Genomic DNA, 57,671 nt, shown 5'->3' with positions numbered 1-57,671 from the left:
AATGTATGAATTCCGTAACACGAAGTTGCAGCAGACATACAGATTATCATCAGCATTGAATACACAAAAGGCTGTAGTTGCAGGCAATACGGACGCTGTTAGAGCAGAAGCAGGTGCAACTGCGAATGGAATTAAAATGGATGTATCTGTAGAACAACTGGCTACTGCCAAAGCTAAGGTAACCGATGGCAAAGGGCAAGGTTTCACTTCAAGACAATCCTTAGCTGAGCTGGCAAGTGGCATAAAATTTGGAGAACCTACAACTAGCTTGGGAGCAAGTGATTACGCAAAAGAATATAAAATTAAGATTAATAATATAGAAATGACTTTTACAGGTAAAGACACAGTATCTTCTGTAATTGCCAAGATCAACAGTAAATCGGAACTGAACGTGCAAGCGAGTTTTGATGAACTGACCGGGAAGTTTAGCATTGCTGCTAAGGATCTGGGTACTATGGGGATCCTTGATGTACAACCGCTGAATGCAGGGGATAGCTCTGTATTTGATGTTTTCGGAGCAGGTTCAACAGCTGTAGTTTCTGATGTTACCGCTAAGGATGCTATTGTCAAAATTAATGGAATTTTGCTTAATCCAGCCCCAACGAGTAATGTTATTACTTACAATGGTGTGACAATGAACTTGTTGGCTGAGACAGTCACCAGAGATTCGAGTAATGCTATAACAGGTGACAAGCCATTCACCATTACCACACAAAGTGATCCGGATAAAGCTCTTGAAACGATGAAGTCTTTTATCGAAGATTACAACAAGATTTTGGCCTTGTTCAATACCAAGGTAGGGGAAGAGAAATATCGTAGCTTCCAGCCGCTAACGAAAGACCAGCGTAGTGCAATGTCCGAGAGTGACATTAAACTGTGGGAAGAGAAAGCCAAAAGTGGTCTTCTTAAAAATGATGATATTCTCTCAAGTCTGACGTCTACCATGAGAAACATCATGGGTGAGAAAATGGGCGAGTTGAGTAATATCGGAATAACGGGTGGTAAGTACTTCGAGAATGGAAAAATTTATCTGGATGAAGATAAGTTTAAAAAAGCAATAATTAATAATCCGCAACAGGTTGCGGACATCTTCCAAGGGTCAGGGGCGAACACGGATAGTTCCATTTTCGGCAAGCTGTACAATGAAATGGATAAAGCGATGACCAAAATCGCAGAACGTGCGGGTACGACCAAATTTAGCGGCGACGTTAACAGCATTTATAAAGAAGAAAGCGTAATGGGTAAAGCGCTCAAAGGATATAACTCAGAGATTACTGCGCTAGAAAGAAGACTCTCTGACATGGAAAGTAGATATTATAAACAGTTCACAGCGATGGAAACGGCAATGAGTAAGTATCAAAATCAAGCCTCAAGCCTTTCCAGTTTCTTTGCCAGATAGATTAATATTTAAAGATTGAAAGGGTGTAAATATGATTAAGTCTCCATATGATCAATATCGCAAGTCGTCTGTTCAGACCTCTTCACCAGGTCAGTTATTGATTATGTTGTATGATGGAGCTATTCGTTTTGTACGGACAGCGCTTGATGGATTGGGTACCAAGGATTATGAGAAGGTCAGTCTGAACCTGGGAAAAGCACAAACCATTGTTAGCGAATTATCTGTTACCTTGGATCAGTCTTCTGATATTGCGGCCAATCTGAATGCTTTGTATGAATATATTAATTACTTGCTTATTGACGCAAATACAAAGAAAAAACCAGAGCCTGCAGAAGAAGCGCTGGGATACTTGAAAGAACTAAAAGAAACATGGGTTCAGGCGAGTAAAATGGTGTCTTCTTCTGAGCCTGGAGTCGTTCATGGATGATCTGATTGCTCAATTGGAGCAGTTAACAAGCCGAATTATGCTTCAGATCCGCGAAGTGAGTTCAGAAGAATTAGAGGCGTTTGTGGATCAGCGTCAGGCAATCATTGATTTGATGTTGGAACGCACGGGTGGTCGTGAGGCCACAGTAGCCGAACAAACAAGGCTTAAGGCTATTATGGACAATGACCAGACAATTTTAAAGCGGATGAACGATCTGAAGAGCGAGGCCAAAGATTGGCTCATTCAACGCAATCAAGCGAAAGCGCAAAAAAATGCGTATGAAGTATCTTATGCAGTGGATAGCATTATCGTAGACACAAAAAGGTACTAGTAAGTTATAATAGAATGCAGATATCTGAACGAGATATGTTGCATTCTTTTTTTATTTTTATAAAGATTATTTCCATTCGTTCAACATTTCTCCCTATAAATCTACAAAAAATACCAATAAAACATTTTCTTTACCAATTGACAATGGATAAGATTAGGTGATATCATCTGAGTTGTGGGCTAGGGTCTTGGCCAGAGCTTCACTTCATTTGATGACGAAGGGAATGTTAGTGCATGCAAGGTAAAGTAAAATGGTTCAACGCAGAAAAAGGTTACGGTTTCATTGAGACTGAAGACGGCGGCGACGTATTCGTACACTTCTCCGCAATTCAATCCGAAGGCTTCAAAACTTTGGAAGAAGGTCAATCCGTAGAATTCGACATCGTCGAAGGCGCACGTGGACCGCAAGCAGCTAACGTAATCAAATTATAATCATCCGGACAATCCGACCTACATATATGGTTAGATGGTTTCCAAATTGAATTATCGCTAGCATCAGACTCCGGTGATCCGGGGTCTTTTTTTGCGTTTATAGATTGTAAAATATGAGGGGATTGCTCTCTCCATTACCAGGCATAAACTGGATACCTTAAGGGTCATAATTAAGCAGGTTTTACATAACAGATTGAGTAACCTCCAAAACGGTTAAATAGATGATCAAGCGCCCGATGTACAATCCAGTTAAATCTGTGATTTTGCTCGAAAATGGCGAAAAATCACGAAATATGGCGTTAAACCTACATTGGTTGATGTGACTGGAGCAGATGTCATTATTCGGTCACCGGGAGTTTTTACATGGCGCTTACATTCGTGTTATAATGAAGTGGCAAAGATAAAGGAGGAGTGCCCTATGAATTTAAGTATTCGAGGTCAACAAATCGAGGTTACCGAAGCTTTGAAAGATTATGTCGACAAAAAGTTGAGTAGACTCGAGAAGTATTTCGATGCACCCCTTACCTCTGACGGTGCCGTTACACTGAGCACAACTAGAGGCTTGCATACAGTTGAGGTGACGATTCCTTTGAAGGGCTTTGTGCTCCGTGCCGAAGATGAGAGCGATGATATGTACGCATCCATTGACGCCGTTGTGGACAAGCTGGAACGTCAAATTCGCAAACACAAAACGAAAATTAACCGTAAATTCCGTCAGGAAGGCAGCCTGAAGACCCTCTTCGTAGAAGATCCGTCAGGCACAGTGGCTACTGCCGAACCGGACACGGATACGGATGACGATGATTTGGAAGTTGTACGGACGAAACGTTTTATGTTAAAACCAATGGATGTGGAAGAGGCAATCCTCCAGATGAACATGGTTGGTCATAACTTCTTCGTATTTTCCAACATCGAGAATGAGGAAGTAAGTGTGGTTTATAAACGGAACGATGGCAAGTATGGCTTGATTGAGCAAGGTTAAGTATACTTACAGCATCGCTTCAATTGAATAGAACACCCTATTATTGAATATAAGCAGGAGCCTAAGCTTCCTGAATTGAACCTAACAAGAGCTTCCATCCTTCAAGGGATGGGGCTCTTTTGTGCTTAACGGCTTTATGGGAATATGGAAATAAATTGATGAAACTATTCGCTGTATTATTGCGTCTAATAGAATAGAAGTTAGCAGGAAAATCAAAATAAAAGTAGAATTATAAAATCTAAATGGAATTTTGATATTAAATTCCATATTTCCCACAAATGATTGATTGATCCTTGCAACATCTCGGGAAATAAAACACTCTGTTTGTCACTTCCGATAACGACTATGATTTTTTGCACTAAAACTCGGTTTATACGGGGATCGAAGTTCAAAGAAGTCTGCTATGGCGTGTTGCGGCGACCCTTACAAACTGTTACAATTTATGCAAAGAGAATCATTGTCCTGATGAGGAATTGTCAACGAATGATCGCTAATCATAATCAATGACAGACACAGCACCATGAACATGATTCAATAGCTCGAATTCTGGCATGTATTTCATAAACCAGAGCCGGGTGAATACGATCAGCTTCATGAGTAACTGTGGCAAGCCTGGAGTTGATTCATCTCATATGTTTTTGTTTGTTACCCCCAAGGGGAAATGGATGAACAATCCATCCGATGGTGTCGCATGGCGGCAGCAGGGGGTCTATTCTGTTTTGCACGAAAGGGGTATACCATGTTAGGACTTGTCAAAAAGATCTTCGGAGACATGAACGATCGTGATGTGAAACGTCTGATGAAGACGGTCGATGTGATCAATAAACTGGAACCACAATTTCAGGCATTGTCTGATGAGCAGTTGAAAGGCAAAACGGATGAATTCCGTGCCCGGATTGAAAAGGGAGAAACGACGGATGAACTTCTTCCTGAAGCATTTGCAACCGTACGTGAGGCATCACGCCGCGTACTGGGCAAACGTCATTATGATGTACAAATGCTGGGCGGGATTGCGCTGCACGAAGGCCGTATTTCTGAGATGAAAACGGGTGAAGGTAAAACGCTGGTAGGAACACTGCCGGTATATTTGAATGCATTGATGTCCAAAGGTGTACACGTAGTCACAGTCAACGACTATTTGGCGCAACGGGATAGCCAGGAGATGGGACAAATCTATGAATTCCTGGGCATGTCGGTTGGGGTTAACCTCAGCGGTATGGACCATGCATTGAAGCAGCATGCATATGCATGTGACATTACGTATGGTACAAACAATGAATTCGGGTTCGACTACCTTCGTGACAACATGGTGCTGTACAAAGAGCAAATGGTACAACGCCCGTTGTTCTTCTGTATCATTGACGAAGTAGACTCGATCCTCGTCGATGAGGCACGTACACCTTTGATCATTTCGGGACAAGCACAGAAATCGACCGATCTGTATTATGCAGCGGACCGTTTTGTGAAACGACTTGTACCCGAAGAAGATTTTACAGTGGATATCAAAGTGAAATCCGTAGCGCTGACAGAGGGCGGCGTAGCGAAAGCAGAGAAAGCCTTTGGCATCGAAAACCTGTATGACCATGCCAACGTAACGCTGAACCACCACATTGTACAGGCGCTGAAAGCTAACGTGATTATGCGTCGTGATGTAGATTACGTCGTTACGGATGAAGAAGTCATGATCGTAGACGAGTTCACAGGCCGTCTGATGGCTGGTCGCCGTTACAGTGATGGATTGCACCAGGCGATCGAAGCGAAAGAAGGCATTGAGGTTCAGAACGAGAGCATGACGCTGGCAACAATCACATTCCAGAACTACTTCCGGATGTACCGCAAGCTTGCGGGTATGACAGGTACAGCGAAAACGGAAGAAGAAGAGTTCAAGAAAATTTATGGACTTGAAGTTCTACAGATTCCAACAAACCGTCCTAACAAACGGAATGATATGGCGGATGTGGTGTACAAGAGCATTGATGGCAAGTTCAAAGCGGTTGTAGAAGAAATCGTGGAACGTCACAGCAAAAACCAGCCGGTTCTGGTGGGTACGGTATCCATCGAGAACTCGGAGCGTCTATCGGATATGCTGAAACGTCGCGGCATCAGACACCAGGTCTTGAACGCGAAGTTCCATGCGGAAGAAGCTGAAATTATCTCCGGTGCGGGTCAAGCGGGTGCAGTAACGATTGCAACCAACATGGCCGGTCGGGGTACAGATATTATTTTGGGTGAAGGCGTGGCTGAAGTTGGCGGCCTTCATATCATCGGTACAGAGCGCCACGAATCACGCCGGATCGATAACCAGTTGCGTGGTCGTGCGGGACGTCAAGGTGACCCGGGTTCCACACAGTTTTACCTGTCGCTGGGCGATGAATTGATGAAACGTTTCGGTGCAGACAACGTGCTTAATATGATGGAGCGTCTTGGTTTTGAAGAAGATCAACCGATCGAGAGCCGCATGATTACGCGTGCTGTAGAATCTGCGCAGAAGCGGGTTGAAGGTAATAACTTTGACGTACGTAAAGTGGTACTCCAATATGATGATGTCATGAACCAACAACGTGAGATCATCTACAAACAGCGTCGTGAGGTACTGGAGTCTGAAAATATTAAACAAATCGTTATGGATATGATCAAACCTTCCATTGAGCGCATCGTTGAAGCACATTGCAGTGACGAGATTCCAGAGAACTGGGAGCTGCAAGAGGTTGCGGACTTCATGAACAGCAAATTGCTGGATGAAGGCTCCATCACCAAAGATGATCTGTGGGGCAAAGAAGCCGAAGAGATCATAGAGCAACTGTTCGAGAAAGTACAGAACAAGTACAATGCCCGTGAAGAACGTATCGGTGAAGAGATGGTTCGTGAGTTCGAAAAAGTGGTTGTGCTTCGTGCGGTAGACAGCAAGTGGATGGATCACATTGATGCGATGGATCAATTGCGCCAAGGTATCCACCTCCGTGCATACGGCGGTACAGACCCACTTCGTGAGTACCAGTTCGAAGGTTTCGAGATGTTCCATCAGATGATCGCTTCGATCCAGGAAGAAGTGGCGACGTATGTGATGAAAGCACAGATCGAAAGCAACCAGGAGCGTCAGGCCGTAGTGGACGAGAGTCAGATCTCGACAAGCGGTGAGCCTGCCGAGAAACGTCCGGTGAAAGTTTCTGACCAAATCGGCCGTAATGATCCATGTCCGTGTGGCAGTGGCAAAAAGTTTAAACACTGTCATGGTCAGGAGTAGTTTTCGTTCATTTCTTTTATCCAAGTGCCAAATGTAATATCAACTAGATAAGTGAGTGGATTGCGTAAAATTTTGAGTTCAGCTTATCTAGTTAAAATTATATCGTTTGACTTATACGGCTCCTTGCAGCCGGGGGTTCAATAAGATAAAGTGAAGGATGCATAACCGATCATCGGTGCATATGAATAATCATATGATGCTGATTGAGGACTGACGTGCCTGCTGGTAACAGTATGCGCAAGCCTCACGGTATATTGGTTCCCAGACTTGATCTTGATCATTGAACTTCCCGGAGGCGGGGAGCTTATCTTAATGAAAAGAGGAATTGCACATGATTGATCCAAGCGTGAAGCAGGACCTGCGTGAAATAGGCAAGAAATTAACAAACCTTAGGGGGTCTCTTTGACTTAGATCTCAAGCAAGAGATGATTGAGAACTTCGAAGAGAAGATGTCAGCTCCGGACTTCTGGGATGACAATGAGAAAGCGCAAGCCGTCATTGCGGAGATGAACGCAGTGAAAGGTTCGGTAGATCAGTATGCGAAGTTGCAACAGGATTATGACGATGCATTGATGATGGCTGAGCTGGCCGATGAAGAAGGCGACGAAGAGCTTGCTACCGAGATTGGCAACAGTGTCGCTGCAATTGTGGGCAAGCTGGAAGAGTTTGAATTGCAACTTCTCCTGAATCAGCCTTATGACAAGATGAATGCGATTCTGGAGCTTCATCCAGGTGCTGGTGGTACCGAGTCGCAGGACTGGGGTCAGATGTTGCTCCGTATGTACACACGCTGGGCAGAGAAACGGGGCTTCAAGGTTGAGGTACTGGACTATCTTCCGGGTGATGAAGCGGGGATCAAGAGTGTGACGTTGTCCATTAAAGGGCATAACGCATACGGTTATCTGAAAGCAGAGAAAGGGGTTCACCGTCTGGTACGGATCTCTCCTTTTGACTCATCAGGCCGCAGACATACATCCTTCGTATCTTGTGATGTGGTGCCGGAGATCGACGATACGATCGAGATCGACATTCGTACCGAAGACCTTAAGATCGATACGTATCGTGCGAGCGGTGCGGGTGGACAGCACATTAACACCACGGACTCGGCTGTACGGATTACACATATACCGACCGGAGTGGTAGTGACCTGTCAGAACGAACGTTCACAGATCAAAAACCGTGAGCGTGCGATGACGATGCTTCGTTCCAAATTGTATGAGCGCAAAATTGAAGAGCAGAAAAAAGAACTGGACGAAATCCGAGGGGATCAGTCGGATATTTCGTGGGGAAGCCAGATTCGCTCCTATGTATTCCATCCCTATAGTATGGTAAAGGATCACCGTACAAGCGTAGAGACAGGTAATACAGGAGCAGTGATGGACGGCGACCTCGATGCATTCATCGACGGTTATTTGCGTAGCCAAATTAAAGTAGAAAACGATTAATTCAAGTTCCTGTATGGACCCGTGCGCTGAGGCGCATGCTGGTGTATACAGGGGCTTTTTTTTGAACAATTTTAAGAAATGTAAAGAAGAGTATGGAACTGTTATATAAAAGGAGAGCGCGACAACATGCAAGAGCAACAACATTCATATCCTCATCGTAAAAAAAGGTTAACCACCTTCATTCCCCTGAATGGGCCGTGGCGGAACGTCATCGATACCCTGCTTATTATTGTCGGTTCGTTTTTGATTGCCGTAGCCTTTAATTTATTTCTATTGCCCAATCAGATCGCTTCAGGCGGTGTATCGGGTTTATCTATCCTCGGAGACGAGTGGTTGGGCTGGGAACCGGCATATACCCAATGGGCGATTAACATCCCGTTATTAATTGCAGGTTTCCTGTTGATTGGTAAACAGTACGGTGTGCGTTCCATCCTTGGAAGCATTGTGTTGCCGCTCTTTGTATATTTGACGAGTCATTGGGAGATTCCGACGGCGAATCCGTTGCTCGGCTCTCTGTATGGGGGCATTGGTGTGGGGCTTGGGATTGGAATTGTGTACCGGGGTAGAGGCTCAACCGGGGGCATGAGTATTCTGGCTCGCATTGTGCAAAAATACAGTGGGTTCAGTTACTCGCTATGTGTTGTCATCATGGATGCAACCGTCATTATTTTGGCAGCCTTTGTGCTGTCGCTAGAGCAGTCTCTGTATGCGTTAATCGGGTTGTACGTTACGGGTAAAGTTATCGATGCCGTGGAGATGGGACTGGGATACTCGAAGGTGGCGTATATTATCTCTAACCAGACAGAACCGATTACCAAAGTCATTCTGGCCGATCTGGATCGCGGTCTGACCAAGCTGGAGGCCAAAGGTGGATATACGGATGACCAGCGAACCGTGCTGATGGTTGTCGTTGGGCAAAATGAAGTGCCGAGACTGAAAGCGCTGATCCGGTCTGTGGACCCGGGTGCGTTTGTCATCATTAGTAATGCGCATGAGGTGCTTGGTGAAGGTTTTAAGCGCGGTGAGCATATCTAAGGTTTACAAGCTTGAGGTAGATATAAAAAAAGCAGAAACTCTCTTTACCCCGATTACGGGGAAGGAAGGTTCTGCTTTTATTTTTTAGGATATATGCTAGACTAGGCAGGCTTTCCTATATAAGCAAAACAACCAAACTAACTAAAATTTACACATCAACAGAGCTGACAGAAAAAATCTGTAGAAGCGAAGCGGTCGCCTTTATCACCGGATTTTCCCCTTTAGTAAAGGGAATTTAAAAAATCTGGGGATAACAGTGATTGGAAGATTATTCTGTCATCGTAGTGTCTGTGTAAATCATGTTCTGTTATTTATATAGGTCCCTGCCTGAGTTTACAGGATTGGAGATAGCAGACGAGAAATCGCTTCTTTAAAACGAATCACCAGACTGCGGTTTTGATACTCCTCCAGCGTTAACTCTCGTGATACATGCAGGTCATGCTCAAACGTGTGTACAAGCGCCGTTGCAATCGTCTCATCATACATAAAGGCATTAACTTCGAAGTTTAACCTGAAACTGCGGTAGTCAATATTAGCCGTGCCGACGGAAGCAACGAGACTGTCAATAATCAGCGTTTTGGCATGGATAAAACCATTATCGTAGATAAACGCTTTCGCCCCTACCTTTAACAACTCCCCGATATAAGACAATGTAGCCCAATAAACAAAGGCATGATCCGGTTTATTCGGAATCATAATTCGAACATCGATCCCTGACAGGCACGCGAGGCGAATAGCTTCGAATACGCTGGCATCCGGGATAAAATATGGGGTTTGAATCATAATGGACTGTTTGGCGTCATTGATCATCTTGAGATAACTGTTTTTGATATGCTCAGTCTCGGCGTCAGGTCCACTGGATACGATCTGCATAGCGGTATGGCCTGTTCCCTCGATATGAGGGAAGTGAGCAGGAACGTAAGGTGTGTCATGCTGTTTGGAAGCTTCATTCCAGTCGAGAAGGAAACGGGTTTGCAATGCATGCACGGCATTCCCTCTTATACGCAGGTGGGTATCGCGCCAATAGCCGAATTTGGAATTGAGCCCGAGATATTCATCCCCGACGTTGAACCCGCCAGTATAACCGAGATTACCATCAATGATAACGATCTTACGGTGGTTGCGGTAATTCATCCGCAGGTTAATCAGACTGAATTTGGATGGGAAAAAGACTTCAACAAGTCCACCCGCTTCGCGTAGTTCTTTGAAAAAGCGATTTCTAACCCGCCGCGAGCCAAGCGCGTCATAGAGCAGGCGTACCTTCACGCCTTCGCGTGCTTTACGGATCAGCGCATCCCGAATTCTTTTGCCAAGACTATCCCCACGGTAGATGTAATATTGCACATGCACATGATCTTGTGCCGCCTCGATGTCATCCAGAAGCCACTGGAACTTGTCTGTTCCATCGGTGATGATCTCGACGGCGTTATGCTCTGTCAGGAGTGCACCATTCTGTTTGAGGTTCATATAAATCATGTCCTGACTATTTTCTGTTGCCTTGTTGGAGAAAGGAGTGCGATTATCTTGTAGCTGGGCGAGCTGCGCCTCAATTCGTTCCTCCAAGCCAAGTTTCTTGCGCTCTTTCCATTGAAAGAGGCGATATCGGGTCAGATTCTGACCCGTCAATAGATAAAGGATGAACCCGAAGACCGGAATAAAGTTCAATACCAGCAGCCAAGCCCAGGAAGCACTGGCATCCTTGCGTTCAAAGAAAACGACTGCGGCAGCGAAGATAATATTCAGTCCCAGGAGCACAATAAGTAATATGGATTCGATATGCACTTTAGTCCCCCATGTCTCATAATGACCTTCGGAGTCCAGTTCAATGTAACCATTCAGAGAAGGTGTATGTATGAACGAGACTCTGTATGTAATGTTGCCTTCTACTATGTATTTTAACAGAAGAAACCTTGTTCGTCCCTAAGGTAAAAAGATATCGTTCGGAATTGTTGGAAATCCGTGTTAAATTCATGATAGATGGTTGTATTTATATAACTAGAGTCGTATAATAATACACAAATATGCATAGAAGCGACGGAATTGTCTGCTTAAGCTTTGATGATACGTATGAACGAGATGTTTGCACAATTTCTCGTCATCATTCAGAGAGCCTTGAGCATGGCACAAGTAGCGCATACAACAGGATTGGGGGAGCGAGAGTGAATAACAAATTAAGAGTGGCAATCGTCGGTTCCACCGGCTACGGCGGGGTGGAACTGATTCGTTTTTTCCAGAATCATCCGCAAGTTGAAATTACATCGGTAATCTCTTCATCAAGCAGCGGGGAGTCCATCGCCGATGGGTTTCCGCATTTGACGGACGTGATTCGCAGGCCACTCGACGGAGTCGATCCGGCAGAGATTGCAAGTCGTGCAGATCTTGTATTCACCGCGACCCCGTCTGGCGTAAGCGCGAAGCTCGTACCGAGTCTGCTGGAAGCAGGACTGAAAGTGATCGACCTGTCGGGTGATTTCCGTTTGAAAGACGGATCGGTGTATGAGCAATGGTATAAACACCCTGCACCGTCAGCAGAATTGCTGGAGAAGGCCGTATACGGTATGGCTGAGGTGTGTGGAGATGAAGTGAAGGGTAAAGATTTTATATCCAACCCTGGCTGTTATCCGACAGCTACGCTGCTAGGTCTGATTCCTGCGGTGGAAGCGGGATGGATTGATCCATCGACCATCATTATTGATGCGAAATCAGGCGTATCGGGTGCAGGGCGCGGAACGAGTCTGACCAACCATTACGCAGAGATGAATGAAAATTTTAAAGCGTACAAGTTGAATAAACATCAGCATATCCCTGAGATCGAGCAAGTTCTCGGCAACATTACGGGAAGCCCGGTGACGGTGACTTTTACGACACAGCTTGTGCCTATGACACGCGGCATTATGAGTACGATGTATGCAAAGCTGACGGGTGATCATAGTGATCAGGAGATTGTGGACTTATATCGTAAGTATTATGAAAACAGACCTTTTGTACGTGTGCGTGAACCGGGCATTTGGCCATCGACGAAAGAAGTGGCTGGATCGAACTATTGTGACATCGGATTTTCGGTAGACCCGCGTACCGGGCGTTTGACGATTATTTCGGTGATCGACAACCTGGTAAAGGGTGCATCCGGGCAAGCGATTCAAAATATGAACCTGATGATGGGATGGGAGGAAAACCTCGGGCTGAACATGACACCAGTATATCCATAAGCGTGTGACGAATGAACATCGCAGGGGAAGCACGAAGAAGCGGGTTTCATTTGAAAGTCATAAAGTATGGGTAGCAGTTGGGGTAATCTCAGTTGAAGCAGGCGGTTCATCAGCATATGGCTGAACGCATACGGGGGATATGATATGGGAACAAAAGTGGAGCATCAAGCTTTTACCGTGGTTGAAAATGGAACCATTGTTACGCCGGGCGGATTCTCGGCAGGAGGACTGCACTGCGGTCTGAAAAAAACATCACGCAACGACATCGGAGCGATTCGTTGTGATATCCCTGCGACAGCTGCAGCGGTCTACACGACGAACGTGTTTCAGGCTGCTCCGCTCAAAGTTACTCGGGAAAGCCTGAGCAACGGACGATTGCAGGCTGTGATTGTAAATAGCGGTAATGCCAATGCATGTACAGGACAGCAGGGTGAAGAGGATGCGTATGCGATGCGTGCGGCAGCGGCTCGTGAACTAGGCGTGGCTGAAGAGGACGTGGCTGTAGCATCCACAGGTGTCATCGGAGAACTGCTCAAGATGGATGCGGTACTTTCGGGCATCAAGGCGCTTCCTGAACAGCTCGGCAAAGAAACGAACGAAGCAGAACAATTTTCACAAGCGATTCTGACTACGGATTTGGTGAAAAAAGAAGCTTGCGTCTCCGTCATTGTCGGCGGCAAGACGGTAACGATTGCGGGAGCGGCCAAAGGCTCGGGCATGATCCATCCGAATATGGCCACCATGCTGGCATTTATGACCTCGGACGCGGTCATCGGGGCAGAAGCGTTGCAGCGCCTGCTGCGCCAGGCGACCAACCATACGTTTAACATGATTACCGTAGATGGGGATACCAGTACAAACGATATGCTTGTAGCGATGTCCAGCGGTTATGCAGGCAATGAAGAGCTGACGATGGATCATCCGGATTGGGAGGCATTTGCTGCCGGGTTCACATATGTATGCCAAGTGCTTGCCAAAGCGATTGCCCGGGATGGCGAAGGAGCAACCAAGCTGGTGGAAGTGGAAGTGACGGGTGCGGTTAGCGATGAGTCTGCACAGGCCATTGCCAAGACCGTAATCGGCTCAAGCTTGGTGAAATCCGCTATGTTTGGAGCTGACGCGAACTGGGGACGGATTATTGCTGCCGTAGGCCGTGCAGGCCAGCCAGTGAACCCGGATACGGTAGATATCCGTCTTGGAGATATCTCCGTGCTCGCTCAGTCTCGTCCTGTTGTGTTTGATGAAGAAGCGGCACTGGCATACTTGCAGACGGATACGGTACGCATTGTAGTGGACCTGCATCACGGTGAAGGCAACGCTGTAGCGTGGGGATGCGACCTGACATATGACTATGTGCGCATTAACGCCGCGTATCGTACGTAAGTAGAAGTTTTGTAATAGATAGGATTGTCTTAATTCATGATCGAACTCATTGATGTGAGTCCCGTCATAAAATCATTTTGACCTGAACGTTTATTACAGGTCTTGAACTTTGCAGCTTGATCTCTAGAAAGCTGCGTACCATCATAGATGTAAAAATGTTTATAAGGATTAAACTTTTAAATATAAAAATAAACGAATGTAGTGGAAGAGGCGGAATCGATTCTGTAGAAGCGGAGCGTTCGCATTTGTCTCCGGGTTTTCCCTTTGGAAAAGGGGAATCAGAAAAACTTGGAGACAACGGCGATCGAAAGAACGATCCGAATCTGGAACGACCGGCGTTTATCTGCATCTTTTATGTAGGTGTTAATCCTCTATAACTCCATAAGGAAGGAGCCTTGCCTCGTGAATTCAACATTGCCTAACGGCACTACTGCAACGGAAGCAGGTACGGAAAAACAGATGTTTGTGATGAAATGTGGAGGCAGTACGCTGGCTGCATTGCCAGAGTCTTTCTTTGCGGATCTGCGTGATTTGCAGTCCTCGGGAAACGGCCCGGTCATCGTTCATGGCGGCGGCCCGGCAATCTCCGATAATCTGGCGAAGCTTGGGATCGAAACCGAATTTGTGAATGGTTTGCGTAAGACTACCGAACCTGTACTGGATGTTGTCGAAATGGTGCTGGCAGGTAGCATTAACAAACAGATCGTACGTCTGATCCAGCGTGTAGGTGGTCAGGCCTTGGGCGTATCCGGTGTGGATGGCGGTCTGATCCAAGCAAAACCTGTAGCAAACCATGCTGAAATCGGCTGGGTTGGTGATGTAACAAGCGTCAAAGCGGAGATTATTCAAGGCATCGTGAATATGGGTTATATGCCTGTTATTGCACCGGTAGGTGTAGATGCGGGTGGACAGCGCTACAATATTAATGCCGATACGGCTGCAGGAGCAGTGGCTTCTCATCTAGGCGTTAGTCGAATGATCGTTGTGACAGACGTACCAGGCATTATGAAGACGATGGGTGGCGAGAAAAAAGTACTGCCATCCGTATCCGTCCAGGAGATCGAGGATATGATTCAAACCGGCGAAATCTACGGTGGCATGATCCCGAAGGTTCGCGCAGCGATTGCGTGTATCCACGGCGAGGTGCGCGAGGTTATTATCGTGGACGGTAGCGAACCGCAGATCCTGAGCCGTGTGCTTGGCGGCGAGACGATCGGTACACGAATTATCCGAATGCAGTAGATGTAATACGGAATTCAGACTTTAGGCTTTTATTTATATAAAAAAGAATTTGTACACGGTGTTTTTATGAGAAGTTGAATTTACACGTTAACGAAGAGGACAGAGAAACCTGAAGAGTGAAGCGCTCGTGTATAGTCGGATTTTTTTTCTTAATGTCATTGTTGAACTATTGGTTTACACAAAAACGGAGAGGACAGAAAAAACCTGAAAAAGCGGAGCGGTCGCCTTTATCACCGGATTTTCCCTTTGAGAAAAGGGAATCCAAAAAAATCTGGGGATAACAGCGATTGGAAGGTTATTCTGTCATCGGAGTGGCCGGTGTAAACTGCCTTTAGTTCTTCAATAAATATGATCGAAAGATCTGGGTATAACAGTGATCGAAAGGTTGTTCTGTCATCGGAGTGACCCGTGAAAATGAAGGTTATCTCATAATGGATCGCTGTGTACGAATCGATGAGGAGTGATATGGTCATGGCAAAAGGCAACGAACAGCCAGGTTCTGGCACAGCCGTAGCAGGGGCAGCAGCAACAGGTGCAACGGCACCGACGGAAAGCTCGCTTTTTCAAACGTATGCACGGTATCCCATTAGCTTGGTCAAAGGCAAAGGTAGCTGGTTATGGGACGATCAGGGGAACCGCTATCTCGATTTCATGTGTGGACTTGCTGTAACAAGCCTGGGCCATGCACCGGAGAAAGTGGGAGCGAAGCTGAAAGCTCAGATCGATGAGCTATGGCACGTATCCAACCTGTTCCAGATTCCCGGACAGGAAAAGGCAGCAGCTTTGCTGACGGCCAACACCTGCGCAGACGCGGTCTTTTTCTGCAACAGCGGTGCTGAAGCGAACGAAGCGGCGATCAAGGTAGCACGTCGTTATCAGCAGAAGGTGAAGGGTGAAGATCGGTACGAAGTGATTACCTTTGCCCAATCGTTCCACGGACGGACATTGGCGACTCTGACGGCAACTGGACAGGATAAGGTGAAAGAAGGATTTTTGCCACTGCCAGCGGGATTTGTAACGGTGCCATTGCATGATACTGCTGCACTCGAAGCGGCGATTGGACCGAAGACAGCAGCGATTATGCTGGAGATGGTTCAGGCAGAGGGTGGAGTGTATCCGGTGGAGCCGGAATTTGTGAAGCATGTGCGTAAACTGTGCGACGAGCACGGCTTGCTCATGATCGTGGACGAAGTGCAAACAGGAATGGGACGTACAGGCAAGCTGTTCGCTCACGAGCATTATGGTGTTGAACCGGACGTGTTCACGGTTGCAAAGGGCATCGGCAGCGGATTCCCTGTTGGCGCAATGCTGGGTAAAGGGTTCCTGCGTGATGCATTTACACCTGGCAGCCATGCAACGACATTTGGTGGTACACCGCTTGCTTCCTCTGTCGTTATTGCGACGATTGAGACGATGCTGGAGGATCGTTTGCCGGAGCGTGCAGCCGAGATGGGCGACTATCTGATGACGTCCTTGCGCAATCGTCTGGCGGGCAACTCGTTTGTGAAAGAAGTGCGCGGCATGGGCTTGCTGGTAGGTATTGAGTGCGCGGAGCCTATTGGTGATATCGTACTGGCAGGACAGAAACGCGGCATTTTGTTTGTATCGGCTGGGCCAAATGTGATTCGTTTGCTCCCTAACCTGTATGTAAGTAAAGAAGAGATCGACGAGGCTGTGTCCTTGGTGGGAACATTGATTGAGGAGCACGTTGCAGCAAAAGCTTGATCCGATGATGAAAAAAATAAAGTACTGAACCGGGGCCAATGCGGCCCCCGGCGCAGATTAAAGTGAAAGAATCCCTGTAGCCGCATGGTGCTCAGGCAGCAGAAGTGGTGTAAAACTTCTGCCCATGCGGGTGCAGGGAACCGGAAATGAGGAGGAACCAACAATGGCAGTACAGCACACAGACAAGGTTCAGAAGATTGACCTGAGAGGCCGGGATTTCATCGAATTCACGGACTATACGGCAGAGGAAATTCGTTACTTGCTGGATCTCGCGATTGAGATTAAAGGCAAACAAAAAAGCGGTGTACCGTTTCAACCGTTGAAGGGCAAAACGATCGGACTTATTTTTGAAAAATCATCTACACGTACACGTGTTTCCTTTGAAGTCGGTATGTTCCAGTTGGGCGGACACGCGCTGTTCCTGAGCAAAAACGACATTCAGCTGGGACGCGGCGAAACGACGCATGATACGGCCAAAGTACTGTCTCGTTACCTCGATGGCATTATGATCCGTACGTTTGGACACCATAATGTGATTGAACTGGCAGAGCATGCCGACATTCCGGTGATTAACGGCCTTAGCGATGCAGCGCATCCATGTCAGGTACTGGCCGATTTCCAAACGGTGTTGGAGCATAAAGGTAAGCTGGCAGGTCTGAAAATGGCTTATGTCGGTGACGGCAACAACATGGCGCATTCCCTGATGCTGGGCGCAGCGAAAATGGGGATGCACGTTGCCGTAGCAACACCGGAAGGTTACGAGCCGGACAGCACCGTGGTAGAGCAAGCTCGTGTCATTGCAAAGGAGAGCGGCTCCGAAGTACTTGTTACGTATAACGCACAGGAAGCAGTGAAAGACGCTGATATCGTATATACGGATGTATGGGCGAGCATGGGCTTTGAGGAAGAACAGAAGATTCGTGAGCAGGCGTTTGCGGCGTATCAGGTCGATGAGGAATTGATGAAAGGTGCCAAGCCTGACTACATGTTCCTGCACTGTCTCCCGGCACACCGCGGTGAAGAAGTGAGCGCAGGTGTCATTGACGGCCCGAACTCGCTGATCTTTGATCAGGCAGAGAATCGTCTGCATGCACAAAAAGCATTAATGGCCGCTTTGATGAGCGAATAGTCGCGATTTGCGGCAATGGGTTGATTTTACACGCCAATTTGGCGATGATAGATGCAATATAGTAATTGATCTTGGGGAGGACCATATCACATGGCTAAGGAAAAAATCGTACTCGCCTATTCCGGCGGACTAGACACATCTGTAATTTTGAAATGGTTGAAAGAAACGTATGATGCAGAGATTATCGCGTTTACCGCGGATATCGGTCAGAAGGATGAACTCGACGGACTCGAAGAAAAAGCGCTCGCTACGGGCGCTTCCAAAGTATACATCGATGATCTGCGCGACGAATTCGCGAAAGATTTCATCTATCCCATGTTCCAGGCAGGCGCCCTCTACGAAGGTCAATACCTGCTCGGTACAAGTATCGCACGTCCGCTTATCGCTAAACGTATGGTGGATATCGCTCGTGCAGAAGGCGCTACAGCGATCGCTCACGGCGCTACGGGTAAAGGGAATGACCAGGTTCGTTTTGAGTTGAACGCAGCTGCTCTGACACCGGACATTCAAGTGATCGCGCCTTGGCGTCTGGAAGAGTTCCGCAATCAATTCCCGGGACGTGCCGAGATGATCGCATACGCTGAAAAACATGGCATTCCGGTTACCGCTTCTGCGGCGAAACCGTACTCTACAGACCGCAACCTGCTACATATCAGCTATGAGAGCGGTGTGCTTGAAGATCCTTGGTTCGATCCGAGCGCGGATGAGAACAAAGACATGTTCCTGCTGAGCAGCGCACCTGAGGATGCACCGGATCAACCGGAATACCTTGAACTGGAGTTTGAACAAGGCGACTGTGTTGCCTTGAACGGCGAGCGTCTGAGCCCGTTGCAAGTGATGGAGCAATTGAATGAACTGGGCGGCAAACACGGTATTGGCCGTGTAGATATGGTAGAGAACCGTTTTGTCGGCATGAAGAGTCGCGGCGTATACGAAACACCAGGTGGAACAATCTTGTTCACTGCACATCGCAAAATGGAATCCATTACGATGGATCGTGAAGTGATGAACCTGCGTGACAGCTTGATTACACGTTACAGCACACTCGTATATAACGGGTTCTGGTTCGCACCGGAACGTCTGGCACTGCAAGCTCTGGTAACGGAAAGCCAGAAGAACGTAACGGGTACGGTTCGTGTGAAACTGTACAAAGGAAATGTCATCGGCGCGGGTGTGAAAAGCCCTGTCAGCCTGTACAATCCGGACATTGCTACCATGGAAGCTGATCCATCTGAAGCTTATGATCAAGGCGATGCAACAGGCTTTATCCGCCTGAATGCACTGCGTTTGAAAGTACATTCCGGTGTGGAGCAAAACAAAAAATAATTCACGGCGTGTGTGTCACGCTATATCATAATTACTGACAAGGCAGGCCGTTCTTGCACATTCTGGCAGGGGCGGCTTTGTCCATGAGCGAAAGGGGATACTCACTGTGAGCAAGCTGTGGGGAGGACGTTTTACGAAGCAAACCAATCATCTGGTTGAAGAATATACCGCATCCATCAATTTTGACAAAGCATTGGCGGAAGAAGATATTCAAGGCAGTTTGGCCCATGTGACGATGCTGGGGAAATGCGGTATTTTGCCGGCAGAAGATGTGGAAACGATCAAAGAAGGCCTGATTACCGTTTTGCATAAAATCCGTGCGGGTGAAGTGGAATTCTCCGTATCGGATGAAGACATCCACATGAACATTGAGAAAAACCTGATTGAAACGATTGGCCCTGTCGGTGGTAAGTTGCATACAGGCCGCAGTCGGAATGACCAGGTGGCAACCGATATGCACTTGTATCTGCGTGAGCGTGTCGTTGGTTTTGTCGGCATGTTGCATGCTTTGCAGGAAGCGTTGATCGGACAAGCTAAAGACAATCTGGATACGATTGTACCGGGATATACCCATCTGCAACGTGCACAGCCAATTCTGTTTGCACACCACTTGATGGCATACGTATCGATGTTCCAGCGTGATGCAGAGCGTCTGATGGACAGCTACAAACGCATTAACGTACTGCCGCTTGGTGCAGGGGCGCTTGCAGGAACAACGTTCCCGATTGATCGTCATTTTGTAGCGGAACAGCTTGGTTTTGATGGAGTGTACGAGAATAGTCTGGATGCGGTAAGTGACCGTGACTTCATCGTGGAGTTCCTGGCGGCAGCTTCCCTGATCATGACTCACTTGTCCCGTTTGAGCGAAGAATTGGTGCTATGGAGCAGCACGGAGTTTGGTTTTGTAGAGCTGGATGATGCGTTCTGCACAGGCAGCAGCATTATGCCACAAAAGAAAAATCCGGATGTGCCTGAGCTTGTTCGTGGTAAAACGGGACGTGTATACGGCAATCTGATCGGATTGCTGACCGTGCTGAAATCTCTTCCGCTGGCCTACAACAAGGATATGCAGGAAGACAAAGAAGGCATGTTTGATACGGTAGCAACACTTGAAGGGGCGCTTCAGTTATTTGCTCCGATGATCGCTACGATGAAAGTGAACAAAGATCGTATGCGTCAAGCGGTAAACCAGGACTTCTCCAATGCAACGGACATCGCTGATTTCCTCGTAGGTGAGGGTCTGCCTTTCCGTCAAGCCCATGAAGTGATTGGTAAAACCGTATTGTACTGCATCCAGAACGGCAAATATCTGCTTGATCTGACGATTGATGAATTCAAACAATTTTCACCGCTGTTTGATGACCGCATCTATGATGTATTGCAGCCCGAAGCGGTAGTCAATGCTCGTAACGTGTATGGCGGTACGGCATCGGGTCAAGTAGCTGAGGCTATTGCTCGTAGCGAGAAGGTGCTTGGGGCAACCGAGCAGTGGATTGAAAATCGGGGTTAAGGCTTAGGCTACAATCCAGGGTTAGGACTCAAAAAGAAGAAAAAGATTAAAAAAGAAGCATGTTCGAGAGACGAATCTCTGACATGCTTCTTTTGTGTGCTTCCTATTATCTTAAATTAAGGCTTCAGCCAGCTACCTTCGTTTATAGAAGGTAGCACCTTGCCATCCTGCACAACGACATGTCCGCGGACGATTGTACCTGCCAGACTCGACGGGAAAGTATGCCCGATATAGAGGCTCTGTTTATGCTTGGCATAATAGTTTTCTTCCGTCACGGTGAATGCTTCATTCAGATTTACGATGGCAAGGTCAGCGTCCATTCCGATGGCGATACTGCCCTTTCGATCTGCAATTTCAAAACGTCTTGCCGGATTCAAAGCTGTCCAAGCAGCAACGTGCTCTAATGGAATGTTGTGGGCTAACGCAAGTTCGAGTGCAGAGAGCAGTGTGAATTGTCCACCACTGATTCCACCCCATGCCTGAAAGAGATTATAATCTTTCGGATCTTTCATATCGTAAGGGCATGGTGAATGATCGGAAGACAGCATATCGAATTTACCTTCTGCCAGGAGGGAGATCAGTCGCTGCTGTTCATCCGCCTCACGCAGGGGAGGAGCACATTTGGCGATAGTCCCTTTTTCACGCAGACTATCGTGGTTGAAGAGCAGGTAATGTGCGCAAGTTTCTACCGTGACATTCATGCCGCGGGCTTTTGCCGCCTCAATTTTAGCCACGGCTGCTGCGGAACTGATATGAACAAAATGCAGGGCGCATCCTGTAATTTCGGAATAGTAGAGTGCACGTTCAACCGCCTCAACTTCGGCGAGGATTGGCCTTGTCTCCAGATAGTCATCGGCACTGACGAGTCCTGCCGCTTCCTTTTCAGCTTTCAGCCAGTTCGTTATTGCCGCGCTTTCCGAATGCAGAGCCAGAATTTTGCCGAGAGCGGCAATCTTTTTCATACCCGTCAGCAGTGTCATGTCGTCTACAGCTTCGAATTCTTTATTACCAGTGGTAGATAAGAAGGCTTTGAAGCCAATTACGCCAGATTCAGCTAACGGTTGCAGATCATCTTCGTTACCAGGCACGAGTCCGCCCCAGAGGCCAAAATCAACGAGAGATTTTTCGTTACCGATGCGTGCCTTCTCCAGCAGTGCCTCTTCCGTGACTGTCGAGGGGATTCCGTTTAGTGGCATATCGAAAAAGGTCGTGCATCCACCTGCTGCCATCATCGCTGATCCGGTAGTAAAGCCTTCCCAGTGCTCTCTTCCTGGTTCGCTGAAATGCACGTGCACATCAATCATGCCTGGGAGTATATGCTGTCCGGTGGCATTCCATTCGTGTGTTGCTTCGCCTTCAAGTGTGGAGGCAATCGCCGCAATCTTGCCATCCTTCACGCCGATATCGACTTGTGCAACACCGTCTGGCAACACCACGCTCCCGTTACGTATGATCAGATCATAATGTTCCATATTCATCCCTCTCTCTTTTTGGTGATGTTTAAATGGGTTGGCTCTTACAGTCAAGTCAGGCTCATTTATTCGTAGATGGTACCTTTCTTGAATGAGGAACCCTTAAAGGCGAATTTGCTGAGTAGCAGATAGGATAGGCCTGCTGTAATGAAGCCGATAATCCAGCCGATGTCAACGAGCAGGAAGGCTGCTCCAGCTCCGATGAGCATAGCTAACAAGGCACTTGGGTTATATCCTTTAAAGGAGCCGTTATCGAGATATAATTCTGCTGTATCAACCTTCTGTTTTCGCAAGATGTAATATTCGACCAGCATAATCGATACAATAGGCCCCAGGAAAGCGGAATAGATTAGAATAAATGTATTCAAACCTTGAGCCGAGGAATCCTGTACGAGTACCCACGGGAACGAACAGAGGGCGAGCAAGCCAGTGATGACAACAGATGCTTTGTATTTAAGCTTGGTAACAAGCGAGATGACGTAAGCGGGTGGTACGATGTTAGCGACCATGTTAACAGCAACTGCACCAATGACGATGAAGGCTGAAACAAATACGGTGATGTATGGGTTGTCCACAATAACAGCAAATGCTTTGACTGGATTAGAGATGCCTGTTGCTGCAGCCATCATTGCACCAATCGTCAGAACGAATCCATAAGCGATAACGATCGGGAAGAAGTAGAGCATACTACGCTTTTTGTCACTCATGCCGCTCTTCAGCTCACGAGAATAATCACCTGCACTTAGAAAGATGGCTGCATAGTTGCCGAGGAATACCATGATGAAAGCAAAGAATGGAAGTCCCCATGTCCCTTTGGCATTCACCCAATTTTCAGTAATAGCTGTGCTGTGGGAGTTGAGTAATAAGCTGAATACGTAAACGAGTGCGAGCATAATAACGACGGAAGCGAGGGTTTCCACCCACTTGATTGCGTGAAAGCCATAAAGTGAGAGGACAATCTGAACGGCCTGTAGCAAGATAAAACAAACAGGAATGCTGTCTAAGCTACCACCGCTTAATACTTTAACAATTTCATTCAAGGCCGTTGCTCCGACCCAGCTCTGGAAACCGTACCATACGATGGCAGGCACGCCACGTAAAAATGAGGAGATGATCGATCCCTTGATGCCAAAAGACATGCGCAGTTGAACGACATATGGGATACCTGTTCGATAACCAAACCGGTCATTTATTGCAAAGATTACGGAAATGATCGCAATGGCAATCATCGCAGCAACAAACGTTTGGAAGACATTGAGTGTAGCGACACCTGCAACGATGAGGCTTGCTCCGAGCGTCATGTTACCGAGGTTCACGCCATCCCCGATCCACATGAACATGTAGGGTACTGATCCGATCGTTCTGTCGCTCTCCTGTTTCGGTTTCAAGGAGTCGTCGATACTGATTTCTTCGTGTAGCTGGGTCTGTTCCAGTACTTGTCCTGCCAAATTCGTTGACATATCTGCCCCACTCCTCTTTGATATGGGGTGCCGCAAGGCTGGTCGATCTCTGAATTAACGAGTCATTCCATCCATTCCTGTCTGCACACCATAGATGATATAAAACATGTAAGATAAAATAACTTTATAATGTTATGTATCCTTACCTGTTCTCTGTATATCTTATTTTATCATCTTGTATGTACAATTCATTGACAAAAACGTAGATTGTTATCGTAATTTCTGTTGAATTTGCATGAAAAAACATGACGTTGTATGTTACATATGAGAGGGGTGGCGTGAAAATTGCATTTTTGTGTTCAAAAAACCTTACAATGTTCGGATTTAGCTCTCTACCCTGTTATCTAGCTTCCTAAGCCCTTCAATCTGACAGCCAACGGAATCGCCTGGCTGAATGGTGACTGATCCCGGGGTGCCCGTCAAAATGACATCTCCCGGATGAAGTGTCATCACATTCGAAAGGAAAGAAATCAGGTACGCAGGTGAGAAGATCATGTGATCAACGGTATTGCGATGAGTAACATCGCCATTGTGTATCGTTTGAATCTCAAGTTCGTTCAGATTGTCGTATTCATCAGGTGTAGAGAGGGAAGAGCCGAGACTCAGGAACGTGTCAAAGCTTTTGGCACGTTGCATGAACCGGGGGTTGCGGGCGTGAATTTCTTTGGCGGTCATATCGAGTGATGTTGTGTAACCTGCTATGAAACTCATGGCCTGATCTTCGCGAATGGCTTTGCATGTTTGTCCAATGACAATCGCCAGCTCTGCCTCAGCAGTGACCTGTCCGGCCGAGTCCGGTAGACGGATCGTTTCCCCGGAGCCAATCAGGGATGAATCAGGTTTGAGAAAAATAACGGGTTCATCCTCGGGTGGGCGTCCCGATAGTTCGATGGCTTTGTCCCAGTAGTTCATTCCTACGCCAATGATTTTCCCAGGGTGGCGATACAGCGCACGATAGGATACGTCACTGGCCGGCAGAGAAGGCAGTGACGTAAGTTGTTCGTGTTCATTGCTGTACCAGCTACGCAGTACGGTGAGTTGATTATTTTGTAGCAAAGTAAACAGATCTGTATCCCAGCTCGTGCCGAATTGCTCGTTCAGCCAAGCCAGTGGAGTAATGCCCCGATCCGTCCAAAAAGCAACTTGCTCCCGCCCCTTATCTTCAATCGTTAGAAGTTTCATCGGCACACCTCTTCCGCAAACTGTTTTGCTGTCCAATCTAATAACTTAAGATCTGTCTTAGTACCACCAATAAAAGATAGCCCTATGGGTAGTCCGTCAGGACGGAGAACAGGAACTGTAACCTGAGGCAGGCCGGAGAGCCCTGCGATACAGGAGAGTTGCATCGTTTTGGCGCGGTAAGCTTCTGCTTCAGGACCTTTCAATCCCAGAAGGGGAGCTGGGCCCGGTGCAGTTGGAATGGCTAGCAGACCATCTTCTCCTAACAAGTTAACGAGGTTACGTTGTACACGAGCGCGCAGCTCCGCTTCGGCCTCGCTAGCAGATTTCTCAAGGGAGCAAGCCCATTCGAAACGTTCTGCGATTCCCGGGCCAAATGTTGGACGTTCTTTTGTAAGCCAGTCGCTGTGTTCGTTCGCAATTTCCAGTCCTTGAAGGACACGGAACGCCGCCGACCAGTCTGCCAAGCTCTCGGCAGGTTCGGTTAGGTTAATGGTTTGATAGCCTTCTGGTTGCCATTCCTCGATTTTGTGTAATGATGAGAGCAAAAGCGAACAATCCTCAGCTTCAGGTAGCTCCCATGCTTCTGTCGCTATGAAGAACTGAGTGAACGGTTTCATATTTAAGTCAATTGCAATTTCTGATCCATTTTCCTTCAAAAGAAGCCTTTCTTTCATTAGCACGTTGCCTACGTTACGTAAAATAGTGATATCCTTGCTCATCCAGCCGACAGTATCGAAGCTATGTGCAAGAGGAATGACCCCCTCTGCCGACACGGCACCATGCGTTGGGCGGAACCCGTACAGTCCGCAATATGAAGAGGGGATGCGTACGGACCCGCCGGTATCGGTTCCAATGGCGAAATCGGCGAGCCCCGCTGCTGCTGCCACGGCTGAACCACTTGATGAACCGCCTGGAATCCGATCCGAAGCGAGGGGATTGGTTGGCGTACCGTAATGAGCATTTTCCCCATTCAGACTGTACATCAGTTCGTCCGTCTGTGTTGTGCCTTCTAGGTTTGCGCCATTCTCCAGCAGGGTAAGCAATGCAGGAGCAGTAGATGTGGCAGGCTCATGTGTGCGGAGCCAATCGGGATTGCCTGCTCCGCTTGTTTCTCCCTGAATATTGAAGACATCTTTGACTGCAAAGGTTAGTCCATTTAGTGGGCCATACCGGGTAGCTGGAAGTCTGACTTCTACATTAACGTATGCCCCCCAGTGATTAGACCGGAGTGCATCTGTTGAATTTTTTGGACCTGTACTCATTGACCGTGTCTCTGTCTGTTCCTGATTAGAATGTTTCATTGGTTATTCCCCTTTCGTTCTTATACTAGGGCTTAGTGCACTCAGGGAGGGGCGGGAGTGAACTTGGTTCAACAACAAAGCCAGTAAAATGCCTACCAAAAGCCCGTTTCCGAGAAGTGGACGTAGCAATGGGGGTAATGTTGTAAAAATTTCCGAGGGTAATCCCATAACGATAATACCTATGAATAATGGCGCAGCCGTCCGGTAGAGGTTGGCTGCGTCCATATGAAGTTGTCCGAAATACTGGAGTGAAGAACCTAACAAGCGAAGGTACGTCACGAATAGTACAGCGCTTCCGATACTAAGCGGAAGTTGTGTCAATAAACCGGTGATAGCTGGAATCAGGCCGATGGTTGCAAACAGCAGACCCCCAATGACAAATGGAAGTCGTTCTCGCATACGGGTTTGTTGGAGAAAGCCGACAGAACTAACGTATGGAGCGTATGGAACAAGTCCAAGCAGACCTGAAATCACTGCAAGAATGCCGCTGATTGTAAAAGAACGTTTATACTGGCCGCTCGCCGCTTCGTGCTCATAAATAGCGTCGGTACCTTTCAAAGCGCCAAATGTGTTTGAAGTGTTGATTAAACCGGCAATCACGGCGATCGCGATTACGCCAGTGTTTAATCCACCCGCAGGTTCCCCGAGTGGAAACCAGCCTGCATCGAGTGATCCGGAGTTGGATGTTCCCCCTGAGCTACCGAAGATAAATGCATGTAATGCCCAGCCGCCCAAAATACCAATCAGTAAAGCATACTGTGCTATGGCTGACCGGGCTTTTATAGATAAGACAGAAACAAAAACAGCCACAGCAGCCGCCAGTAGAAAAACGGCAGGTTGGATTACGTTCGCTTTATCGGAAGAGCCGGATGAGATACCAAGCATACCTTCGAGAAAAATGATATTCAGTCGGCAGCCAAGTAAGAACATAAATACAGCCATGACTCCTGGCGTAAATAATTTCGACAAAGGCGTAGCGAGACCGCACAAGCCAATCAGAATTGTGATCACACCCGAGATCAGAATACCTACGGCGAGACTCCCCCCGAGTTCCGTCAAGGATATACCAAGGGAGGGGGCGGATGCGCTAAGGCTCAGAATGACACCCCACCATAACCCCGACTGTCCTTCCATGACGGATCTTTGATGTCCAAGCCATGCTTGTAAAGCACATGCGATTCCGGTGAGAATAAAAGAGCACTGGATCAGAAATTGAATTCGTTCCTGAGGCAATGCAAATGCCGCCCCAACTGTAATAGGTATAACTACCGTATTGGTAAATAAAAAAAACAGCCATTGCAGCCCGCTCAGACCCGAGCGGAGCCAGTTGATTTTAAGCATGTGTCACCTTCCGTGTGGATCTTCGTTGAAAATGTTTCCCATGCATTCAGGCAATCCGTGATGCAGTTGATGTATCTTGAACGAAGTCTGAATTGTACAAAAGGATTCCGGCAGTTCCCGGAATCCTTTCAATATTGAAAAATAGCCTTGATCCTAATTGGAAAACAGCCCTGTTTCTATGCGATATTATAATGCCTCAGAGCTTTACCCGGTACTTTATTCTGCGTGCTCGTAAACGTCAAGGGCCTCTTGAACCCCGCGTCCAATCACAATCGGAGCTTTATGACGAATTAACACAGCTTCCAGTGCGGAGAGGACGAATAGTACGTTTTCTTTCCGACAACTGTAACCCATGGTACCGATTCTCCAAATCTGCCCATGTAACGGTCCGAATGAGCTGGCGATCTCAATACCGAACTGGGTCAGAAGTGTAGTTCGTACAGACTCGCCATCAATGCCTGCAGGAATTTTTACACAGGTGACGACTGGAAGCTTCCATGCTTTATCGTTGAACAGCTCCAGACCCATGCCGCGTATACCTGCCATCAGTGCTTTTTCATGCAATCGATGACGTTCGAAGCGTGTTTCAAGTCCTTCCTCCAGCAGAATGCGCAATCCTTCACGCAGGGCGTAAAGCATAGATGTCGCCTCCGTATGATGGTTCAATCGGCGTGGCCCCCAGTAATCTTGCAGCTGGCTCAGATCAAAGTAATTACTGCGGATCGGATGTGCGACATCCCGGCGATCACTCTCAAGTGCAACGCCGCGTTCTACCTTTTTTCGACTTGCCAGAATGCGTTCTACCCGCTCGTTGTAAGTCACAGGAGCCATGCCAGAAGGGACGGATATGCACTTTTGGGTGCCGCCAATCACGGCATCGAGTTGCCATTTATCTACTTTGACGGGGGCGCCGCCGATGGAAGCAACAGCATCAACGACTGTTAATACACCAAGTTCCCGGCAAGCTGGACCGATCTGGTCCAGTGGCTGCATGCAACCTGTTGAAGTCTCGCCGTGTACGATGGCTAATATTTTCGGCTGAACCCGTTTTACCTCATCAATTACTGCTTGTTGGTCGAATACTTCTCCCCATGGGCATTCCATGAGATGGAGTTCTGCGCCGTGGCGTTCGGCAATTTCAGTCAGCAAATGTCCGAAGCGTCCGAAGATAGGAACAAGCACTTTGTCCCCTGGCTCGATCAGGCTGCACAGCACGGCTTCCAGACCGGAACGTGAAGTGCCATCAACCGGAAAGGCCCACTGGTTCGTCGTTTGGAATGTCTGCCGCAACATGTCCATCGTTTCGTTCATCATTCGGGTGAATTCCGGATCGAACTGACCCAAAATGGGCGTTGCCATCGCTCTTAAAACTCTTGGGTCAACCTCGACTGGTCCTGGGGTCATAATAGTTCTCAAAGGTGCATGGATTTCCCGGTATTGTGTCATCTCGTCATCGCCTCCTGATTTCTGGTTGTTCATTCAGTATGCCAGCTTGTATAACAGGTCGATTAACAGGCGAACTCCGCGCTGTAAATCTTCCGTAGGGGTGAATTCAGCAGGGGAGTGGCTAATGCCGCCCTGGCTTGGTACGAATAATAATCCTGTTGGACAATATGTGCCGAAAATCTGTGAGTCATGTCCTGCTCCGCTGGTCATTCTTTTGTACGAAACACCTTCGCTTTCTAAAATCTCCTCGGCTGTCTGGTTTAACGTGCAATCCATCGCAACGGGAGGTTCATCCATCCACTTATGGCAAGCGACCGTTGTTCCGTGTTCAGAGGCAACGGTCTCGAATTCACTGAAGCATGCCTCGCAAAATTGCTCAATGATCTTCGCATCACTGTGACGAACATCCAGGCTAAAGGTAACCTCTCGTGCAATGACATTACCTACATTCGGTTTAACTTCCATACGTCCAACGGTGGCAACAAGTCCGAATTCATGGGCTTTGGCCCGATGCATCAATATTCGGATCAGCTCGGCTGAGGTGAACATCGCATCACGACGCCACTGCATAGGTGTTGTTCCGGCATGATTGCTTTCACCGTATACCGTAATGTTATAGCGTCGTTGTCCCACGATGTGACTGACGATGCCGATCGATTTCTTTTCGCGTTCAAGGACTTGGCCTTGTTCGATGTGCAGTTCAATAAAACATTCCAGGTCTTTGCGTGTTGGCTGTGCGTGAAGCCCGAGTCCGAATCCTGCCTCGTGCATCGCCTGTTCGAAGGGGATTCCATTTACATCGTTGATTTGGTGAATGGCCTCGCGTTTTTTTACTCCCGTTATGTTGCCTGAGCCCCAATAAGTCATTGGAAAACGACTACCTTCTTCTTCGCACAACGATACCACTTCGATAGGTTTGAGTGGCTGACCATAATGTGTGAGCAAATGTTCCACAGCAATGAGTGCTGCAATGATCCCATAAGCTCCGTCATATTTGCCGCCGCCGATCACAGTGTCGACATGAGATCCGGTTAACACTACGTTTGCTTCAGGATCACGTCCAGAAAGCCGACCAAACAAATTGCCGACATCGTCATAGCGTGCAGATAAACCAAGTTGTTCTATTTTAGCTTGAATCGCCTTCTGAGCTGCGCTCCAAGCCGGGTCATAGAGCAAACGGGTTACGCCGCCGTTATTGTCTTTTCCGTACGAAGCCAGCCATTCGACCATCTCTTCGATCTGCTTAGACAAGGCAGATGGTTTTGGTTGTTCAATCATCAAATGCAGTATCCCCCATTCCGGCAACGCTAGCTTTCCGACCGATGTTAGATTAATTAACTTGGCATTGCGTTTAATTCATCGTAAAATAAAAAAAGTTAAAAATCATTCACGAAAATGTAGAAGAATAGCTGAATTCGTTGTGCATGTTAACCATAGGGGTGGAGAAGAATGAAAATGAGTGACTTGCTGAAGCTGGCAGTATTCAACGGAACAATCGTAGTAGGGGGGAGCGATGGTTTGAATAGAGAAGTTCATACCGTCAATATGATGGATGCTCCTGATATTATTCCGTACTTGAAAAGAAATGAGTTGCTGATTACGACGGCTTTTCACTTCAAGGATGACCTGCCGGCTCTGCTCGAACTGATTCGTGAAATGGGACAACAGGAATGTGCAGGGCTGGGTATCAAAAGCAAAAGGTTTCTCGGCAGCATTCCTGAATCCGCAGTTCAGCTGGCAAACGAGTTGGGCCTGCCTCTGATGGAACTGCCTGTTGATCCTTCGCTAGGTGATATTGTCAACAAATCTCTAAGCCATATCCTCGATGTGCGAACAACGGAGTTGCATAATGCGATACAGACCCATCGCCAGTTCACTCAACAAATTATGAGCGGTCAAGGTATACCTAAGCTGCTTGATCAATTATCTGCTTTACTGCGATTTCCTGTTTATCTGCTTGGGCCATATCTACAGCCAATCTTCGGCCGAGTTCCTGCTAAAACGGCTGCACAACTGGAGATTTTATTATCTGGCGGCGGTCAAATTCATGTTGCGCCTTCCGTGTTCTCGGCATTTTCCTTGTTAGGTGAGGAACGTGAAACGTTAACATTATTTCCCGTATACACTCATAGGCAACTTCATTTCCTGTGTATTACCGGTTTCATATCATCTTCCGAACGTTCAAGCATTCTGACCATTGAACAGGCAACGAACGTGATTGCGTTTGAATTAATGAAGGATAATGCATTGAAGCAGAATCGGCGCCGGATCCAGAATGAGTTTTTTACAAACTTTATTGGAGGGGTCTTCTCAAGCAACGAGGAGATTGCAAACCGGGCAAGGGAGTTCGGACTGTCCAGCGATCAACGATACCTTTGTGTAGTCGGCAAGCTGAATGGCAAGGATCGTTCGACATCATTCATGCAATACAAGGCAGAACAGGATCAGATTGCCGAACATCTTCAAGGAGAGCTAGCGCAATTCCGCCATCCCATATATTTGTTTACCCATGATCGCTCCTATGTGTTACTCATGCCGCTGGTTGAAGAGTGGGAGATGATCAAGCCGTCCTTGATCGAACTATTGGAACGTCTGCAACGTAAAATTGCCATGTATTATGAATCGGAACTGTCATTTGGTCTTAGCAGTTATGCCCAGCCACTTAGCCAGATTCCTTTATCTTTTAAAGAGGCGAATGAAGCACTCTACTTCGGAAGTATATCGGGAAAAGTACGCTTCATTGAATTGTATCAGCCGAAGGAAGTATCTGAAATTTTGCGTTTGATCCCCCATGATCATCTGAGAAAATTTTATGTGGATACGATGCAAGGATTCGAAGATGAGACACTTAAGGATCACCATATGTTGCTTCATACCTTGTCCGTATACCTGGAAACGCATTGTCATCTTGCCGAGACGGCAAAACGACTTTATATTCATCGGAATACCGTCATTTATCGGCTGGAAAAATGCGAGGAGATTATTGGCCGCAGCTTGAAAGACCCGGAAGAGACGTTACGTCTTCGGATGGCCTTTCGGATCAAAGCATTGTTGCCGGAAGAAGGGAAAGCGGAGTATTAAGAGGTTGAGCGAATATGAAAAAGATGATTAAAAGCAGGCTGAGATAAACTGTACCTTCAGGTTAGTTATAGTAACCGAGGAGGCACAGTCCACTTTAAGCCTGCTTTTTTAGTTGGCAATTAATGCAGGAGAGGGAGGCCTCTCTTATGTGCCTTAGTCTCTTTTAGACAACGGTAACCACTTCAACACATTCTGGATTTTCATGTCCCAGTAACCCCATTCATGTTCCCCGGGTTCTTCCTCGTAAGTTAACTTGAAGTCTGTCTCGGCGCAGGCTTTACGGAATGTCTGATTATCTTCATACAGAAAATCCTCTGTTCCACAACATTGATAGAGGAGTGGTCGTGGAGCCGGGTTATGTTTACTCTCCTGGAGCAAATGGATTAAATCGTTCTCTGAGCCTGCAAATTGAGGTCCGAAGATACGTAACAGTTCAGCCTGCCGTAAGGCAGATGGGACGTCGTTGTTCATATGAGCGGCCATGTCAAGAGCACCCGAAAGACTTGCCGCCGCAGCGTACTGATCCGGTTTTCGTAGAGCCAGCTTGAAGGCACCGTATCCGCCCATGGATAGGCCAGCAACGAAATTATCTTCGCGTTTCGGTGACAGCGGGAAGAAGGAGCGCGCAAGTTTAGGCAATTCCTCACTAATGAATGTCCAGTATTGTCCTCCCTCTGCCATGTCCGTGTAGAAGCTGCGATGAACCTGAGGCATAACGACCGCGATTCCGAGTGAAGCGACATAACGTTCAATCGAAGTGCGGCGTAGCCAGATGGAATCGTCATCCGACATCCCGTGAAGCAAATACAGGGTTGGGTGCAGACCAGAACCGGTGACATTTTCCATTCCGATCTGATTGTGGGTCTGCTGTGGCAGAATCACATGCATGCTTGTACTTAATCCGAGGGCATCCGAGTAGAAATCACATTTAATGAGTGCCATACCAAAAAGTAACCCCTTTCATAGATGGAAGTTTAAAAGGATGTTTCTATGCAATGGATAAGGTAAGAAAGCTGAAGGATATCAGCTACTATTCAAGGTTATACCCAAAATAGAGCAAACGCAATGACAGGATGTAAAACGTATTCGATATCTGTGCAAATAACCTTTGTATAATCCATTTTCTGAAAAAACAAAGAAATGATTAAACGAAGAATAGATTATTTTCATCACATATGATCCGCGCGCCTTTACAACGTAACAATGTTTTGTTACACTAACTTTAATGAAAAGGGGGTCCTGAAATTGACGGATGATTTGATCTCCAAAAAAGAGCTACTTGACCTGACAGGCATTTCATACGGTCAATTATATCGCTGGAAACGAAAAAACCTGATTCCTGAGGAGTGGTTTATTCGAAAGTCTTCTTTTACGGGACAGGAAACATTTTTTCCTAAACAGCAGATTTTACAGCGGATCGACAAGATTATTCATATGAAAGACGGATTGTCACTGGATGAACTGGCAGATGTGTTCTCGCCAACACTTGGTGAGGTGGAGATGTCAGACCAACAGCTGCTGGATCGAAACATTGTTTCGTTAGCTTCACTTGATCTGTTAAACGAGGCTGGGCGCCAGCAGTCATTATATGGTCTCGAACAGATTATGATGCTTTATGTGCTTGAAAAGCTGCTTCTCAGCGGGGATATCACTCAACAGGAGGGGTTACTCCTGATTGATGTAATGTCTGAACACTATTACCGTTTTCGTGACCGTGCTAGTGAATTGATGCTTATCCGCAAGATGGGCGTACCTGCCTTTATGGTAGTGAACTCGGGAGCTGAACTTTATTTTGATCAAGGGGTAAAAGTGGTACTTCGCATTCCGCTTGCAACGTTCATGGAAGAATTGAAACTTAAATTGGGCTGAGGGGGATTTTACGAATGGAAGAACGTCACTTAAGAAATGATTTGAATGTCACAGGCTCTCGCAAAACAACAGGCGGTTCTTATCACCGAGTAAATATTGACGGTATGGCTAAACTGGACGGTGATCTGGATTGTTCCTCCCTAAGCGTTAACGGCACGCTGAAAATCTACGGTTCCCTCGTCTCCGAGAGCACAACGATTAACGGAATGGCTAAAGTGGAGGGAGAACTGCGGACTCAATCTCTCGATGTCAATGGAACATTGGGAGTTCATGGTGCAGCGCGTGCCGAGAGTACGATGGTTAATGGAATGTGTACCATTAATGGTCCACTGGTCAGCAATCGGGTACGTGTGGATGGTATGACCACGATTAATGGAGACCTGTCTACGCCTGAGTTTACGGTGAACGGAAAGTGTAACGTACGCGGTAGAGTGGACAGTGAACGTATTGATATTGGTGGTATGGCGACGATTGATGGAGATGTGCAGGGAGAGAGAATCAACGTTCAGGGCAATATTAAGGTGGGTGGACTTCTCAATGCGGACAGTGTGGAGATTCGTTTATACACGTCCTCTTCAGCAAGAGAAGTAGGCGGTGAGCGTATCGACATTCGGCGCAAGGAACGTAGCGGATTATGGAAAGCGCTCGGATTGGGCGGTGCGCCATCCTTCAGGGCTCAACTGATTGAGGGTGATGAGATTGTGCTTGAAGATACCGAAGCGGATACGGTTCGAGGGAATCGAGTCCATATTGGGCGCGGCTGTACTATCCGGTTTGTGGAGTACTCGGGCGAACTAATCATTGATCCGGAGGCGAAGGTGGGCAACAGCGAGCGAATTTAGCTAGAAGGGAGCAGGGAAGAGGACAGATGGAAGACGACCCTTATCACCTTGTAACAGTAGAGCTGATGGTTATCCCCTCAAGGTAGAAGGTTTTGCCATAAAGCAATCGGTCCTTGGACTGATTGCTTGTTACTTCTTTTCGGATATACTAATGCAGTCATATGAATAGAACGGGAATGGAGAGATTAACAACAATGGCTGCACGCAACAATAAAATTGGATTTGTGCTGGCAGGTTTGCTGCTTAGCATCTTAATGGCCTCTATGGATAATACCATTGTGGCTACAGCTATGGGGGATATCGTGGGCAAGCTCGGCGGGCTCGACAAGTTCGTCTGGGTAACCTCTGCCTACATGGTGGCTGAGATGGCAGGTATGCCGATTTTCGGTAAACTGTCGGATATGTATGGACGTAAAAAGTTTTTTGTCTTCGGGATCATCGTATTTATGCTTGGCTCCGCCTTGTGTGGAACTGCGACATCCATCGTGGAACTGACCATGTACAGAGCGATTCAAGGGATTGGTGCAGGAGCACTGGTGCCGATCGCGTTTACGATTATGTTCGATGTCGTTGCGCCTGAATCTCGGGGGAAGCTGGGTGGTTTGTTTGGAGCAGTGTTCGGTCTTTCCAGTGTATTCGGGCCGCTGCTAGGCGCGTACATTACAGAGTATGCCACATGGGAATGGGTGTTTTACATTAATCTGCCGCTCGGTTTGATTGCATTTTTGTTTATCGCATTTTTCTATAAGGAATCTCACCAGCATCAGTCGCAGCAGATTGACTGGCTGGGTGCCGTTACACTGATTGGTGCCGTAGTCTGCCTGATCTTTGCGCTGGAGCTGGGTGGTAAAACATATGCCTGGGACTCCGCACAGATTCTAGGGCTGTTTGGTGGATTCGTGGTGCTGGCATTAATCTTTTTGTATGCAGAAACGAAGGCCAAAGAGCCGATTATTTCATTCGGTATGTTCCGCAAGCGGGTGTATTGGTCAAGTAACGTCATTGCCATGTTCAGTGGCGCTGCGTTTATTACGGCATCGGTATATATCCCGATTTTCATCCAGGGCGTACTCGGTGGCAAAGCGACCAACTCGGGTCTTGTGTTGTTGCCGATGATGCTAGGTTCCGTCGTGACAGCTTCCATGGGCGGTGTACTTATGACCAAAACAAAATACCGCAATATTATGATTCCAACGCTGGCTTTGCTTGTAGTGGGGCTAGGTTTATTAACGACATTGGATGAAGGTTCATCCCTATGGACCATTCGGGTATACATGGTCATGATTGGCCTCGGTGTCGGTGCATCTTTCTCCGTACTTAGTAATGCGGCTATGAACGCCTTCGAACCGCAAAGACGCGGTGCCGCCAGTTCAACGCTGAACTTCCTGCGTTCCTTAGGCATGACGATGGGCATCACGATCTTTGGCATTGTACAGAGTCAAGTCTTTACGCGCAAAATGACAGACAGCATGGGTGGTGCCGCTGGAGAAGCGGGTGCAACGGCTGGAGCGCCTACAGGGGGTCTGCCTGCCGGGATGGATCTGACCGATCCGCATGCACTGCTATCGCCAGAGCTACGTCAAGGGATTCCTCCACAGGTGCTGGAGTCCATCACGCATGCGTTATCCTCTTCCATTGTGCAGCTGTTTGCCTGGGCGGTTATTCCGGCAGCCCTTGCACTGATCGCTTCCTTCTTTATGGGGAACGAGAAAATGGTAGTGGGAGAAGAGCAACACGAGTATACAGGTGGACACTAAAGCAGAGGAGAACGAAGTTAAGCCATCACCGACCGTGTATTTGAAGCATAGATCCGGTGAGTCTTGAGTTATAACGTTTTGCAAGCTTTAAGCTAAGGAAACAAAAGGTTATGCAATAAACGGATTTTACAAATCCGTAAATCTAGTGCACCTGTCTCATATCCCGTACAAGGGTATGAGACAGGTGCATTTTTACTTTTTAAGGATCATTCGTTAGTTGTTTTTAAGGCTTACATTTGCCTACTTCAATATATAAGTTGAACTTTCATTTACACAATAACGGAGAGGACAGAAAAAACCTGAAGAAGCGAAGCGCTCGCCTTTATCCCCGGATTTTCCCCTTTGGAAAAGGGAATCCAAAAAATCCGGGGATAACAGCGATCTGAAGGTTATTCTGTCAGCGAAGTGTCAAGTGTAAATCTCTTTCGTTCTACTTGTACAATTAAAGTTAAGGCTGATTCCCCTCACGAATGCCATCCTCCACCACGGAAGGTTGCTGTGGATCAGGCATGCTAATATGACCTGAGCGGGCAATCAGACGGCTTTGTGCTTTGTAGGTGTCACGTGAGATTGTTTTGGTTTCAACGACTTTGCCATCAACTCGCTTCGTGCGTACCGTCTCAACGATGTACCCGGGCTGTCCATTCTGAAGCACTTGCTGGGCCCCTTCGGGTAGCACGTTACTGGATACATATTTTACGGGAACACTCAGCGTTTCAATCGTACGCGACTCCAGCGCATAACTGACGTTCTCGGGGAAGGTGCCGAAAAATTTCACCACCATACGTCCGCCTTGCACTTTGGCATGAATTAATAGGGATTTCTCGGTGCTGTTTCGAAAACGAAAGTTAATGGCGCCCGAGGCAAAGGTGGCATCTAACCCTTTCGGTATATATTTGACTGGCAACGAGTGATTACGCCGTTCCACGATATCTAGACCCGTTAGCAGAGCGGCATTATATACAGTACTGGATACCTGACAGATTCCTCCCCCTATACCGGGCATCAACCTGCCATTCACGATGACCGGTGCTTCCCGAAAACCATATTCCTTCTCCGCTTTGCGAATTATCTTTTCATAGTCGAACACACCTCCAGGCGGCAAAATCATCCCGTTGATGGCCTGAGCAGCCGCGCTGACGTTATGTATCCGACCTTGACTGCTGTTTCCCAGTCCTGTGGAAAATTGAATAATTTTTCGCTCGATGCCTTCTTTCTTCATCGAATCGATCGTTACCTCGGGTTTCAAGGTGTAAAGAGGTATAAGAATCCGTAGGGATTCTGGTTTTACTCCATCCATTACATCGCTGAGCTCTCTGTGCAGCTTGGTCTGCATGAGGGTGCTGAGCGTTTTCCAATCGATCCGGCGCACGCTTTTCTCCGGAATGTACTGCACTTGATCATTGGCGGTGATCCGGCGGACGGCTTCGGTCGGTGTACCGAAGGTTTCTTTTTCCCAGGCAGGGCTAAGCAATTGTTGAAAGGTTTGTTCGTTGTAGTTCATATCCAAAGAGAAAGTCTGGGGAAATTGATACCGTGCATACGCGCGTTCCCACAGATTCCCCTCATCCAGCTGTTGTACTGCGGCCATGAAGTTGTTTGCGTTGTAACTCACCCCTAGTTCGGAGGCGGTATGTGACATCGTTATCGGGTTTGGTTCAGCCACTTCCAGTGTGACAGGCCAGTTCTGCAATTGTTGAATACGAGTGTGCAGTTCTGCCAGTACCTCTTTGCGATGTTTGCCATCGATGGCCCAGCCGCTAATCTGTACCCCTTTGGGCAAAGTGGGCTGGTTTACGTACATATAGAGCAATCCATAGGACGCGGAGCCGATCAAGAGCAGGGAGAACAGGGCGATGACCGTTACATGAATTTTTTTCATAACCGAACGCTCCTTTTGGCTTCTGTTGTTCCGGAATTCGTAACACTCTCTATCTATATGATCCAAGGGTGGAAAACTTTCGGGTACTCAATAGGTAACAAATTTGTTACAATAAACTTCATATGAATCCATGCTTCACCAGCAAAAGAGGGACAGGATGGATTTTTCCTGATGAATTTCAGGCCTTTTTAAAGGAAATGCCGGGATTGTGTCGAAATCATAATGGCTAACTATGTGAGCAGGAAGTGATGATGTGATAGAAATGCAGGACGTGTGGAAGACCTACGCCAATGGTACCCACGCATTACAAGGGGTGTCGGTGAAGATCGACCGCAATGAATTTGTCTATATCGTTGGTCCATCCGGTGCAGGCAAATCGACATTCATGAAATTAATGTACAGAGAAGAAGTGCCAACCAAAGGGCAAATATCCATTAACGGATTTAATATTGGCAAGCTGAAACCACGAAAAATTCCTTATGTGCGCCGTAATATCGGCGTTGTCTTTCAGGATTTCCGTCTGTTACCGAAGATGACAGCGTATGAGAACGTGGCATTTGCGATGGAAGTTATTGAAGCGCCGAAGCGCCACATCAAGAAACGGGTTATGGAAGTGCTCGATCTGGTGGGACTACGCAACAAGGCCAACCGTGAACCTTCACAGCTCTCCGGCGGAGAACAGCAACGGATTGCGATTGCACGGGCGATCGTGAACAATCCTTCTGTAATCATTGCGGACGAGCCTACAGGGAATCTGGACCCCGAGACGTCATGGGGCATTATGCAGCTGCTGGACGAGATCAATTTCCGGGGTACAACGATTGTAATGGCAACACACAACAAAGATATTGTTAATACGATGCGTAAACGGGTTATCGCCATTGAACGCGGACAGATTGTACGGGATCAGATGAGAGGGGAATACGGTTATGAATTTTAGTACTCTCTTGCGACATCTGCGGGAGGGCTTCAAGAACGTATTCCGCAATGGCTGGATGTCAGTAGCCTCCGTCATGTCGATTATCGTCTCTCTGTTTATTCTTGGCGTGTTTATGTTGCTTGTGCTTAACGTGAACTCTATGGCCAATCAGGTAGACAGCCAGGTAGAAATCAGTACGTTTCTGGAGCTGAATGTGGACGAGAACCTGCGCAATGCCATTGGTCAGGAGATCAGTGCCATGCCTGAAGTCAGCGAAATTCGAATTGTTCCGAAGGATGAAGGATTAAAAGAATTCCGTGACCGTTTAGGCGAAAATGCCGATAATGTTCTCGGTGGTTTCGATGTAGATAACAATCCATTGCCGGATACGATTGAAGTTAAAGTAATTGAACCGGAAACGGTCAATTTTGTAGCCCAGAAGATTGAAGCATTGAACGAGAAACATCCCGAGAAGCCGATCATGAAAGTGAACTACGGCAAGGAAACGGTCGATGTGTTGTTCAAATTTACGAAGCTTGTTCGTAATATCGGATTTATTTTTGTCGGTGGACTGGGTCTGATGTCGATGTTCCTGATCTCAAATACGATTCGCGTAACGATTCTGGCTCGTCGCCGAGAGATTGGTATTATGAAGCTGGTGGGTGCGACCAACACCTTTATTCGCTGGCCTTTCTTTATTGAAGGGGCGTTAATTGGATTGATCGGTTCCGTGATTACGGTCGCCGTTCTGTTCTTCGGATACAGCCAGTTGATGTCAACGATTGGTCAGGATGTCTTTATGCAGATGCTGAATTTAATTCCACTCAGCGAGATTTGGCCACTGATGGGAACATTGCTGATTGGACTAGGGGTGCTTGTCGGAATTCTGGGTAGTACACTGTCCATTCGCAAGTCGCTCAAAGTGTAGAAAATGTCGAAAAGAATGCCAAAACAGGTTCATTATTGAACGCTGTTTGACGATATGTAGGAAAGACGCAACTGTTGTTTTGATGAAAGAAAGCAAAGAACATGCTGTTCACCACCTGTGCAGGTTGCTTTCTTGTGAATTCATAGGATGGGGGATCATCATTTTGAAAAAAACCGCTTCGCTGCTGGCCTTTATGTTACTGGCCGGTATGACGTTTCAACCTTCTGACGGATATGCCAAGAATAGCATCAGCGATATTGATCAACAGATTCAGCAACTGGAGAGCAAGGCGGCTTCCGCCAAGCAGGAGCAGAAAAAGGCTGCGGCCAACAAACAGGAAGCGCAGCATTACAAGAACAAAACCAATGCCTATCTGAAGGTTGTCTTGGAACAGATCAATGTCGTTAGTGATGAGCTGGCGAGTGTATCGTTGCAGATTGAAAATACGGAGGAAGATCTCCGTACAACGAAAAAAGATCTGCAAGCAGCAGAAGAACGGATCGTCGCAAGAGAAAAACTGCTAGAGTCACGTGTACGTCTGATGTATACAGATGGGGCAGTATCCTACCTTGATGTCCTTTTATCTTCTACCAGCTTTACCGATTTTCTGACCCGTGCGGACTCGCTTAAAACGATTGTGGATCAGGATCAGCACCTCTTGGATGAACATAAAAAGGACAAGCAGCTTGTGGTAGAGAAAAAGGCAGATTTGGACCGGCAATATGCGGAAGCCAAAAGCCTGTACTCACAGAAGAAACAGCGCAAGTCGCAGCTGAACGAGAAAGAGAAAGAAAAGCAGGTGCTTCTGGCTTCATATGATGCTAAAATTGAACAATCCGAAGAGTTGACGGCAGAGCAGGAAGCTGTGTTGATGCAAATCGCCGGCAAACGCTCGGCTCTGTTACAGGAGAAAAATAAATTGCGTGAGCAACAGGCTGCCGCAGCAGCTAAAGCTCGGGCCCAAGCTGCGGCTCGTGCCAAAGCAGCAGCCAAGGCGCCAACACGTGTAAGCTCCAGCGGTAACAGTGAAGTGACCTATTCATCCGGCAACGGCATTTTTGCAAAACCGGTTTCCGGTGGACGCATTTCTTCACCGTTTGGTCCGCGGGTTCACCCGATTACAGGAGAAGTAGGCAAACTGCATGCAGGTGTCGATTTTGCCGTTCCAGTAGGCACATCCGTTCATGCGGCTTCCGGCGGGATTGTCATTATGGCTGAGTGGTATAGTGGTTATGGATATGCGGTTATCATCGACCATGGCGGCGGGCTGTGGACACTTTATGGTCACTTGCGTGAAGGTGGACTTAAAGTCAGCAAGGGAGATACGGTAAATAAAGGCGATACCATTGCCGAGTCTGGCAATACAGGGAACTCAACCGGGCCTCACTTGCACTTTGAAGTGCGGGATAACGGAACAGCCGTGAATCCGATGAACTATTTGTAGATTGTCTGATTTAATGCGATGCAACTTATATAATTTAAACTTCGAATGGAAAAATCATAATCCGTACAAGCTAGACATATACTAAGCTGGCATGTTCAGGGAATGATTCGGGGCAGTCCGAGTCGGATGCGCTTCAAAACTAAAGGCGGTGACATACGGATGATGAAAAAAAGATCGGCACTGCTGTTTGTTGTTCTGGGACTGCTTGGCGGAAGTTTGTTAACGCTCGTGTTAATGACTTATCCGGGGATTACAAATCAAGTTAGACCCGGCGAAGGATTGCTGGCTAGTGTGACCGGTAGCTCACAGCAGAAGAACGAACTAAAGAAGATTGAAACCGCAATGGATTTGATCTCAAGCAACTATTATAAAGATGTCGACCGTACCAAGCTGATTGATGGTGCGATTAACGGTATGATGGAATCTTTGGGTGATCCTTACTCCAACTATATGGGACAGGAAACAGCAGCCCAGTTCGAAGAGTCCATCGAAGGATCATTTACCGGTATTGGTGCAGAGGTTTCCTCGCAAGACGGTAATGTCGTTGTCGTGTCCCCGATCAAAGGTTCACCTGCCGAAAAAGCAGGTATCCGTGCGAAAGACATCATTATGTCGGTTAACGGTGAATCGCTTCAAGGACTTGAGCTCAACAAAGCGGTTAACAAGATCAGAGGTCCAAAGGGTAGCGAAGCCAAAGTACAGGTGAAGCGTGCAGGATCGACAGAGCCGATTGAATTCACGATTGTCCGTGATGATATCGACCTAGAAACCGTCTACGCACATATGGAAGATGGCGGTATTGGTGTCATCAACATTACGCAATTCTCGCTGAATACAGGCGAAAGGTTCAAGGAAGAACTGGCGAAGCTGGAGAAGCAGAATATGAAAGGCCTGATTATCGATGTACGGAATGACCCGGGCGGTGTACTGCAAGTCGTTATCGATATTGCGGAACAGTTCGTACCGAAAGGCAAAGTCATCGTTCAGGTTGAAGATAAAAATGGCAAGAAGGAACAAAGTAAATCAAATGGATCAGCCAAGCCTTATCCAATCACGGTGTTGATGAACAAAGGTAGCGCGAGTGCTTCCGAAATCCTGGCAGGAGCTTTGCAACAATCTGCTGGTGCTACACTCGTGGGCGAGAATTCATTCGGTAAAGGAACCGTGCAGACCAGCTACGACAAACAGATGGGTGACGGTAGCTTGCTGAAGATTACCATTGCCAAGTGGCTGACGCCAAACGGTACATGGATTCATGAAAAAGGGATCAAACCGGATATCGCAGTGAACCAGCCGGATTATTTCTCGGTTGCACCGATTAATAAAGAAAAGCTGCCTCTGAAATATGATAGCAATAGCACGGATGTGAAGAGTGCGCAGACGATGCTGAGAGGACTTGACTTCAAGCCGGATCGTGTGGACGGATACTACGACCAGAAGACCGAAGAAGCCGTCAAGGCGTTCCAGAAGAAAAAAGGCATTCAGGTTACTGGCCAAATCGATGAGAAAACGGCAGAATCTCTGGAGGCAACTCTGATTGAACGTATTGCCAATCCTCAATATGATGCACAGCTGAAACGCGCGATCGAAAATGTCTCAAAGGATATTTCGTCCGCTGTGTCGAAGCCATAAAGAAGGCTGATTTTCAGCCTTCTTTTTTTCTGAACCGGCTGAAGGAGAGGAGTGAAATGCTACAATGGAATGGGCATGGCCTTGGTTAACTGCATTAGGGGAAGCATTGTTACAGTTGTTGATTCAGCCGTTTTATTATATGGCAGTAATTCTGATCGTTTTGATGTATCATCGTCAGTTGCTCCAGGAACGGAAACTCTTCCATGTGCGTATGCAGAGTTCGATCACGCAGACGATTCGAGCTGTCCTTGGGGGAATTGTCATTGGAGTGATCGTGTCCATGATATCTCTTTTCCTTGGCACTTATCTTACGCTAGGTAGTGTAATCAGCATATGGATTGCAGCATTGGTTTTATCTTTAATTCGTATCCGTTATTTGTGCTTTGCCTATGCAGCGGGGGCACTGGGGATTCTGCAATTTGCTCTGAATGTAGCCTCCAGCTGGCAGCCTGTCGGTATGCTTGGACAGGCTGTGGACACAGTGCGCGCATTGGACATGCCTGTGCTGCTCGTGCTGGCTGCATTGCTGCATTTTGGCGAAGCTATACTGGCACGAATGCAGGGTGTATCTATGGCCTCACCGTTTCTGATGGAAGGTAAACGCGGGAAGTTGGTAGGCGGATATCAGATTCAACTCTTCTGGGCGGTTCCACTACTAATTCTTGTTCCGACAACCGGAGGTATCACAGAACTGGCGTGGACTCCGCTACTTCATGCAGGTCAGGGCTACACGCTAATGGCACTACCCATCTTGCTGGGATTTAGCGAAAATACACAAAGTATGCTACCTGGGCGTAAACTTCAGGTTTCAGCTAAACGTTTGATGCTGTATAGCTTGGCATTACTTGTATTCAGTCTGCTTGCCGTATGGTGGTCACCATTGACAGTGATTGCAGCCTTGGTAGCCTTTGCCGGACATGAACTCCTGGTGTGGTACAGCGCATTGGAAGAGCAGCAACTTAGTCCTGCATTTGTTCATCCTCAGCACGGGCTTAAGGTACTGAGTGTGATCCCTGACAGTCCTGCAGCAGAGCTCGGAATCGAGGCAGGGGAGACACTGTATAAAGTGAACGGTATACTCGTTCATTCTCCCGAAGAGCTGCACCGGGCACTGCGGATGAATCCGGCTTTTTGCAAGCTGGAGGTGCGTAATCATCAGGGAGAGAGCAAGTTTATGCAGCGAGCAATTTACGAAGGCGAGCATCACCAGCTTGGCGTGATTATGGCACCGGATAAACATGAAGCATGGGCAGTTCAGCCGCGTCCGGTGACGTTATACCATGTGATTGCGCTCAAATTATTCACACGCCGGAAAGAGCAACGAATTGACGAGGCTCCACTGGCTTTGCCGCCAGCACCTGTAGTGAGTGACAAAGGGTCAGTTGAAATGTAATAAAAGGTACTTCCAAACGCCTTCGCTGGCGTGAGGGAGTACCTTTTTGTTTTATTTTTTCAAAATAAAAATGGCGATTTGGGTGCGATCACGCAAATGTAGCTTACCCAGAATTTCAGTTACATAGTTTTTGACGGTACCCTCGCTGAGAAACAGCTTAGCGGCGATTTCTTTGTTGGATAGTCCTTCTGATATGGCTTCGGCGACGGAAAGCTCCATGCGGGTAAGACCGTGCGTTTCAAGCGGCTCGTTTACCGGAGGAGAAGCCGGCGTACGAAGCAAACCCGCGAGTTTGCGTGCAATATCCGGGTGGATCAGCATGTCCCCGTTATAAACGGTTTTGATGCCCTGTACGATCCGGGCAGGAGGGACATTTTTGAGCAGATAACCACTCGCTCCGTTCTGTAAAGCCTGAATGATATATTCATCGTCGTCAAAGGTGGTCAGCATCAATACCTGAATGTCGGGGAAACGGGTCTTGATCAGAAGAGTTCCTTCGACCCCGTCACATTCGGGCATACGAATATCCATGAGCACTACATCTGCTGGTGTTCCTGATTCAAGGCAGGCAAGTGCTTCCGTCCCATTGCAAGCTGTACCTGTAATGCGGATATCCGTATCCAGGCCGAGCACCACCTTCAGGCTTTCCCGGATGAAGGGATCGTCATCGACAAGAAGGATCTGAATGACCGAGGGAGGTTGCACGGAAAAAACTTCTTTCTGGCTACTATTGTTCGATTCTGGCATGAGCATATTCCTTTCCGTATTACAGTAAATTCATTTTGTTTGTCATGGGGATTCGAGTAATAACGGTATATGGGGCAACGGACTGAACCTCAATGGTTCCTCCAATGAATTGTGTACGCTGACGCATACCCTCATGCCCAAGGCCTGTTGTTACACTTGTATCTAAAAGGGAGTGCGTGCTGCCATCATTACTGATGCTCATACGAATCTCCTGTTGCCCAAAAGCCAGCTGCAAACGAATGGAAGTGGCCTTTCCATGTTTAATGGCATTCGTTACAGCTTCTTTGGCGTTTTTGAATAACACAATCTGCGTACTTGGATAGAGAGTGTGTGGCTGACCAATAATCTCGTAATGAGTCTGTATCCCTGTATCGCGACCGACTTCTTCTAATAGACGATCCAAAGCGTAGGCATCGGATGCATGAAAATCAGGACGAAGTTTATGAAGGGTGTTACGCATATCATCCATACTTGCAGCCAGCTGATCTCGAATCTGCTTGACCATTTCAGTACCCTGTTCGTTATTCAAAGGTAGCGTGAGCAAGGCAGCTTCTGACATCATTTTGGTGCGGATTAGCCGATGTCCGATATCATCATGAAGCTGACGGGATATTCGAATACGCTCTTCTGCCTGAGCCGCATCTTCTAATTGTTTAGAAAATGATAGCAATTGTGCACGCGTCTCTTGTAGCTCATAATGCTTATGCCGTAGCTCGTCATACACATGCTCCAGTTGCTTGCGACCGTTTGCAGCTTTGGCTCCTTGCCAGGAGAGCGCTGCTGTCATACATAAGAGCAGGTTTACGCCAATGTTTATCTTCACAGAGTCCGAGAACCAGCTAATGGTGTTCATTTGAACTTCCATCGCTCCAGAACTGAGCGTAGTTGGAGTTGCAACATGCCAATACAGTGCAAGATTCGTTGTAATCAGCTGAAACCCTAATATGAACCATCTTATAGATCCACCGAGCCGATACATATAAACATAGAGAACCGATAGAGAGACGAAAATCATAAAGGGGCCATACAGCGCCATCAACCAGCTGGCCCACATGATTTCTATCAGGAATAACAGGGATTGCCCTGCACCTGAACGGGTAAAGCGGTTCGTTACAGCGAGTAAGGTCGAGATGAGGATGTAAAAGGTGTACAGCGCTTCGCCATGTAAAGGTAGGGTCAAACTGAACAACACAGCAGGCACAACTAATAAACCATATTGCAGGAATCCCAAGGGCATATGTAGATGACATCCTTTTTATACAGATTGAAGAATAAGACGATAACGCATCCTTGATTATAACATAGGCCACCGCAACATCAGGAGATGACTTAAGTCACCTTTGAATGATGACTTTATATACCTTCGCCAAGGGGAGACATTCGATACAATAGACTTAGGAATATCACGGTAAGAGCTCATATGGGAGGGGCATACGTAGATGAACATATTGGAAATGGATCATGTTGTAAAGCGATACGGTAACAAATTGTCGGTGGATCATCTCAACCTAAGTGTACAAAAAGGGGAAATCTTTGGTCTCCTTGGCCCGAATGGAGCGGGGAAAAGCACCACCATTAGCATGATTGCAGGTCTGCTCAGCATGGATCAGGGAGAGATCAGACTGGATGGCATATCGGTGAAGGAGCGACCACTCGATGTGAAGCGTAAGATTGGGCTGGTTCCGCAAGATTTGGCTTTGTATGAAACGATGAGTGCCGCGGATAATGTTACTTTTTTTGCCCGGCTCTATGGATTACGAGGGAAGAAGCTCAAAGAAAGAGTGCAGGAATCTCTTGAATTTGTCGGCTTGCAAGATAAGGCCAAGGATGCTCCATCCACCTTCTCGGGCGGCATGAAACGCAGACTCAATATTGCATGTGCGCTCAGTCACAGGCCAGATCTGATTATTATGGATGAACCAACCGTGGGCATTGATCCGCAATCCCGCAATCACATTCTAGAATCGGTGCGAACGCTCAACAAGATGGGCTCGACCATTATCTATACAAGTCATTATATGGAGGAAGTTGCGGCGATCAGTAATCGGGTAGCCATCATGGATCAAGGCCGGATTATTGCTTGTGGAACCGAGGCTGAGCTAAGGGAACGCGTTGCGTCGGAGGAAAAAATTGTACTTACCACTTCCGGCATGGATGCCGGTGTTGTGGAAGAACTTAAGCTTCACCCGCGTGTACGGGCAGTAGAAGTTACCGAGGACACAATAACGATTATGCTGCCTTCGGCACAGCAGTCACTGCAAGATATGCTGTTTATTTGCAGTAAACATGACATATCCATTCAATCCTTACGGGTCGAAGAACCGGATCTCGAAACGCTTTTCCTCAATCTGACCGGGCGTACGCTTCGAGACTAGGAGGAGATGGCATGAGCATATGGCATATTTGTATGTTTGAACTCAGACGTATTCTGAAAATTCGTTCTGTGGTCATTAATTTGTTTATTCTGCCTTTATTATTAATTTTCATCTTGGGAACGGCATTATCGAGCGCGATGGGAACAGGAAAAGATACGACGCCTGATACGTTGCGCGTGGGGATTGTGCAATCGAACGAAGCGGCATCTTCTCCGGTAGGTGAAGCGCTGAAAGCCTTTGTATCTACACCTAAGGTGGCTCAAATGATACAAGTGAAAAACATGTCTTCGCAGGACGAAACCATGGATGCGTTAAAACAAGGAAATCTTGATTTTGCGGTGATCGTGACTTCGGATATGGTGCAGCAATGGATGGCAGGGAAAACCGTTAAGCTGCAATGGATACTTGGAAAAGACAACACACTTAACGTAGTGGGGCAGACCGTATTCACTAGCTTTACGGATGAGTTGAATCGACAGGCTGCCATTGCAAAAGTCCTTGGGCCAGAAACGATGATGGCGATGGCCGCGCAAGATGGCACAGGGTCAACCTCTGCACAGCCCAACATTAAGGTCAGCAGCCCGGGGCATTCCGGTCAATCCTACAGCGCTTCACAATATTACGCGGCAGCCATGCTGGCGATGTTTATGCTGTACTCGGGTATGACCACCGTCAATAGCCTGTTTACGGAGCGCGACAAACAAACGCTGGCTCGTCTTCAGGCAACGCCAGTGGGTAATGGAGTGATCTTTGCTGGCAAAATTGCAGGTAACAGTCTGCTTGCCTTTTTACAGGCGATCATTATTATCGTCATGACCAACCTGCTATTTGGCGTGAATTGGGGTGGTTATCCTTGGTTGATTGTACTGATCTGTGTACTCATTACGCTGGCATCCATGACCCTGGGCATTATTGTGGCATTAGTAAGTAAAAACGCCGCCTCAGCTAATGCGTTAATGCAGGGTATCATCATCGTGATGACTTTTATAAGTGGAGGATTTACTCCGATCGCCATCGATTTTGTACAGCGCATTAGCGAATTTACCGTAAATCATTGGGCGCTTCAAAGTTTTCTGAGTATGATGCTGGGTGCAACTTTGCAAGAGGTCATGCACAATATTTTCATGCTTGGGGCCGTGTGTGCAGTGCTCGCAGCTGCTGCCGCAGTGATATACAGAAAGGTTGGATATCGTTATGAATAGTCTGCATATCGCTTGGCTAATGATCCGGAGAACACTGGGGCGTAAACGAGGGTTTGTTGCATTTTTACTGCTGCCATGCCTTGTTGTGACAGGTGCCGTTGCTCTTTTTGGAAGTGAGCAGGCCAGTCGTGCGGTTGTTTCTTATGTCAATATGGATGAGGGGATCGCGGGATCATGGATGATCAACGAGCTCGCTCGTACGAAGGACTACAGCTTCAAAGCTGTGAGTAACGAGGCAGAAGTGAAATCGGATATCGTTCGCCAAAAAGGAAGCATGGGAATTGTGATTCCCGCCAATTACACCCAATCATTGCTACAGGGGAAGCCCGCAGAGATTCAGTGGATTGAAATGCGTGTCAGTGAAAGCTCATACATCCTTCGGGCGGCCGCCCAAGGGGTTGCGGATGGGTTGAAACAGTCCGCTGTTGCGGTACAAACATCTGTTGCCATATCGCCTGCTAACGCTAACGCTGAGAGTCAGGAGGATAAACTTGCACAGCTCCTGCAAGAGATTGGGAGACATCATTTGTCAGGAGAAGCGTTAAGCTTGCAGTTGTATCCAAAGCCAGGGTTAAACAACGTCACCGGATTTACGATTATGTTCATGATGGGTCTGTTAACGAGTGCGGTGGCTGTTATTATGGACGATCGAAAGCAACGTACGATGGCTCGAATGTATACCGCTCCAGTCAGGTCATATGAGATCGCACTAGGAAATTTTCTGGGTAGTCTTGCGATTGGAGTTATCCAGATTACGCTCGTGCTCGGCATAAGCCGTTGGGTTCTGCATTATGATGCAGGGATTCCGTTTGGTATCCACTTTCTGATTCTTGGAGCGTTTATGCTGGTATCGATGGGATTAGCGAGTGCCGTGAGCGGCTTGATTCGTGAATCGAAAAATGCCAGTATGTTGAACTCTCTCATCATTGTACCCACTTGTATGATTGGGGGTTGCTTCTGGCCGTTATCCATCATGCCGGAGTATATGCAGAAGCTGGCGAACTTTGTGCCGCAAAAATGGACGATTGAGGCAGTCGAAACGATCTCTGCCGGAGGTAAGTTGGCCGACATTACCTTGCCATTACTAATCCTTTTCGCCATGGCTGTGATCTTGCTGGCTGTCGGTTCGGTGATTCTTCGTCCCAATCAACCGGGAATGGATGCGTAAATTGGTTGTGGCCTAAATAGAATGGTGAAGCAATACACAATGAAAAAGGAAACGAGATAGAGGGAGTCGGTTAGGAGTCGAGAGTTGAAACAAGAGCAAGAGTAATTTAGAATGCATTGAAAAAAAGCACGTTTGACGGGATGAATAACGTCAACGTGCTTTTTATTGAGTTGTTTTTTTGTAGCGTGAGTTCATATAGCCGATTAATAGAGGCTGAGGTCTGGCGTGTATTTTTTGCGGGATAACTGACTATGGCTGTAATTGGCGAAGTACCGTAATTTCAACCCGGCGGTTCTTCTGTCTTCCAGCTGCTGTTGTATTGTCTCCGGTTGGCCTGGTATCCGCATACCCTGCATATTGGAAGTGGTCGGGGTCGAGTTTCTCCTGATCGATGAAAAAGCGTAGTACTGATAACGCACGCTCACCGGACAACTCCCAGTTATCCTTGTACGCGGAATTGGCTCCGATCGGAACGTTATCCGTGTGTCCCTCGATACTGACCACCATTTGAAGATTACGAAACAAACTGGCGAGTTTGCTAAGTGTAGGAGCGGCATCTTTTTTCAAGGCAGCTTGTCCCTGATCAAACAGAAAACGGTCACTGAGCGTAATGGAGATACCTTGCGGTTTGTCTGCGACGAAAATTTGATTATCCAGTTTATTATCTTCGATATATTGGGTAATCACATTAAACAGATTTTGTAATTCCTGCTCCTGCGTCCTGAATTGCTCTTCCCGCTCCGTGAGCGGACGATTGTTGTCATCCGGGGTATCTTTACCCGAATCTGATGACGATTCTTGATCCTCCTCTGAGCTTCCCTGGGGGGGCTTGGTGATGGTTTGACCTGGTGTCTCACCGAGTCCGTCCCCCAGTTCAAGTATGGAGTCGGATTTATTAAAAGTGGTTTGAAGGGATTGGGTCACGACGTCGTATTTACCGGTATCCAGATTGCTCATGGCGTACATGATGACGAAAAAAATCAGTAGCAACGTAATGAGATCCGCATAGGTAATCATCCAGCGATCCCGATGGTCAGCAGCTTCACGTTTGGCACGCCGTTTACTGCGACGACTCATCTAATCCCTCCTTTGCGAGCGGAGATTGCAAGACCTGACGGTGCGAAAGTGTAAAAGACTCTAGCCGTTTACGAACGAGCTGTGGATTTTCGCCATTTTGAATGGCAAGCACTCCTTCAAGCATCATCTCCATTTCTTGCACCTCGTCAGCACCTCTGGATTTGATTTTGGAAGCGATAGGTAAAAAGATCAGGTTAGCACTGGCAACCCCATATAGAGTGGCTGTAAACGCAACGGCAATGGCTGGTCCGAGTCCGGTTGGATCGGTTAGGCTTCCGAGTACCTGAATAAGCCCCATTACGGTTCCGATGATCCCCATCGTTGGGGCATAACCGCCGGCAGCTTCGAATATTTTGGCATAACCCTCATGTTTCTGCTCTACAGAATCGATTTCCATCTCCAGAATCTGCCGAACAACATCCGGGTCTGTACCGTCGACAACCATCTGGATACCATCTTGCAAAAAGGGATGGGGATGATCCACAACTCTGCGTTCCAGAGCAAGCACACCGGATCTGCGGGCAATGGATGACATCTCGATCAATTCTTCGACCCATTGTTTGGAATCCTGGGCACGACGTCCAAACGCCATGCGTAAAGCAGCAGGGATCGTTCGCAGACGATGTGCTGGGAAGCTGGCTACAACGGCAGCGATGGTGCCGCCGAACACGATTAGAGCAGCGGTTTTTTGCAACAGGCCGGACATATGGCCGCCTTCCCACAAAAAACCGCTGATAACTGCGGCAATTCCGGCAATTATACCGATAAGTGTCGCAATATCCATAAATTAACCCACTCCTATCTTCATTTCACGTTTGCATCACTAAAACGAACAAGGTATAATTGAACGGGAACAAATATTCCTATTAATATAAGTTTTCCCAACTGGAAATTCGGGGAACTTCGACAATATATAGTGACTATTATTTTAGACGATAGGGTGAGATACGGCAATGAGCGATATTATTATGAGCGACAAAACGTTCGAAATCGAGTCAGAGTTTTCTCCCCAAGGTGATCAGCCAGCAGCCATCCTGGAATTGGTGAAGGGTGTTCAGGAAGGGAAGAGATACCAGACTCTTTTGGGTGCAACGGGTACGGGGAAGACGTTTACCATTGCACAGACTATTGCCAAGCTACAGCGACCCACGTTGATTATTGCGCACAATAAGACACTGGCAGCACAGCTGGCGAGTGAGTTCAAAGAATTTTTTCCGAATAACATGGTTGAGTATTTTGTCAGTTATTACGACTACTACCAGCCGGAAGCCTATATTCCTTCCTCAGATACGTATATCGAGAAGGATTCGAGTATTAATGAAGAGATTGATAAGCTACGACATGCCGCGACCAGTTCCTTGTTCGAACGCCGTGATGTCATTATCGTAGCGAGTGTATCCTGTATATATGGTTTGGGGTCACCTCATGACTACTCCAGTATGTTGTTGTCTCTGCGGGTTGGAATGGAGAAGCCGCGCAATCAGATCTTGTCCCGTCTTGTAGAGATACAGTATCAGCGGAATGATATTAACTTTGTCCGTGGCACGTTCCGTGTCCGTGGCGATGTTATCGAGATTTTCCCGGCTTCAAAGGGGGAACATGCCATTCGGGTGGAGTTGTTCGGGGACGAGATCGAGAAAATTACCGAGATTGACGTCTTGACCGGAGAACTGATCGGTGAACGGGAGCATATTGCTATTTTCCCGGCATCTCACTTCGTAACCCAAGAAGAAACGATGCGTGTGGCACTGGTGAATATCGAACGTGAATTGGAAGAACGGCTTGAAGTATTGCGTGAGCAAGGCAAGTTGCTGGAAGCACAGCGACTGGAGCAACGTACACGTTACGATATTGAGATGATGAAGGAAGTCGGGTTCTGCTCAGGGATCGAGAACTATTCCGGACCGCTGACCTTCCGTGAACGCGGGGATACACCATACACTCTGATGGATTACTTCCCGGATGATATGTTGATTGTGGTGGATGAGTCTCACGTCACATTGCCGCAGATCCGTGCGATGTACAATGGTGACCAAGCGAGGAAGACGGTGTTGGTGGATCACGGTTTCCGTTTGCCTTCTGCACTGGATAATCGTCCGCTGAAGTTTGAAGAGTTTGAAGAGAAGATGAACCAGATCATCTATGTATCGGCGACACCAGGGCCTTACGAGATTGAGCATACCGATACGATGGTTCAGCAGATTATTCGTCCTACTGGCCTGCTTGATCCTGTTATTGAGCTCCGTCCAACGAAAGGACAGATCGATGATCTGATTGCAGAGATTAACGACCGGATTGCCAAAGACGAGCGTGTGCTGATTACTACGCTGACCAAGAAGATGTCGGAAGACCTGACGGATTACCTGAAGGAAGTTGGCATCAAGGTCAGATATCTGCACTCGGAGATCAAAACACTGGAACGGATGTCGATTCTGCGTGATCTGAGGCTGGGTACCTTCCATGTATTGATTGGAATTAACTTGCTCCGGGAAGGTCTGGATTTGCCGGAGGTTTCATTGGTAGCTATTCTGGATGCGGATAAGGAAGGTTTCCTGCGTTCAGAGCGTTCCCTGATTCAGACGATCGGGCGTGCCGCGAGGAACAGCGATGGTAAAGTTATTTTGTATGGCGACAAAGTGACCGATTCCATGGATAAAGCGATAAAAGAGACGGAGAGACGCCGTACCATTCAGATGGAATACAATGAGAAACACGGCATCACACCGCAGACGATTCGCAAAAAAGTGCGTGATGTCATTGAGGCAACGAAGGTTGCCGAATCCAAAAACGAGTATCTGACTGGCGCCGCCGAGAAGATGTCGAAGAAGGAGCGCCAATCGCTTATTCAGCGTCTGGAAGCGGAGATGAAAGATGCAGCCAAAAACTTGCAGTTTGAGCGTGCCGCCGAGCTTCGTGATGCATTGCTGGAGTTGCGAGCAGAATAGATATAAATCGATAGAGAAAGCTTCGTTGATTGAACATGGATGATAAGAGAACGGCCAGTCTGGCCGTTCTCTTATTGAGTAAATTGAAGTAAATAATCTCGTCCATTGACCCGATAATAAGACATGTTGAAATTGCAAAATCAGGTCTATACTGATAAAAATAACGAATTTGGTTAAGAGGTTTATAGAAAAGCAATGAGAGGATGAATACCATTGGCGAGCGAGAACATTGTCATCAAAGGCGCACGAGCGCATAACTTGAAAAACATCGATATTACCATTCCGCGTGACCGCTTTGTCGTATTAACCGGTTTGAGCGGATCAGGCAAGTCCTCGCTGGCTTTTGATACGATATATGCCGAAGGACAACGGCGTTATGTAGAATCATTGTCTGCCTATGCACGTCAGTTTTTAGGTCAGATGGAGAAACCGGATGTCGATTCGATTGAGGGATTGTCGCCTGCGATCTCAATAGATCAGAAAACAACAAGTCGTAACCCGCGTTCCACAGTAGGAACCGTTACTGAAATTTATGATTATCTGCGTCTCCTGTTTGCTCGTGTCGGTCATCCGCATTGTCCGGATCACGGGATTGAGATAACATCCCAAACCGTAGAACAGATGGTCGACCGTATCATGCAATACCCTGAACGTACCCGTTTGCAGATTCTGGCTCCAATTGTTGCGGGACGCAAGGGGGAGCACAAAAGCGTTTTTGCCGATGTATCTAAACAGGGGTTTGTCCGTGTTCGGGTTAACGGGGAATTGCGAGACCTGTCAGAGGACATCCAGCTGGAGAAAAATAAAAAACATACCATCGATGTTGTCGTTGACCGGATCGTTGTGAAGGAGGATGTCCAAGCTCGCTTGGCAGATTCCATTGAAACAGCACTTAATCTGTCCGGCGGGCAGCTACTCGTGGATATTATCGGTGAAGAAGAACTGCGCTTCAGTTCCAACTTTGCTTGTCCGGTGTGTGGATTCAGTATTGATGAGCTTGCGCCGCGGATGTTCTCATTTAATAGCCCATTTGGTGCGTGTCCGGATTGTGATGGTTTGGGTGTCAAAATGATTGTTGACCCGGACCTTCTTGTGCCGGATCGCAGTAAATCGATTGAAGAAGGAGCGTTTGATGCATGGACAGGAGGTACGTCCACGTATTATCCGCAGTTTCTCAAATCCGTATGCGAACATTTCAACATTCCGCAAGATGTTCCTGTAGAGGATCTACCTGCTGATCAGATGAACAAGCTGTTGCAAGGAACAGGGTCTGAGAAAATTCGTTTCCGTTATGAAAATGACTTCGGACAGCGTAAAGAAGCATTAGTTACGTTCGAAGGGATCGTTAATAATCTGGAGCGGCGTTATCGTGAAACGGCCTCGGAAGGTATACGTGAGTTTATTGAAGGATATATGAGTGCCAAACCTTGTGGTACATGTAAAGGGCAACGTCTGAAACGAGAGAGTCTTGCTGTAACCATTAATGACCATAACATGGCTTATGTGACTAGCTTGTCCATCGGTGAAGCGGGACGTTTCTTTGAGTCGCTTCAACTGACCGAAAAAGAACAGACCATTGCCAAACTGATTTTAAAAGAAATTAACAGCCGTTTGGGTTTTCTCGTTAACGTAGGTCTGGATTACCTGACGCTAAGCCGAGCTGCCGGAACGTTGTCCGGTGGTGAAGCGCAACGGATCAGACTAGCGACTCAAATCGGTTCCAGCCTGATGGGCGTACTCTATATTCTGGACGAGCCAAGCATTGGTTTGCATCAACGGGATAATGATCGTTTGATCTCCACGCTCGCACATATGCGGGATATCGGGAACACGTTGATCGTTGTCGAACACGATGAAGATACGATGATGGCGGCGGACTATATTATCGACATTGGTCCAGGTGCAGGTATTCACGGCGGAACAGTGATGTCACAAGGTACACCTGAGGAGATTATGAATGACGAGAATTCGTTGACAGGTCAGTACCTCAGTGGCAAAAAGTTTATTCCGATTCGTACGGAACGCCGAAATGTCGGCGATCGCTGGTTAGAAGTGCGCGGAGCCAAAGAGAACAATCTGAAGAATCTGAATGTAAAGATTCCGGTGGGTGTGTTTACCGCTGTAACGGGAGTATCTGGATCAGGTAAGTCTACACTGATCAACGAAATTTTGTACAAAACGCTGGCACGTGATCTGAACCGTGCACGCGTACGTCCAGGGCAACATAAAGAGATTCGTGGTCTGGAGCATATCGATAAAGTGATTGATATCGACCAGTCCCCGATCGGACGAACTCCACGTTCTAATCCGGCGACTTATACCGGTGTATTTGATGATATTCGAGACTTGTTTGCACAGACCAACGAAGCTAAGGTACGCGGATATAAAAAAGGCCGGTTTAGCTTCAATATCAAAGGCGGACGCTGTGAAGCCTGCCGTGGAGACGGAATTATAAAAATTGAGATGCACTTCTTGCCGGATGTGTATGTGCCGTGTGAGGTTTGCAAAGGCAAACGTTACAACCGCGAAACACTTGAAGTAAAGTACAAAAACAAAAATATTGCAGATGTGCTTGAAATGACAGTGGAGGATGCAACTCAGTTTTTCGAGAACATTCCGAAAATTCATCGCAAAATGCAAACGTTGCTGGATGTAGGCCTTGGTTACATTAATCTGGGTCAACCTGCAACGACACTGTCCGGTGGTGAAGCACAGCGTGTGAAGCTTGCATCCGAGCTGTATCGCCGGAGTACTGGCAAAACGATCTACATTCTGGATGAGCCTACGACAGGTCTGCACGTTGATGATATCGACCGACTGCTTAAAGTATTGCATCGCCTCGTCGATTCGGGAGAATCGGTGCTTGTTATTGAGCATAATCTGGATGTCATCAAAACAGCTGATTATATCGTTGACCTGGGTCCAGAAGGCGGAAGCGGCGGCGGTACAATTGTAGCGACAGGAACACCAGAGGATATTATTAAAGTGCAGGAATCCTATACGGGTAAGTATCTGAAACCTGTACTGGAGCGCGATACGGAGCGAAGCAGAGCTCTGCAACTGGCGGACTAGTTAGAGCACAGCGAATCTTTAAACTGTAAAATTAGATGAGAACCTTCTTTGCCTTGGAAATAGGTTTTGGATGATAGTCCACAACCTTTTCTGCGGTGAGGAAGGTTTTTTTGTGATGTTAAAGAGTAGAGGATCGTTTGAGTGAAAGTGCAGTGTGTGTTTAAAAAGGTGAGGTGAGTCCACAAAGTTTGTAACTATATTGATGAGAAGTAAGAAGCATTAAGGAGTCTAAGTTGGTGTGTTAATTGTATGAATTATTGCGCCAAGTATCTAACGATCACAGGAGAGCTTATTTGAGCAAAATCAGGCAAATCAGAA

At 47.3% G+C, this 57,671-nt stretch carries 43 protein-coding genes (1 of these 43 running past the window's edge); 29 read left to right on the top strand and 14 right to left on the bottom strand.

The genetic code is table 11. From position 1 onward, the window contains the following. From fliD to Q9R46_RS26355, 8 genes are all read left to right on the top strand, one after another. Positions 1–1,399, top strand: partial view of a flagellar filament capping protein FliD gene (gene fliD / locus Q9R46_RS26390; RefSeq protein WP_311282376.1) — the 3' portion only. It extends 146 nt beyond the left edge of the window; only the last 1,399 of its 1,545 coding nucleotides appear in the window; the start codon falls outside the window, past its left edge; it ends in the stop codon at positions 1,397–1,399. 31 nt (positions 1,400–1,430) lie between these two features. After that, positions 1,431–1,826, top strand: coding sequence for a flagellar export chaperone FliS (fliS, locus tag Q9R46_RS26385; RefSeq protein ID WP_123065353.1), 396 nt, complete (start codon positions 1,431–1,433; stop codon positions 1,824–1,826). Next, positions 1,819–2,157, top strand: a complete 339-nt coding sequence (gene fliT, locus Q9R46_RS26380; RefSeq protein WP_311282375.1) for a flagellar protein FliT — start codon at positions 1,819–1,821, stop codon at positions 2,155–2,157. Before fliS ends, fliT begins: the two co-directional genes overlap by 8 nt. A gap of 233 nt (positions 2,158–2,390) precedes the next feature. After that, positions 2,391–2,588, top strand: a complete 198-nt coding sequence (locus tag Q9R46_RS26375; protein ID WP_024631599.1) for a cold shock domain-containing protein — start codon at positions 2,391–2,393, stop codon at positions 2,586–2,588. A gap of 418 nt (positions 2,589–3,006) precedes the next feature. Further along, a complete protein-coding gene (gene hpf, locus Q9R46_RS26370; RefSeq protein ID WP_145334526.1) occupies positions 3,007–3,570 on the top strand; it encodes a ribosome hibernation-promoting factor, HPF/YfiA family in 564 nt (187 codons plus the stop codon). Positions 3,571–4,309: 739 nt separating this feature from the next. After that, positions 4,310–6,814 (top strand): preprotein translocase subunit SecA, encoded by a 2,505-nt coding sequence (gene secA / locus Q9R46_RS26365; RefSeq protein ID WP_311282396.1) that lies wholly within the window; start codon positions 4,310–4,312, stop codon positions 6,812–6,814. A 331-nt stretch (positions 6,815–7,145) separates the two neighbouring features. Beyond that, positions 7,146–8,259 (top strand): peptide chain release factor 2 gene (gene prfB, locus Q9R46_RS26360; RefSeq protein WP_139168923.1). Its coding sequence is split into 2 segments (ribosomal slippage): positions 7,146–7,217 and positions 7,219–8,259, totalling 1,113 coding nucleotides; the frame shifts between segments, so codons are not numbered across the junction. A 126-nt stretch (positions 8,260–8,385) separates the two neighbouring features. Then, on the top strand, positions 8,386–9,294 hold the full coding sequence (locus Q9R46_RS26355; RefSeq protein WP_311282374.1) for a YitT family protein: 909 nt from the start codon (positions 8,386–8,388) through the stop codon (positions 9,292–9,294). Between the two features lie 333 nt (positions 9,295–9,627). Here the strand turns inward: Q9R46_RS26355 and cls are convergent, their stop codons facing one another. Next, positions 9,628–11,076, bottom strand: coding sequence for a cardiolipin synthase (gene cls / locus Q9R46_RS26350; RefSeq protein WP_311282373.1), 1,449 nt, complete (start codon positions 11,074–11,076; stop codon positions 9,628–9,630). A gap of 377 nt (positions 11,077–11,453) precedes the next feature. Here cls and argC point away from each other — a divergent pair, with 377 nt between their 5' ends. The 7 genes from argC (at position 11,454) to argH (ending at position 20,818) form a co-directional block, all read left to right on the top strand. Beyond that, complete coding sequence (argC, locus tag Q9R46_RS26345) at positions 11,454–12,503, top strand: N-acetyl-gamma-glutamyl-phosphate reductase (protein ID WP_311282372.1); 1,050 nt, start codon at positions 11,454–11,456, stop codon at positions 12,501–12,503. 144 nt (positions 12,504–12,647) lie between these two features. Next, entirely contained in the window at positions 12,648–13,886 is a 1,239-nt protein-coding gene (gene argJ / locus Q9R46_RS26340; RefSeq protein WP_311282371.1) for a bifunctional glutamate N-acetyltransferase/amino-acid acetyltransferase ArgJ, read from the top strand. 459 nt (positions 13,887–14,345) lie between these two features. Next, on the top strand, positions 14,346–15,128 hold the full coding sequence (gene argB, locus Q9R46_RS26335; RefSeq protein WP_311282395.1) for an acetylglutamate kinase: 783 nt from the start codon (positions 14,346–14,348) through the stop codon (positions 15,126–15,128). A 471-nt stretch (positions 15,129–15,599) separates the two neighbouring features. Then, on the top strand, positions 15,600–16,853 hold the full coding sequence (locus Q9R46_RS26330) for an aspartate aminotransferase family protein (RefSeq protein WP_311282370.1): 1,254 nt from the start codon (positions 15,600–15,602) through the stop codon (positions 16,851–16,853). 163 nt (positions 16,854–17,016) lie between these two features. Continuing rightward, entirely contained in the window at positions 17,017–17,982 is a 966-nt protein-coding gene (argF, locus tag Q9R46_RS26325; RefSeq protein ID WP_311282369.1) for an ornithine carbamoyltransferase, read from the top strand. 90 nt (positions 17,983–18,072) lie between these two features. After that, a complete protein-coding gene (locus Q9R46_RS26320; protein ID WP_090922968.1) occupies positions 18,073–19,308 on the top strand; it encodes an argininosuccinate synthase in 1,236 nt (411 codons plus the stop codon). 106 nt (positions 19,309–19,414) lie between these two features. Then, positions 19,415–20,818: an argininosuccinate lyase gene (gene argH, locus Q9R46_RS26315; protein WP_111269132.1), complete on the top strand. Its 1,404-nt coding sequence runs from the start codon at positions 19,415–19,417 to the stop codon at positions 20,816–20,818. Between the two features lie 116 nt (positions 20,819–20,934). On the opposite strand, the gene Q9R46_RS26310 is transcribed toward argH, so the two are convergent. The 7 genes from Q9R46_RS26310 to allC all read right to left on the bottom strand — a co-directional run bounded on the left by Q9R46_RS26310 (position 20,935) and on the right by allC (position 30,298). Continuing rightward, a complete protein-coding gene (locus Q9R46_RS26310) occupies positions 20,935–22,290 on the bottom strand; it encodes an allantoinase (RefSeq protein ID WP_311282368.1) in 1,356 nt (451 codons plus the stop codon). A gap of 65 nt (positions 22,291–22,355) precedes the next feature. Further along, entirely contained in the window at positions 22,356–23,750 is a 1,395-nt protein-coding gene (locus Q9R46_RS26305) for an NCS1 family transporter (RefSeq protein WP_311282367.1), read from the bottom strand. A gap of 324 nt (positions 23,751–24,074) precedes the next feature. After that, positions 24,075–24,932 (bottom strand): fumarylacetoacetate hydrolase family protein, encoded by an 858-nt coding sequence (locus tag Q9R46_RS26300; protein WP_311282366.1) that lies wholly within the window; start codon positions 24,930–24,932, stop codon positions 24,075–24,077. Beyond that, positions 24,929–26,194, bottom strand: a complete 1,266-nt coding sequence (locus Q9R46_RS26295; protein ID WP_311282394.1) for an amidase — start codon at positions 26,192–26,194, stop codon at positions 24,929–24,931. Before Q9R46_RS26295 ends, Q9R46_RS26300 begins: the two co-directional genes overlap by 4 nt. Positions 26,195–26,236: 42 nt before the next feature. Beyond that, on the bottom strand, positions 26,237–27,574 hold the full coding sequence (locus Q9R46_RS26290; protein ID WP_311282365.1) for a uracil/xanthine transporter: 1,338 nt from the start codon (positions 27,572–27,574) through the stop codon (positions 26,237–26,239). Between the two features lie 216 nt (positions 27,575–27,790). Next, complete coding sequence (locus Q9R46_RS26285; protein WP_311282364.1) at positions 27,791–29,020, bottom strand: pyridoxal-phosphate-dependent aminotransferase family protein; 1,230 nt, start codon at positions 29,018–29,020, stop codon at positions 27,791–27,793. 33 nt (positions 29,021–29,053) lie between these two features. Next, on the bottom strand, positions 29,054–30,298 hold the full coding sequence (gene allC / locus Q9R46_RS26280) for an allantoate deiminase (RefSeq protein ID WP_311282363.1): 1,245 nt from the start codon (positions 30,296–30,298) through the stop codon (positions 29,054–29,056). A gap of 171 nt (positions 30,299–30,469) precedes the next feature. On the opposite strand from allC, the gene Q9R46_RS26275 reads away from it, so the two are divergent. Beyond that, positions 30,470–32,101, top strand: a complete 1,632-nt coding sequence (locus tag Q9R46_RS26275) for a PucR family transcriptional regulator (protein ID WP_311282362.1) — start codon at positions 30,470–30,472, stop codon at positions 32,099–32,101. A gap of 153 nt (positions 32,102–32,254) precedes the next feature. Here the strand turns inward: Q9R46_RS26275 and Q9R46_RS26270 are convergent, their stop codons facing one another. After that, positions 32,255–33,043, bottom strand: a complete 789-nt coding sequence (locus Q9R46_RS26270) for an alpha/beta hydrolase (protein WP_145414126.1) — start codon at positions 33,041–33,043, stop codon at positions 32,255–32,257. A gap of 303 nt (positions 33,044–33,346) precedes the next feature. Between Q9R46_RS26270 and Q9R46_RS26265 the strand changes: the two genes are divergently transcribed. From Q9R46_RS26265 to Q9R46_RS26255, 3 genes are all read left to right on the top strand, one after another. Beyond that, positions 33,347–33,970 (top strand): YhbD family protein, encoded by a 624-nt coding sequence (locus Q9R46_RS26265; protein WP_145334559.1) that lies wholly within the window; start codon positions 33,347–33,349, stop codon positions 33,968–33,970. Between the two features lie 14 nt (positions 33,971–33,984). After that, complete coding sequence (locus Q9R46_RS26260) at positions 33,985–34,812, top strand: polymer-forming cytoskeletal protein (RefSeq protein WP_311282361.1); 828 nt, start codon at positions 33,985–33,987, stop codon at positions 34,810–34,812. Positions 34,813–35,006: 194 nt separating this feature from the next. Further along, positions 35,007–36,569: an MDR family MFS transporter gene (locus Q9R46_RS26255; RefSeq protein WP_311282360.1), complete on the top strand. Its 1,563-nt coding sequence runs from the start codon at positions 35,007–35,009 to the stop codon at positions 36,567–36,569. Positions 36,570–37,017: 448 nt separating this feature from the next. On the opposite strand, the gene Q9R46_RS26250 is transcribed toward Q9R46_RS26255, so the two are convergent. Beyond that, a complete protein-coding gene (locus Q9R46_RS26250; protein ID WP_311282359.1) occupies positions 37,018–38,451 on the bottom strand; it encodes a VanW family protein in 1,434 nt (477 codons plus the stop codon). 253 nt (positions 38,452–38,704) lie between these two features. Here Q9R46_RS26250 and ftsE point away from each other — a divergent pair, with 253 nt between their 5' ends. The 5 genes from ftsE to Q9R46_RS26225 all read left to right on the top strand — a co-directional run bounded on the left by ftsE (position 38,705) and on the right by Q9R46_RS26225 (position 44,767). Next, on the top strand, positions 38,705–39,391 hold the full coding sequence (ftsE, locus tag Q9R46_RS26245; protein ID WP_090922994.1) for a cell division ATP-binding protein FtsE: 687 nt from the start codon (positions 38,705–38,707) through the stop codon (positions 39,389–39,391). Then, positions 39,381–40,298 (top strand): permease-like cell division protein FtsX, encoded by a 918-nt coding sequence (gene ftsX, locus Q9R46_RS26240; protein WP_145414130.1) that lies wholly within the window; start codon positions 39,381–39,383, stop codon positions 40,296–40,298. Before ftsE ends, ftsX begins: the two co-directional genes overlap by 11 nt. A gap of 163 nt (positions 40,299–40,461) precedes the next feature. Then, positions 40,462–41,742, top strand: a complete 1,281-nt coding sequence (locus Q9R46_RS26235; protein ID WP_311282358.1) for a murein hydrolase activator EnvC family protein — start codon at positions 40,462–40,464, stop codon at positions 41,740–41,742. A gap of 159 nt (positions 41,743–41,901) precedes the next feature. Continuing rightward, the gene (locus Q9R46_RS26230; protein ID WP_145334568.1) at positions 41,902–43,374 is read left to right on the top strand and encodes a S41 family peptidase; all 1,473 of its coding nucleotides are present in this window, start codon (positions 41,902–41,904) and stop codon (positions 43,372–43,374) included. A 64-nt stretch (positions 43,375–43,438) separates the two neighbouring features. Beyond that, positions 43,439–44,767: a PDZ domain-containing protein gene (locus tag Q9R46_RS26225; protein WP_311282357.1), complete on the top strand. Its 1,329-nt coding sequence runs from the start codon at positions 43,439–43,441 to the stop codon at positions 44,765–44,767. A gap of 51 nt (positions 44,768–44,818) precedes the next feature. On the opposite strand, the gene Q9R46_RS26220 is transcribed toward Q9R46_RS26225, so the two are convergent. Next, positions 44,819–45,514 (bottom strand): response regulator transcription factor, encoded by a 696-nt coding sequence (locus tag Q9R46_RS26220; protein WP_311282356.1) that lies wholly within the window; start codon positions 45,512–45,514, stop codon positions 44,819–44,821. A 19-nt stretch (positions 45,515–45,533) separates the two neighbouring features. After that, the gene (locus Q9R46_RS26215) at positions 45,534–46,751 is read right to left on the bottom strand and encodes a sensor histidine kinase (RefSeq protein ID WP_311282355.1); all 1,218 of its coding nucleotides are present in this window, start codon (positions 46,749–46,751) and stop codon (positions 45,534–45,536) included. Positions 46,752–46,953: 202 nt separating this feature from the next. Between Q9R46_RS26215 and Q9R46_RS26210 the strand changes: the two genes are divergently transcribed. From Q9R46_RS26210 to Q9R46_RS26200, 3 genes are read left to right on the top strand one after another with little or no spacing between them, the layout of a single operon-like run. Next, positions 46,954–47,889: an ABC transporter ATP-binding protein gene (locus Q9R46_RS26210; protein ID WP_311282354.1), complete on the top strand. Its 936-nt coding sequence runs from the start codon at positions 46,954–46,956 to the stop codon at positions 47,887–47,889. 11 nt (positions 47,890–47,900) lie between these two features. Continuing rightward, entirely contained in the window at positions 47,901–49,091 is a 1,191-nt protein-coding gene (locus Q9R46_RS26205) for an ABC transporter permease (protein WP_311282353.1), read from the top strand. After that, positions 49,084–50,259 carry an ABC transporter permease gene (locus Q9R46_RS26200; protein WP_311282352.1) on the top strand — a complete coding sequence of 392 codons (1,176 nt, stop codon included), beginning with the start codon at positions 49,084–49,086 and terminating at the stop codon, positions 50,257–50,259. Before Q9R46_RS26205 ends, Q9R46_RS26200 begins: the two co-directional genes overlap by 8 nt. Positions 50,260–50,508: 249 nt before the next feature. Here the strand turns inward: Q9R46_RS26200 and Q9R46_RS26195 are convergent, their stop codons facing one another. Beyond that, positions 50,509–51,336 carry a flagellar motor protein MotB gene (locus Q9R46_RS26195; protein ID WP_311282351.1) on the bottom strand — a complete coding sequence of 276 codons (828 nt, stop codon included), beginning with the start codon at positions 51,334–51,336 and terminating at the stop codon, positions 50,509–50,511. Then, a complete protein-coding gene (locus Q9R46_RS26190; protein ID WP_145334585.1) occupies positions 51,320–52,120 on the bottom strand; it encodes a flagellar motor protein in 801 nt (266 codons plus the stop codon). The genes Q9R46_RS26195 and Q9R46_RS26190 overlap by 17 nt, the downstream gene beginning before the upstream one ends. 169 nt (positions 52,121–52,289) lie before the next feature. On the opposite strand from Q9R46_RS26190, the gene uvrB reads away from it, so the two are divergent. Beyond that, positions 52,290–54,281 carry an excinuclease ABC subunit UvrB gene (uvrB, locus tag Q9R46_RS26185; RefSeq protein WP_145414137.1) on the top strand — a complete coding sequence of 664 codons (1,992 nt, stop codon included), beginning with the start codon at positions 52,290–52,292 and terminating at the stop codon, positions 54,279–54,281. A 213-nt stretch (positions 54,282–54,494) separates the two neighbouring features. Next, the gene (gene uvrA / locus Q9R46_RS26180) at positions 54,495–57,353 is read left to right on the top strand and encodes an excinuclease ABC subunit UvrA (RefSeq protein WP_311282350.1); all 2,859 of its coding nucleotides are present in this window, start codon (positions 54,495–54,497) and stop codon (positions 57,351–57,353) included. The last annotated feature ends 318 nt before the right edge of the window (positions 57,354–57,671 follow it).

Source organism: Paenibacillus sp. RRE4, assembly GCF_031844205.1.
GTDB classification, from domain to species: Bacteria; Bacillota; Bacilli; order Paenibacillales; family Paenibacillaceae; genus Paenibacillus; species Paenibacillus xylanexedens_B.
Note: the sequence above shows the minus strand (reverse complement) of the source record. Positions and strands in the feature narration are given on the sequence as shown.

Bases quoted from the DNA above. Each gene is read 5' to 3' on its own strand.
- fliS (WP_123065353.1), top strand. From the start codon at position 1,431: ATGATTAAGTCTCCATATGATCAATATCGCAAGTCGTCTGTTCAGACC.
- fliT (WP_311282375.1), top strand. From the start codon at position 1,819: ATGGATGATCTGATTGCTCAATTGGAGCAGTTAACAAGCCGAATTATG.
- Q9R46_RS26375 (WP_024631599.1), top strand. From the start codon at position 2,391: ATGCAAGGTAAAGTAAAATGGTTCAACGCAGAAAAAGGTTACGGTTTC.
- hpf (WP_145334526.1), top strand. From the start codon at position 3,007: ATGAATTTAAGTATTCGAGGTCAACAAATCGAGGTTACCGAAGCTTTG.
- secA (WP_311282396.1), top strand. From the start codon at position 4,310: ATGTTAGGACTTGTCAAAAAGATCTTCGGAGACATGAACGATCGTGAT.
- Q9R46_RS26355 (WP_311282374.1), top strand. From the start codon at position 8,386: ATGCAAGAGCAACAACATTCATATCCTCATCGTAAAAAAAGGTTAACC.
- argJ (WP_311282371.1), top strand. From the start codon at position 12,648: ATGGGAACAAAAGTGGAGCATCAAGCTTTTACCGTGGTTGAAAATGGA.
- argB (WP_311282395.1), top strand. From the start codon at position 14,346: ATGTTTGTGATGAAATGTGGAGGCAGTACGCTGGCTGCATTGCCAGAG.
- Q9R46_RS26330 (WP_311282370.1), top strand. From the start codon at position 15,600: ATGGCAAAAGGCAACGAACAGCCAGGTTCTGGCACAGCCGTAGCAGGG.
- argF (WP_311282369.1), top strand. From the start codon at position 17,017: ATGGCAGTACAGCACACAGACAAGGTTCAGAAGATTGACCTGAGAGGC.
- Q9R46_RS26320 (WP_090922968.1), top strand. From the start codon at position 18,073: ATGGCTAAGGAAAAAATCGTACTCGCCTATTCCGGCGGACTAGACACA.
- Q9R46_RS26310 (WP_311282368.1), bottom strand. From the start codon at position 22,290: ATGGAACATTATGATCTGATCATACGTAACGGGAGCGTGGTGTTGCCA.
- Q9R46_RS26305 (WP_311282367.1), bottom strand. From the start codon at position 23,750: ATGTCAACGAATTTGGCAGGACAAGTACTGGAACAGACCCAGCTACAC.
- Q9R46_RS26300 (WP_311282366.1), bottom strand. From the start codon at position 24,932: ATGAAACTTCTAACGATTGAAGATAAGGGGCGGGAGCAAGTTGCTTTT.
- Q9R46_RS26295 (WP_311282394.1), bottom strand. From the start codon at position 26,194: ATGAGTACAGGTCCAAAAAATTCAACAGATGCACTCCGGTCTAATCAC.
- Q9R46_RS26290 (WP_311282365.1), bottom strand. From the start codon at position 27,574: ATGCTTAAAATCAACTGGCTCCGCTCGGGTCTGAGCGGGCTGCAATGG.
- Q9R46_RS26285 (WP_311282364.1), bottom strand. From the start codon at position 29,020: ATGACACAATACCGGGAAATCCATGCACCTTTGAGAACTATTATGACC.
- allC (WP_311282363.1), bottom strand. From the start codon at position 30,298: ATGATTGAACAACCAAAACCATCTGCCTTGTCTAAGCAGATCGAAGAG.
- Q9R46_RS26275 (WP_311282362.1), top strand. From the start codon at position 30,470: ATGAAAATGAGTGACTTGCTGAAGCTGGCAGTATTCAACGGAACAATC.
- Q9R46_RS26270 (WP_145414126.1), bottom strand. From the start codon at position 33,043: ATGGCACTCATTAAATGTGATTTCTACTCGGATGCCCTCGGATTAAGT.
- Q9R46_RS26260 (WP_311282361.1), top strand. From the start codon at position 33,985: ATGGAAGAACGTCACTTAAGAAATGATTTGAATGTCACAGGCTCTCGC.
- Q9R46_RS26255 (WP_311282360.1), top strand. From the start codon at position 35,007: ATGGCTGCACGCAACAATAAAATTGGATTTGTGCTGGCAGGTTTGCTG.
- Q9R46_RS26250 (WP_311282359.1), bottom strand. From the start codon at position 38,451: ATGAAAAAAATTCATGTAACGGTCATCGCCCTGTTCTCCCTGCTCTTG.
- ftsX (WP_145414130.1), top strand. From the start codon at position 39,381: ATGAATTTTAGTACTCTCTTGCGACATCTGCGGGAGGGCTTCAAGAAC.
- Q9R46_RS26230 (WP_145334568.1), top strand. From the start codon at position 41,902: ATGATGAAAAAAAGATCGGCACTGCTGTTTGTTGTTCTGGGACTGCTT.
- Q9R46_RS26225 (WP_311282357.1), top strand. From the start codon at position 43,439: ATGGAATGGGCATGGCCTTGGTTAACTGCATTAGGGGAAGCATTGTTA.
- Q9R46_RS26220 (WP_311282356.1), bottom strand. From the start codon at position 45,514: ATGCCAGAATCGAACAATAGTAGCCAGAAAGAAGTTTTTTCCGTGCAA.
- Q9R46_RS26215 (WP_311282355.1), bottom strand. From the start codon at position 46,751: ATGCCCTTGGGATTCCTGCAATATGGTTTATTAGTTGTGCCTGCTGTG.
- Q9R46_RS26210 (WP_311282354.1), top strand. From the start codon at position 46,954: ATGAACATATTGGAAATGGATCATGTTGTAAAGCGATACGGTAACAAA.
- Q9R46_RS26205 (WP_311282353.1), top strand. From the start codon at position 47,901: ATGAGCATATGGCATATTTGTATGTTTGAACTCAGACGTATTCTGAAA.
- Q9R46_RS26200 (WP_311282352.1), top strand. From the start codon at position 49,084: ATGAATAGTCTGCATATCGCTTGGCTAATGATCCGGAGAACACTGGGG.
- Q9R46_RS26195 (WP_311282351.1), bottom strand. From the start codon at position 51,336: ATGAGTCGTCGCAGTAAACGGCGTGCCAAACGTGAAGCTGCTGACCAT.
- Q9R46_RS26190 (WP_145334585.1), bottom strand. From the start codon at position 52,120: ATGGATATTGCGACACTTATCGGTATAATTGCCGGAATTGCCGCAGTT.
- uvrB (WP_145414137.1), top strand. From the start codon at position 52,290: ATGAGCGATATTATTATGAGCGACAAAACGTTCGAAATCGAGTCAGAG.